Origin of the sequence: Hylemonella gracilis ATCC 19624, from assembly GCF_000211835.1 — a bacterium.
Taxonomy (GTDB): domain Bacteria; phylum Pseudomonadota; class Gammaproteobacteria; order Burkholderiales; family Burkholderiaceae_C; genus Hylemonella; species Hylemonella gracilis.
On sequence record NZ_AEGR01000073.1, the window covers coordinates 1 to 41,820 of the forward strand.

At 66.0% G+C, this 41,820-nt stretch carries 35 protein-coding genes; 13 read left to right on the forward strand and 22 right to left on the reverse strand.

What is annotated here, in order from left to right; all coding sequences use genetic code 11:
• The 8 genes from HGR_RS17985 to HGR_RS11580 all read right to left on the reverse strand — a co-directional run.
• On the reverse strand, positions 1-1,148 hold a 1,148-nt coding region (locus HGR_RS17985; protein ID WP_039853363.1), incomplete at its 3' end, for a methyl-accepting chemotaxis protein.
• Positions 1,149-1,335: 187 nt separating this feature from the next.
• Positions 1,336-2,328, reverse strand: a complete 993-nt coding sequence (locus tag HGR_RS11550) for a Bug family tripartite tricarboxylate transporter substrate binding protein (RefSeq protein ID WP_006298432.1) — start codon at positions 2,326-2,328, stop codon at positions 1,336-1,338.
• Between the two features lie 57 nt (positions 2,329-2,385).
• The gene (locus tag HGR_RS11555; RefSeq protein ID WP_006298433.1) at positions 2,386-3,108 is read right to left on the reverse strand and encodes an ABC transporter ATP-binding protein; all 723 of its coding nucleotides are present in this window, start codon (positions 3,106-3,108) and stop codon (positions 2,386-2,388) included.
• Positions 3,109-3,220: 112 nt separating this feature from the next.
• Positions 3,221-4,003 carry an ABC transporter ATP-binding protein gene (locus HGR_RS11560; RefSeq protein WP_006298434.1) on the reverse strand — a complete coding sequence of 261 codons (783 nt, stop codon included), beginning with the start codon at positions 4,001-4,003 and terminating at the stop codon, positions 3,221-3,223.
• Positions 4,000-4,977: a branched-chain amino acid ABC transporter permease gene (locus tag HGR_RS11565; RefSeq protein WP_006298435.1), complete on the reverse strand. Its 978-nt coding sequence runs from the start codon at positions 4,975-4,977 to the stop codon at positions 4,000-4,002. The genes HGR_RS11560 and HGR_RS11565 overlap by 4 nt, the downstream gene beginning before the upstream one ends.
• A complete protein-coding gene (locus HGR_RS11570; RefSeq protein WP_006298436.1) occupies positions 4,974-5,852 on the reverse strand; it encodes a branched-chain amino acid ABC transporter permease in 879 nt (292 codons plus the stop codon). The genes HGR_RS11565 and HGR_RS11570 overlap by 4 nt, the downstream gene beginning before the upstream one ends.
• Before the next feature lie 121 nt (positions 5,853-5,973).
• Positions 5,974-7,140 (reverse strand): ABC transporter substrate-binding protein, encoded by a 1,167-nt coding sequence (locus HGR_RS11575; RefSeq protein WP_006298437.1) that lies wholly within the window; start codon positions 7,138-7,140, stop codon positions 5,974-5,976.
• A gap of 299 nt (positions 7,141-7,439) precedes the next feature.
• Positions 7,440-8,303 (reverse strand): 4-hydroxyphenyl-beta-ketoacyl-CoA hydrolase, encoded by an 864-nt coding sequence (locus tag HGR_RS11580; protein ID WP_006298438.1) that lies wholly within the window; start codon positions 8,301-8,303, stop codon positions 7,440-7,442.
• 120 nt (positions 8,304-8,423) lie between these two features.
• Between HGR_RS11580 and HGR_RS11585 the strand changes: the two genes are divergently transcribed.
• The 6 genes from HGR_RS11585 (at position 8,424) to HGR_RS11610 (ending at position 14,233) form a co-directional block, all read left to right on the forward strand.
• The gene (locus tag HGR_RS11585; RefSeq protein WP_006298439.1) at positions 8,424-9,215 is read left to right on the forward strand and encodes a crotonase/enoyl-CoA hydratase family protein; all 792 of its coding nucleotides are present in this window, start codon (positions 8,424-8,426) and stop codon (positions 9,213-9,215) included.
• Positions 9,212-11,095, forward strand: a complete 1,884-nt coding sequence (locus HGR_RS11590) for a feruloyl-CoA synthase (protein WP_006298440.1) — start codon at positions 9,212-9,214, stop codon at positions 11,093-11,095. Before HGR_RS11585 ends, HGR_RS11590 begins: the two co-directional genes overlap by 4 nt.
• 130 nt (positions 11,096-11,225) lie before the next feature.
• Positions 11,226-11,990 (forward strand): SDR family NAD(P)-dependent oxidoreductase, encoded by a 765-nt coding sequence (locus HGR_RS11595; protein ID WP_006298441.1) that lies wholly within the window; start codon positions 11,226-11,228, stop codon positions 11,988-11,990.
• A gap of 87 nt (positions 11,991-12,077) precedes the next feature.
• Complete coding sequence (locus HGR_RS11600) at positions 12,078-13,073, forward strand: Bug family tripartite tricarboxylate transporter substrate binding protein (protein ID WP_006298442.1); 996 nt, start codon at positions 12,078-12,080, stop codon at positions 13,071-13,073.
• A gap of 182 nt (positions 13,074-13,255) precedes the next feature.
• Positions 13,256-13,687 (forward strand): MarR family winged helix-turn-helix transcriptional regulator, encoded by a 432-nt coding sequence (locus tag HGR_RS11605; RefSeq protein ID WP_006298443.1) that lies wholly within the window; start codon positions 13,256-13,258, stop codon positions 13,685-13,687.
• 171 nt (positions 13,688-13,858) lie between these two features.
• On the forward strand, positions 13,859-14,233 hold the full coding sequence (locus tag HGR_RS11610; RefSeq protein WP_006298444.1) for a winged helix-turn-helix transcriptional regulator: 375 nt from the start codon (positions 13,859-13,861) through the stop codon (positions 14,231-14,233).
• Positions 14,234-14,274: 41 nt separating this feature from the next.
• Here the strand turns inward: HGR_RS11610 and HGR_RS11615 are convergent, their stop codons facing one another.
• From HGR_RS11615 to HGR_RS11640, 6 genes are all read right to left on the reverse strand, one after another.
• On the reverse strand, positions 14,275-14,964 hold the full coding sequence (locus tag HGR_RS11615; protein WP_006298445.1) for a glutathione S-transferase family protein: 690 nt from the start codon (positions 14,962-14,964) through the stop codon (positions 14,275-14,277).
• A 119-nt stretch (positions 14,965-15,083) separates the two neighbouring features.
• Positions 15,084-15,929 (reverse strand): 3-deoxy-8-phosphooctulonate synthase, encoded by an 846-nt coding sequence (gene kdsA, locus HGR_RS11620; protein ID WP_006298446.1) that lies wholly within the window; start codon positions 15,927-15,929, stop codon positions 15,084-15,086.
• A 61-nt stretch (positions 15,930-15,990) separates the two neighbouring features.
• Complete coding sequence (locus tag HGR_RS11625) at positions 15,991-17,160, reverse strand: nucleotide sugar dehydrogenase (RefSeq protein ID WP_006298447.1); 1,170 nt, start codon at positions 17,158-17,160, stop codon at positions 15,991-15,993.
• A 197-nt stretch (positions 17,161-17,357) separates the two neighbouring features.
• Positions 17,358-18,962 (reverse strand): alkaline phosphatase D family protein, encoded by a 1,605-nt coding sequence (locus HGR_RS11630; protein WP_006298448.1) that lies wholly within the window; start codon positions 18,960-18,962, stop codon positions 17,358-17,360.
• A 64-nt stretch (positions 18,963-19,026) separates the two neighbouring features.
• Positions 19,027-22,428: a UvrD-helicase domain-containing protein gene (locus HGR_RS11635; protein ID WP_006298449.1), complete on the reverse strand. Its 3,402-nt coding sequence runs from the start codon at positions 22,426-22,428 to the stop codon at positions 19,027-19,029.
• A 141-nt stretch (positions 22,429-22,569) separates the two neighbouring features.
• On the reverse strand, positions 22,570-25,317 hold the full coding sequence (locus HGR_RS11640; protein WP_006298450.1) for a PD-(D/E)XK nuclease family protein: 2,748 nt from the start codon (positions 25,315-25,317) through the stop codon (positions 22,570-22,572).
• 130 nt (positions 25,318-25,447) lie between these two features.
• Here HGR_RS11640 and trxA point away from each other — a divergent pair, with 130 nt between their 5' ends.
• Together trxA and rho are read left to right on the forward strand one after the other, a co-directional pair.
• Positions 25,448-25,783 (forward strand): thioredoxin TrxA, encoded by a 336-nt coding sequence (trxA, locus tag HGR_RS11645; RefSeq protein ID WP_006298451.1) that lies wholly within the window; start codon positions 25,448-25,450, stop codon positions 25,781-25,783.
• A 272-nt stretch (positions 25,784-26,055) separates the two neighbouring features.
• Positions 26,056-27,321 carry a transcription termination factor Rho gene (gene rho, locus HGR_RS11650; RefSeq protein WP_006298452.1) on the forward strand — a complete coding sequence of 422 codons (1,266 nt, stop codon included), beginning with the start codon at positions 26,056-26,058 and terminating at the stop codon, positions 27,319-27,321.
• 68 nt (positions 27,322-27,389) lie between these two features.
• Here rho and HGR_RS11655 read toward each other — a convergent pair whose 3' ends face one another.
• Positions 27,390-27,701, reverse strand: coding sequence for a tripartite tricarboxylate transporter substrate-binding protein (locus tag HGR_RS11655; RefSeq protein ID WP_081463526.1), 312 nt, complete (start codon positions 27,699-27,701; stop codon positions 27,390-27,392).
• Positions 27,702-27,902: 201 nt separating this feature from the next.
• On the opposite strand from HGR_RS11655, the gene HGR_RS11660 reads away from it, so the two are divergent.
• The 3 genes from HGR_RS11660 to HGR_RS11670 all read left to right on the forward strand — a co-directional run bounded on the left by HGR_RS11660 (position 27,903) and on the right by HGR_RS11670 (position 31,515).
• Positions 27,903-28,160, forward strand: a complete 258-nt coding sequence (locus HGR_RS11660) for a type B 50S ribosomal protein L31 (protein ID WP_006298454.1) — start codon at positions 27,903-27,905, stop codon at positions 28,158-28,160.
• Positions 28,161-28,299: 139 nt separating this feature from the next.
• Positions 28,300-30,078: a hypothetical protein gene (locus HGR_RS11665; RefSeq protein WP_006298455.1), complete on the forward strand. Its 1,779-nt coding sequence runs from the start codon at positions 28,300-28,302 to the stop codon at positions 30,076-30,078.
• A 30-nt stretch (positions 30,079-30,108) separates the two neighbouring features.
• Complete coding sequence (locus tag HGR_RS11670) at positions 30,109-31,515, forward strand: MATE family efflux transporter (RefSeq protein WP_006298456.1); 1,407 nt, start codon at positions 30,109-30,111, stop codon at positions 31,513-31,515.
• A gap of 65 nt (positions 31,516-31,580) precedes the next feature.
• Here HGR_RS11670 and phoR read toward each other — a convergent pair whose 3' ends face one another.
• The 7 genes from phoR to pstS all read right to left on the reverse strand — a co-directional run bounded on the left by phoR (position 31,581) and on the right by pstS (position 38,473).
• A complete protein-coding gene (gene phoR / locus HGR_RS11675) occupies positions 31,581-32,966 on the reverse strand; it encodes a phosphate regulon sensor histidine kinase PhoR (protein ID WP_006298457.1) in 1,386 nt (461 codons plus the stop codon).
• A 78-nt stretch (positions 32,967-33,044) separates the two neighbouring features.
• Positions 33,045-33,743, reverse strand: coding sequence for a phosphate regulon transcriptional regulator PhoB (phoB, locus tag HGR_RS11680; RefSeq protein WP_039853362.1), 699 nt, complete (start codon positions 33,741-33,743; stop codon positions 33,045-33,047).
• Positions 33,744-33,888: 145 nt separating this feature from the next.
• The gene (phoU, locus tag HGR_RS11685) at positions 33,889-34,590 is read right to left on the reverse strand and encodes a phosphate signaling complex protein PhoU (RefSeq protein WP_006298459.1); all 702 of its coding nucleotides are present in this window, start codon (positions 34,588-34,590) and stop codon (positions 33,889-33,891) included.
• A gap of 53 nt (positions 34,591-34,643) precedes the next feature.
• Positions 34,644-35,453 (reverse strand): phosphate ABC transporter ATP-binding protein PstB, encoded by an 810-nt coding sequence (pstB, locus tag HGR_RS11690; RefSeq protein ID WP_406564781.1) that lies wholly within the window; start codon positions 35,451-35,453, stop codon positions 34,644-34,646.
• Positions 35,454-35,531: 78 nt separating this feature from the next.
• The gene (pstA, locus tag HGR_RS11695; protein ID WP_006298461.1) at positions 35,532-36,395 is read right to left on the reverse strand and encodes a phosphate ABC transporter permease PstA; all 864 of its coding nucleotides are present in this window, start codon (positions 36,393-36,395) and stop codon (positions 35,532-35,534) included.
• The gene (gene pstC / locus HGR_RS11700) at positions 36,392-37,393 is read right to left on the reverse strand and encodes a phosphate ABC transporter permease subunit PstC (RefSeq protein ID WP_006298462.1); all 1,002 of its coding nucleotides are present in this window, start codon (positions 37,391-37,393) and stop codon (positions 36,392-36,394) included. The genes pstA and pstC overlap by 4 nt, the downstream gene beginning before the upstream one ends.
• Positions 37,394-37,465: 72 nt before the next feature.
• Entirely contained in the window at positions 37,466-38,473 is a 1,008-nt protein-coding gene (gene pstS, locus HGR_RS11705; protein ID WP_006298463.1) for a phosphate ABC transporter substrate-binding protein PstS, read from the reverse strand.
• A gap of 206 nt (positions 38,474-38,679) precedes the next feature.
• Here pstS and HGR_RS11710 point away from each other — a divergent pair, with 206 nt between their 5' ends.
• Together HGR_RS11710 and HGR_RS11715 are read left to right on the forward strand one after the other, a co-directional pair.
• On the forward strand, positions 38,680-40,887 hold the full coding sequence (locus HGR_RS11710) for a PhoX family protein (RefSeq protein ID WP_006298464.1): 2,208 nt from the start codon (positions 38,680-38,682) through the stop codon (positions 40,885-40,887).
• A gap of 177 nt (positions 40,888-41,064) precedes the next feature.
• Positions 41,065-41,820 (forward strand): Ppx/GppA family phosphatase (locus HGR_RS11715; protein ID WP_006298465.1); only part of this gene is annotated, 756 nt, incomplete at its 3' end.

Genomic DNA, 41,820 nt, shown 5'->3' on the forward strand with positions numbered 1-41,820 from the left:
AGGATGTTGGTCTGGAAGGCGATGCCGTCGATCACGCTGATGATGTCCTCGATCTTGCGGGCACTTTGGTTGATGTCCTTCATGGTCTCGACCACCTGGGTCATCACCTCGCCGCCCTGCATCGCCACGGCGCTGGCGCTCTGGGCCAGTTGGTTGGCTTGTTGCGCGCTGTCGGCGTTCTGCCGCACGGTGGAGCCCAGTTCCTCCATCGACGCGGCGGTTTGCTCCAGGGTGCTGGCTTGGCTTTCGGTGCGCGCGGACAGATCCTGGTTGCCACGCTCGATTTCGACCGCGGCAACGGCCACCTGCTGGGCCGAAGCCCGCACGCCGGACACCACCTTGAGCAGACCATCGCGCATGGATTTCATCGCCGCCATCACGCTGTCCGGATCGGCGCCCCGGGTGTCGATGTCGGCGGCGAGATTGCCGGAGCGGATATCGTCCGCCACCGCCTTCACCTGCCAGGGCTCGGCGCCCAGCGCGCGCGTCACGGCCCGTGCGATCAAGGCGGCCGCGGCGGCCCCCAGCAGCACCGCCACGACCGTCCAGGCGATCATGAGGGTTGAGAACCCGGTCGCCGTGCCTTGGGCCTCGGCCAGACGTTGCTGGATCAAGTTCTCCTCGAAATCGATCAAGGCATTGATGCGGGCCAGCCATTCGACGAACAAAGGTTTGAGATCGCGCCACACGATTTGTTGCGCTTCTTCACGCCGCCCCTCGGTGCGCAGTTGGATCACCTTCGTGATCAAGGGCAGCACCTGGGCCTCCGTGGCCTTGATGGCGGCGAGCAGCCGTGGCACGTCGGGATGGAGGGTGCGGTCCTGAGCCAGCATCTGATCCAGCGGCACGGCCGATTTGGCATAAAAGGCCGCGAGGCGCTCGATTTCAGCGACCTCGCGCCGAAGTTCCTCGGCACTGACGGACGCCGCCACGTCGCGTATGGCGATCGCGCGGTCGTGCGCGCTGCCTCGGAAGTTGATCGCGTAACGCTGGATCAGCGAATTCTTCTCTGAGTTTTCCTCGAGAGCCTGCTTGATCACGCCGACCTCGCGCAGGCCCGTGATGGTGAGGAAAACCAGGATCAGGAGAATCACGCCAAAGCCGGCCGTCAATTTTTGACGCACGGTCATCCTTGCAAACCAGTTCATTTTTTCCTTGTATTGTTGAGAAGGCAGCGCGCAAGGTCGATCAGGCGCCGCGGGCCAGGGGATTCTGATCGCAACGGAGAAACCGTTTTCGCGGCGGGCATAAAAAAACAGCTGTTCTATCGAACAGCTGTTTTTTTGCAAAGCGAGCTGCGCCGTCATCATGACCGCGCGCAAGGTGCGGGTGCACTCACTGCTGCGGGATCTTGGCCTTCACGATCACGTCGCCCCAGCGCTTGATTTCGGCCTGGAGGAAAGCGGCCGTCTGCTCGGGCGTTTGGCCACGCGGCTCGATGTTGAGTTCGCGCAGCTTCTTGCTGACTTCGGGATCGGCCAGCGCGGTTTGGATCTCCTTGTGCAGCCGGGTGACCACCGCCTTGGGCGTGGCCGAGGGCACCGCCAACGCGTTCCACGACGAGGACAGGTAGGCGGGCAAGCCAGCTTCCTTGGTCGTCTGCACATCCGGCAGCGCGGCGGAGCGCTTTTCGCTCGTCACGGCCAGGGCGCGCAAGGCACCCCCCTTGATCTGTCCCATGACGGGCGCGAGGATTTCCACCGCCGCGTCCACCTGCTTGCCGCGCAGGGCGTTGACCACCGCGGGCGTGCCATTGAAGGGCACGATCTGCACGTCGATACCCGCAACCGACTTGAACAACTCGGCGGACAGGTTTTGCGTGCTGCCGATGTTGATGCTGCCGATGTTGAGCTTGCCCGGATTGGCCTTGGCATCCGCCAACAGTTCGCCCAGGCTCTTGTACTTCGAATCACTGGCGACGACCACGCCAATGTCAAACAGGCCCAGCGTGCTGATCGGGGTGAAGTCCTTCACCGAGTCGTAGGGCAGGCTCTTGAACAGGGTGGCGCTGACCGCCGTGGCGTTGGACATCAGCAGCAGCGTGTGGCCGTCCGGCGCAGACTTGGCCACCTGATCGGACGCGCCGACGCCGCCAGCGCCAGGCTTGTTCTCGATCACCACGGGCTGACCCAGCAACTCATTGAGCTTCTGCGCCACGATGCGCGCGGTCAGGTCGGCCACGCCGCCCGCGCCGAAGGGCACGACGATGCGCAGCGCTTTGCTGGGAAAGTTCTGGGCCAGCGCCAGGGGCGAGGACAGAGAGGCCAGGCCGCCGACCAGCGGCGTGCCCAGCAGGGCGAGAGCGGATCTCCGGTTCAGTCGGTTCATGTTGTGACTCCTAGGGAAAACAGGATGTTTGGAAGCGGACGCGGCGCAGCGGCAGGCTCAACGCGCCACGCCGAGCAATTTGTCGAGCAGTTCGGGTTGGTCCAGCAAGGCACGGGCCGTCCCGGAATGCACCACCGTGCCGCGGTCCAGCACGGCAGCCTGGTCGGAGATGGCCAGGATGGCCTGCGGGTGCTGCTCGACGATGATCGCCGACAGGCCTTCCTCGCGGGTGATGCGGCCAATGGCGCGCAGCAGCTCCTGCACGATGATGGGCGCCAAGCCTTCCAGGGGCTCGTCCAGCAACAACAGCTTGGGATTGAGCACCAGGGCCCGGCCCACGGCCAGCATCTGCTGCTCGCCGCCCGAGAGCTGGGAGCCAAGGTTGGTCTTGCGCTCGGCCAGACGGGGGAAAAGCTCATAAACCCGCACGGGAGTCCATGGGGCCGCCCTGTCGGCGCGGCCCGGCCGGGCGACCGCCGTCAGGTTTTCATCCACCGTCAACGACTTGAAGATATTGCGCTCTTGCGGCACCCAGCCAATGCCGGCGGCGGCGCGCAAGTGCAAGGGCGTCTTGTGCAAGGCCACGCCATCGAGCGTGATGCTGCCGCCGTGCTGGCGCGTGGCGCCCGCCAACGTGTTCATGAAGGTGGTCTTGCCGGTGCCATTGCGCCCGAGCAGTGCCAGCGTCTTGCCGGGGTCCAGGGCGACGGAGACGTCATTGAGCACCACGGCCTCGCCGTAACCGGCGCTGAGGTTCTCGACTTTGAGAAGCGCGCTCATTTAAATTCCCCCACGCTCTTCGCTGCGCGAAATTCGCTGCCCCTCAACGCAGGCTTGCCCTGCGCTTCGCTTAGGGTGGGGCTTCGCTGTTCTTGGAACGGTCCGGCGGCGCTCATGCGTGGCTCCCTTCCGCATGACCAAGGTAAACCTCTTTCACGCGCGGGTCGTTGGCGATTTCGTCCGGGTTGCCCTCGGTGAGCACCGTGCCGTTGACCAGCACCGTCATGCGCTTGGCGAAACTGAAAACCAGGTCCATATCGTGTTCGATCAGCAGCACCGACACATCGGCGGGCAGGGCCGCGACGGTCTGCAAAAGTTCCTCGCGCTCACCGGCGGGCACGCCAGCCACGGGCTCGTCCAGCAACAGCACGCGCGGCTCGCAGGCCAAGGCGATGGCGATTTCCAGCAAGCGGCGCTTGCCATAGGCCAGGACATCGGTGCGCTGGTTCATCACCTCGGTGAGGCGGAACTGCTCCAGCAACACCTCGCACCGCTCGACGACCTTGGGGTTGCGCCCCAGGGGCTGCCACCAGCGCGCGCCCAATCCCATCTGCTGGGACACGGTCAGCGCCAGGGTTTGCAAAGGGGTCAGCGTGTCGAACAGCTGATTGATCTGGAAGGTGCGCACCATGCCGCGGCGCACGCGCTGGTGCGGCGCCAGACGGGTGATGTCCTCACCTTCCAGCAGGATGCGACCTTCGGTCGGTTCAAGCACGCCGGTCAGCAGGTTGATCAGCGTGGTCTTGCCCGCCCCGTTGGGGCCAATCAGCGCATGGCGCGCGCCACGCTGGAGGTCCAGGCTCACATTGCCCGTGGCCGTGATGCCGCCGAAGCGCTTGACCAAGCCTTGGGCCGACAGGACGACGTCTTTTTGAACGATGTCGGAAGCACTCATTTTTTCTTGCCCCGCGATGCCCAAGTCCAGGGACGGATCACACGCTCACGGCCCACCATCATCAGCACGACGAGGAACAAGCCGATCCAGAACGTCCAGTACTGCGGGGTGATGGAGGAAATCCAGTCCTGCAACACCTTGAAGATGGCCGCGCCGATCACGCCGCCATAGAGCCAGCCCGCGCCGCCGATCACGACCAGCAATACCAGGTCGGCCGAGCGGTCGAACGCGAAGACTTCGACCGAGGCAAAACTGGTGGTCTGCGCCAACAGCGCCCCCGCAGCACCGGCCACGCCGGCGGCGATGGTGTAAATGAGGGCCAGGCGCGCCGTCACCGGGATGCCGATCGCCATGGCGCGCAGGCGGTTGTCGCGCAGCGCCATCAGCGTGCCGCCCAGGGGCGACTGCACGAAACGGCGTGACAAGAGGAAGAACACGAACAGCACCGCGAGCGAGTACCAAGCCGCCACTTGCCCATAGAGATCGAACTCGAATCGGCCGACGAACGGAACATGGACCGGGCCCATGATCACGCCCTGCAGGCCATCGGCGCCGCCCGTCAGCCAGTCGAGCTTGTTGGCCAGTTCCATGAGGATCAGGGCAACGCCCATGGTCACCATCAGCAAGGTCAGGCTGGTGCCGCGCATGATGGACAGAGACGCCAGCGCCCCCAGCACGGTCGAGACGGCGATGCCGAAGAAGAGGCCCATCACGGGATCAGGGTTGATGTGCTTGGCGAACAGGGCGGCCGCGTAGGCCCCCATGCCGAAGAAAGCCGCGTGGCCCAGCGACACGACGCCCGCGTACCCCATGACCAAGTCGAGGGACAGCGCGAACAAGGCGACGATGGCCACTTCGTTGATGAGCAGCGCGTGGCCGCTCAGGTACCAGGGCGAGGCCAAGGCCAGCAGCCAGAACAGCGGTTCCCAGCGCTTCCAGCGCTGGTACTCGTGCAGGGAAGAAGCTGCGTTCATGCTTTACCCCCCTTGCGAACGAACAGGCCTTGCGGGCGCCAGATCAGGATGACGATCATCAGGAAATACACGATGAACGCGCCGAAGCGCGGGATGTAGTACTTGCCGGCCACGTCGGCGATGCCCAGCAGCAGCGCGGCCAACAGGGGGCCGGTGATCGAGGACGTGCCGCCCACGGCCACCACGATCAGGAAATAAACCATGTAGCGCAGGGGAAAGCTCGGGTCCAGGATCAGGATTTCCGCGCCCAACGCACCACCCAAGCCCGCCAGGCCCGAACCCGCGGCGAAGGTCAGCAGGAACACGGCGTTGACGTTGATGCCCAGGCCCGCGGCCACGCGCTGGTCATCCACGGAAGCACGCAGGCGGCTGCCAAAGCGGGTGCGACTCAAGATGGTCTGCAAGGCGATCGTCAGCGCCAAGCACACCGCGACGATGAAGAGGCGGTAGTGCCCCATGCCCAGTTCCCAGGCGGTGCCGCTGCCCAGTTCGGTACGGCCCTTGAGCCACTCAGGCAATTGGACGATCTGCTGGCTGGAGGTGAAGAAATAGTCCATCACCGCCACGGCCATGAAGGTCAGGCCGATGGAAAACAGCACTTGGTTCAGGTGAGGCTTGCTGTACATCGGTCGGTACAGCGTGCGCTCCAGCAAGGCGCCCAGCAGCGCCGAACCCAGGAAGGCCAGCGGCAAGCACAGCAGGAAGGGCACGCCGTGGCGCTGCATCAGGATGACGGTGAGGTAGCCTCCCACCATCGCGAAGGCGCCGTGGGCCAGGTTGATGAAGTTCATCAGGCCCATGGTGACGGACAGGCCGACCGCCAGGATGAAGAGCAGCATGCCGTAGGCGATGCCGTCGAAAAGTATGGTCAGCATGGGGACACAGACTCGAAAAGCGCGAACCCGAGAAACACGAATCCGGAATCAGGAGGAAAGAGGTGCAAATGAAAAAACATGGGCGCCCCTTCCTGAGCAGGGGCGCCCCATGCGCTCAGCCTTACTTGGCCTTGCCGGGGTCCTTCACGTCCTTGATGACGTCGAATTCCACGTTGTAGAGCTCGCCGTCCTTGCGCTCCACCTTGCTCAGGTAGATGTTCTGCACGATGTCACGGGTTTCGGGGTCCAGCGACACCGGGCCGCGCGGGCTTTCCCACTTCAGGTTCTTCATGGCGTTGACCAGGGCTTCGCCGCCCTGGCCCTTGGTCGCCTTGAGGCCTTCATAGATCACGTGCATGCCGTCATAACCGCCGACCGCGAAGAAGTTCGGGCGGAAACCACTGGCCTTCTTGAAGGCGGCCACGAAGGACTTGTTCTTGGCCGAGGGGTGGTAGGCCGAGTACTGCATCGACGTCACGACGCCCAGCGCCACGTCGCCCATGCCGTTGAGCTGGTCGTCATCGGTCAGGTCGCCCGTGCCGATCAGCTTGATGCCGGCCTTGTCCATGCCGCGCTCTTGGAATTGCTTCATCACCGCGGCGCCCGCGCCCGAGGGCACGAAGACGAACAGGGCATCCGGCTTCAAGTCACGCACCTTCTGCAGGAAGGGAGCGAAATCGGGGTTGCGCATGGGCGCGCGCATCGATTCGACCACCGTGCCGCCGGCGGCAGTCAGGCGGGCCGTGAAGAACTTCTCGGCGTCAATGCCAGGACCGTAATCAGAGACCAGGGTCACGACCTTCTTCATGCCGTTCTTGGCGGCCCAGTCAGCCAGAGGCGACGAGGTCTGCGGCAGCGTCATGCTGGTGCGCACGATGAACGGGGACGACAGGGTGATGCTGGAGGTGGCGGCGGCCATCACGACCAGGGGCGTCTTGCTCTGGGTGGCGATGGGCGCGGTGGCGAACGCCGAGGGCGTGATGCCCATGCCGGCGAGCACGTCCACCTTGTCTTGCACCACGAGCTCCTGGGCCAGGCGCTTGGTCACATCGGGAATGCTGGTGTCGTCCTTGACGATGAGCTGGATCTTCTTGCCCGCCACGGTGTCGCCGTTCTGCGCGATGTACAGCTTGACGGCGGCTTCGATCTGCTTGCCGGTCGTGGCCTGTTGCCCGGTCATGGGAACGATGAGACCGACCTTGAACACGTCCTGCGCGAGCACGGCCGTGGAGCCGAGCGCGGCCGCCAGGGCCAGGGCCGAAGCGCCCAGGAAGGAACGTTTTTTCATGAGAGTTGACTCCTTTTAATAAGTCTGAAGATGGCCGCCATCGCGCAAGGGCGCGGGCACCTCACCATGACCGCGCGGACACGTTCCGGCAGCGGAAACGCAAGAGCACAACGGGGCAAAGGTGCGCTACTGTCGCTGCAAACCGTTGCATCCGCAAGCCAAAAAACAGACTGATAGATATAACGGTTTGAAATATCTTACCCCGCGCCCCAGCGTGCGCGAGAGAGCACGGAATTACGGGTAAACCCGAATCTCAAACCGTCAGGCGCCAGCACGCCGCGAAGGCGCGCACCGCAGGCTCAAGTCAGGCCCAGGAGGCGCACCGCGTTGTCTTTGAGGATGCCGGGCATGACCTCGGGCTTGAAGCCCGCTTCCTCGAAATCCTTCATCCAGCGCTCGGGCGTGATGAGCGGGTAGTCGCTGCCGAAGAGCATGCGGTCTTTCAGCAGCGTGTTCGCGTACTGGACCAGTTGCTTCGGGAAATACTTGGGGCTCCATCCCGACAGATCGATCCAGACATTGGGCTTGTGCATGGCCACGCTCAGGGCCTCGTCCTGCCAAGGCCAGCTGGGATGCGCCATCACGATCTGCATGTCGGGGAAATCGATCGCCACGTCGTCCAGGTGGATGGGGTTGCTGTATTCGAGCCGCAGGCCACCGCCGCAACGCATGCCACTGCCGATGCCGCTGTGCCCGGTGTGGAAGATGGCCGGCAGCTTGTGCTCGGCGATCACCTCGTAGATGGGCCACGCCATCTTGTCGTAGGGGTGATAGCCCTGAACCGTCGGATGGAACTTGAAGCCCTTGACGCCATGTTCGGCGATCAGGCGGCGTGCCTCCCGCGCGCCCATCTTGCCCTTGTGCGGGTCGATGCTGGCGAAGCACATCATCATGTCGCTGTTGGCCTGGGCGGCCTCGGCAATCTCCTCGTTCGGAATGCGGCGACGGCCCAACTGTGCCTCGCTGTCCACGGTGAACATCACCAAGCCGATCTTTCTTTCACGGTAGTAGGCCACGGTCTCGGCGATCGTTGGCCGGCGGCCTGAGCGGAAGTACTTGTCGGCGGCGCGGTCGTACTCCTCGCCGTAATTGTCGAAAGGATTCCAGCAGCTCACTTCCGCGTGCGTGTGGATGTCGATGGCGATCAGATTCTTGTGGTCCATGCGTGAAGCCTGGTTTTGGAATGAGCGGAATCCACGGGTAAACACCGAAGAAAGCTTGGGGTCCGCAGCTTGAATTGGTTATTTCTCATAACAATAATTCATCCTCACCGGAAACACAAGATGACGAACCCTGACCTGCACCTTGAGCGACGAGGCGATCACGACGAAATCGCCGTGATCCGTCTGTCCCGCCCCGTCAAGCGCAACGCGCTCAATGACGCACTGATCCTCGCCCTGCGCGATCTGTTCGAAAACCTGCCCACTGGCGAAGGCGGCGTGCGCGCCGCCGTCATCGCGGGTGAAGGTGAGCACTTCTGCGCGGGACTGGACCTCTCTGAACTGAAGGAACGCGACGCGGGCGAAGGCCTGCACCATTCACGCATGTGGCACGCCGCGCTCGAACGCGTGCAGTACGGCCCCGTGCCCGTCATCGCCGCGCTGCATGGCGCGGTCGTGGGCGGCGGCCTTGAACTGGCCTCGGCTTGCCACATCCGCGTGGCGGATGACACCACCTTCTACGCCCTGCCCGAAGGCTCGCGCGGCATCTTCGTCGGCGGCGGCGGCGCGGTGCGCATCCCCCGGTTGATCGGTGCCGCGCGCATGACGGACATGATGCTGACCGGCCGCGTCTACAACGCTGCCGACGGCGAGAAGGCCGGCTTCGCGCAATACCTGGTGCCGCAGGGCACGGCCTTTGACAAGGCGTTGGAACTTGCCGCCCGCGTGGCCCAGAACGCGCCCCTGACCAACTACGCATTGATCCATGCCCTGCCGCGCATCGCCGAGCAACCGGCGGATCAAGGCTTCCTGACCGAGGCCATGATGGCCGCCATCGCCCAGAGCGCGCCGGAGGCCAAGGCCCGCGTGCGCGCCTTCCTCGACGGCAAGGCCGCGAAGGTGAAAAAAGCATGAGCGCCCAGGCCCGTTACCGTTCCGTGCGCTTTGGCGTCACCCGCGTCAAGGTGCGAGAAAGCAAGGACGCGCAAGGACGCGCCGTGCGCTACGTCGACGCGGAGTTGCCCCTGGGGCCCTACGCGCGCCGCCTGAGCGACCACCTGCTGCACTGGGCCGAAGCCGCGCCCGACCGCACCTTCTTCGCGCGCCGCGAACAACTGCCCGACGGCAAGACCGGCGACTGGGTCCGCGTCAGCTACGCGCAGGCCCTGGGCGGCGCACGGCGTGTCGGACAGGCCCTGCTGGACCTTGGCCTGAGCGCCGAGCGCCCCGTGGTCATCCTCAGCGAAAACACGCTGGAACACGCGCTGACGTCGCTGGCCTGCATATACGCCGGCGTTCCTTATTGCCCCGTGTCACCGGCTTATGCCACGGTGAGCCAGGACTACGACAAGTTGCGGCACGTGATGGACACGCTGACGCCCGGCCTGGTCTTCGCGGCCGACGGTGCGCGCTACGGCAAGGCCATCCAGGCCACCGTGGGCAAGAACGTGACCGTGGTGCTGGCCCAAGGCCGTATCGAGGGCCGCAAGACCAAGACAATCCAATCCCTGCACGACACCGTGCCGCGGACCAGCGGCCAAGGCGCCGTGGACGTGGCCATGCACGCGGTGCGTCCCGACACAATCGCCAAGTTCCTCTTCACCTCGGGCTCGACCAAGATGCCCAAGCCGGTGATCAACACCCACCGCATGTGGTGTGCCAATCTGCAGCAGATCACCCTCTCCCTGCCCGCGCTGGCCGAGGAAGCGCCGATCTTCGTCGACTGGCTACCCTGGAACCACACCTTCGGCGGCAACCACAACGTGGGCCTGACGCTGATGCACGGCGGCACGCTCTACATCGACGACGGCAAACCCACGGCGGCGGGCATCGCTGAAACCCTGCGCAATCTGCGGGAGATCGCGCCCACGGTGTACTTCAACGTGCCCACGGGCTTCGAGATGATCGCCCAGGCCATGAAGACCGACGCGGCGCTGCGCAAGACGCTGTTGTCGCGCGTGAAGATGTTCTTTTACTCGGGCGCGGGCCTGGCCCAGCCAGTCTGGGACAGCCTGCACGCCACGGCCGAGGCCGAGATCGGCGAGCGCATCGTGATGGCCACCGGCCTGGGCATGACGGAGTCCGCGCCCTCGGCCATGTTCGTCAACAGCCCGGACGTGAAGGCTGGCGACATCGGCGTGCCCGTGCCGGGCATGACGCTCAAGTTGGTGGAGGTCGACGGCAAGACCGAGGTGCGCTATCGCGGCCCCAACGTGACGCCGGGTTACTGGCGCTCCGAGGCCGCCACGCGCGAGGCCTTCGACGAGGAGGGTTACCTCTGCACCGGCGACGCCGTGCTGTGGATCGATGAGCAGGACATCCACCGCGGCCTCAAGTTCGATGGTCGCATCGCCGAGGACTTCAAACTCGCCACGGGCACGTTCGTGAGCGTGGGCCCGCTGCGCGCCAAGGTCATCGTGACCGGCGCGCCCCTGGTGCAGGACGTGGTGCTGACCGGCCTGAACCGCAAGGAAGTTGGTGCGCTGATCTTCCCCTCGCCCGCCTGCCGCGCGGTCAGTGGGCTGGGGCCGGACGCGCCCATGAGCGAGGTGCTGGCCAGCACGGCGGTGCGCCAACGCATGCAGGCCGTGATCAACGAACTGGCGCGCGGCGCCACCGGCAGCGCCAACCGCATCGCGCGGGCGCTGTTGCTGGCCGAGCCGCCGTCCATCGACAAGGGCGAGGTCACCGACAAGGGTTCGATCAACCAGCGCGCCGTGCTCAAACACCGGGATGCGTTGGTGCAGGCGCTGCATGATGACGTGGCGCCCGGCATCCTCAAACCTGAAACATGAAGCACCCCCGAAGCGCCTTCGGCGCCTCCCCCTCAAGGGGGCGCACCCAGTGGCCCGGCCAAGCCGGTTCCACGGGTGCTCCCGTATGGATATCTGCTTGCTCGAAATTTCGAGCTGAGGAGCATCGGTCATGAAGATAGAAGGACAAGCTGCGCTCGTGACGGGCGGCGCCTCGGGCCTCGGCGAAGCAACCGCGCGCGAACTGGCCCGGCTCGGCGCCAAGGTGACCGTGCTGGACGTGAACGCCGCCGCGGGTGCCAAGGTGGCGGCCGACATCGGCGGCCTGTTTCAGACCTGCGACATCACCAGCCCCGACAGCGTCAGCGCTGCGTTGGCCCAGGCCGAAGCCCAACACGGCCCCGCCCGCATCCTGATGAACATCGCGGGCATCGGCACGGCCAAGCGCATCGTCGCCAAGGACGGCAGCCCAGCGCCGCTGGAAGAGTTCGCCCGCGTGGTGAACATCAACCTGATCGGCAGCTACAACGTCAGCCGCCTCTTCGCCGCCGCCTGCGCCAAGTTGCCTGTGCTGGAGGAAGGTGAGCGCGGGGTGATGATGTTCACGGCCTCGATCGCCGCCTACGACGGCCAGGTCGGCCAGCAGGCCTACAGCGCCTCCAAGGGCGGCATCGTGGGCATGACCTTGCCCATGGCGCGGGACCTGGCACAACATGCCATCCGCGTCTGCACGATTGCGCCGGGTCTGTTTGCCACGCCCTTGGTGAAGGAACTGCCAGCGGAGGTGCAGCAGTCGCTCGCCGCTTCCATTCCCTTCCCCAAGCGCCTGGGCGAGCCCGAGGAGTTCGCGCGCTTGGCCTGCCACATCGTGACCAATGGGCACCTCAACGGCGAAGTCATCCGGCTCGACGGCGCGCTGCGGATGGCGCCACGATAAAACCGACCCGGGGCACGGGCAGCGCCATCTGCCCGGCGTCGGAAACATTTTTCCGCCCCTCGACAACTTCACATTAGGAGACAAACCATGAAACTGAATCGACGTCACTTCAATCTGGCTCTGGGCGGCGGTGCCGCGTTGGCGGCCTTGCCGTCACTGCCCGCGTTAGCGCAGGCGGCGCAAGTGGCCCAGCCCAAGATCTACTACGGATTCCCCGCCGGCAGCGCGGGCGACAGCCTGGCGCGCCGCGTGGCCGACAAACTGGGCGGCACCCCCTATGCACAGAGCAATGCCGTGGTGGAAAACAAGCCCGGCGCGGGCGGTCGCATCGTGCTCGAAACCCTCAAGACCTCGCCCGCCGATGGCTCCGTGCTGACGCTGGCGCAAGCCTCGGCGCTCACGATCTACCCGCACGTGTACACCAAGATGAACTACACGATGGCGGATTTCGCGCCCATCTCCATCGGCGCGCAGATGGTGTTCGCGCTGGCCATCGGTCCGATGGTTCCGGACAACGTGAAAACGCTCAAGGATTTCATCGTCTGGGCCAAGGCCAACCCGGAGAAGTCCAGCTTCGGCTCGCCCGGCGCGGGTTCCATGCCGCACTTCGTCGGTTCGCTGTTCGGCGTGAATGCTGGCATCACCTTCCAGCACGTGCCCTTCCGCGGCTCGCTGCCAGCCGTGAATGACACGGTGGGCGGACAGATTGCCGCCTGCGTGACGCCCACCGGTGATTCGCTGGCCCACGCCAAGAGCGGCCGGCTGCGCATCCTGGCCGTCTCCGCGCCCAAGCGCGTGGCGGAACCGGACGCACCCACCTTCACCGAGCTGGGTTATCCCGAGATCGTGGCCGAGGAGTGGTTTGGCTTCTTTGCCCCGGCCAAGACACCCTCGAACGTGATCAACGCCGCGAACACCGCGATCCAGGCCGCTCTGAAAGACAAGGCCGTGATCGACGGTCTGGCCGCCATCGGCTTGGTCGCGGCGGGCAGCACGCCGCAGGCCATGCGTGCCTCGCTGGAATCGGAGTACCAGCGTTGGGCCCCGCTGGTCAAGAAAGTGGGCTTCACCGCGGAATCCTGATCTTGTCGGCTCGCGCCCCGGCCGGGCTTCTCAGCCTTGCCGGGGCGTTCTTCATCCATGATGTCCTGATGTCGTCCTATTCCACCGTCTCAACACCCCCAAGCCGCCCTGCCAAACGAGCCCCCACTCGCGAGAGCGCGCGCGGCAAGCGCGCTGCCACGCCGAAAGAGCTTGGGTCCGCAGTGGACCAGGTGGACACCAGCTTCCTGCAGACCCTGGTGGGCTACGGCGCGCGGCGCGTCTCGCTCGCGGCCATCGCCAGCTTCCTGCCGCGCATGGCCGCCTATGAACTGCGTCCGGTCGAGTTCTCCGTGCTCTCGCTGATTCACCACAACCCTGGCATCACCTCGCGCCAGCTTTGCAGCGTGCTCAACATCCAGCCACCGAATCTGGTGGGCATGCTGCAGCACTACGAGAAAAAGCGTGGGCTGATCGAACGCCGCCCGCACCCCAGTGATGGCCGCGCCCTGGGCCTGCATCTGACGACGGCGGGCCGTCAACTCGCGCGCAAGGCCGAACACGCGGCCAGCCAGAACGACGCCCAGGTCACCGCGCGGCTGAGCGCGGCCGAGCGCCGCACCCTGTTGCGCCTGCTGGAAAAAATCTACCTCTGAACCCGCCCCGGCGCGGTTCACATCGGCCGCCTATATCGGCCGCCTTCGTTCTTTTCGCACGCCTGCGGTCTTCCCTTAGCTATGAATGTTGTAGCACGCGGAAAACTGCGCTATATTGCGCCTCCCTCCGCCCCGCCTAGGCCCCGCCTATTTCACCGCGCAGCTCTTCCCATGACCGGCACAGCGAAAAACACCCTCGGTACCGGCGGCAAGTCCGGCATGAAAGACATGGGCACGAAGGACAGCGCCGCCGTGGGACAGCTGCTGGCGCTGCTTGAATCTCGTTACGCGATGCGGGTGATCTGGGCCTTGCGCGACGGGCATGCACAGACGTTCCGGCTGTTGCAAGACAGCGTGGGAGGCATCACGCCGAACACCTTGAACACGCGCCTGAAGGAGCTGCGCGCGACGGGTCTGCTGCACCATGACACCGAAGGCTACCTGCTGACCACCACCGGCATTGAGCTGGCGCGCCGCCTTGGTGAAATCACGGCTTATGCGCCCAAGTGGTCCGCGAGCCAAGGGCGCGGCAACAAGTCGCGCTGATCAGAAAGAAGCAAGCCGGTACACATTCCACCGGCCCGGCTTCACGCCGGGGCTTGCCGATAGGGCTCCTCGAAGTCGAGGAAATCGTGTTCAGCCAGGGCATCCTCCACCCAGGCGCGCACACCCGGCAGGGCATGCACACGCGCCATGTACGCGGCAATGTCCTCGGGCACGGGCAAGGCGTATGTCTTCAGACGCGTGCACACCGGCGCGAAGTAGGCGTCGGCGATCGAGAAATCACCAAACAGCAGATCCTGCCGGCCGCTCTCACGCAGCAGCTCGCGCCACATCTGCGTGATGCGCTGCACGTCGGCTCGCACCGCGGGCTGCTCATCCCAAATGCGGGCACCCGCCTGGGACAGATCGGCTTCGATGTTCATGGTGCAATGGGTGCGCAAGGCCGAGAACCCTGAATGCATTTCAGCGCACACGCTGCGCGCGCGGGCGCGATGCGCCCGCTCTTGCGGCCACAAATGTTTTTCGGGAAAGGCCTCCGCCAGGTACTCGGCAATCGCCAGGGTGTCCCAGATGACCAGCTCGCCGTCCGTGAGCACCGGCACCTTGCCCACCGGGTTGACGCGCGCGATGGTGCGCTTGAACTCGGAATCCGCGTCAAAGGAATCAAAGCGGACCTTGACTTCCTCGAAAGGGATGCCTGCCTGACGCAGCACCACCCAAGGACGCATGGACCAGGACGAGTAGTTCTTGTTGCCGATGTAGAGCTTGAGCATGTCGCACCTCGTTCAAAAAACAGGCCTCGGGCCTGCGACCCCCCCCGTGCCGCGCCAGAGAGTTGCCAGCGCACCCAAGCCTTTCCGGCGGCTGGCGGGGACAGTCGCGTCCGCTGAATTCAGCGGATGTCGAGGGGCACGAAGGATTTCACCAGATCGTCCAAGGCCTTGATCTGGGCCAAGAAGGGCTCCAGCTTGTCCAGCGGCAAGGCACTGGGGCCGTCGCACAGCGCTTTGTCAGGATTGGGGTGAGCCTCCAGGAACAACCCCGCCAGACCGACCGACATGCCCGCGCGGGCCAGGTCCACCAGCTGCTCGCGGCGTCCGCCCGAGGCTGCCGCGCCCGGCGCGCGTTGCTGCAAGGCATGGGTGGCGTCGAAGATCACCGGCAGATTGCCGCTGACCTGTTTCATCACGCCAAAGCCCAGCATGTCCACCACCAGGTTGTCGTATCCGAAGCAGGTGCCGCGATCGCAGAGGATGAGCTGATCGTTGCCCGCTTCCTTGAACTTCTCGACGATGTTGCCGACCTGAGAGGGGCTCAGGAACTGCGGTTTCTTGATGTTGATGACCCGCCCCGTCTTGGCCAGGGCCACGACCAGATCGGTCTGGCGGGCCAGGAACGCTGGCAACTGCAGCACATCCACCACCTCGGCGACGGCCTGCGCTTGGTGCGGCTCATGCACGTCCGTGATCAGGGGGACGCCAAAGCTCTTCTTCACGTCCTCGAAGATGCGCAGGCCCTCGTCCAGACCGGGACCACGGTAGGAATGGATGGACGAACGGTTCGCCTTGTCGAAGCTGGCTTTGAAAACGTAGGGAATGCCGAGCTTGCCGGTCACGCGCACGTATTCCTCGCAAGCACGCAAAGCCAGATCGCGGGACTCCAGCACGTTGATGCCGCCGAAGAGAACAAAGGGTTGCGCGTTGCCCACGGAAAGGTTGCGCAGGGTGATCACGGACATGGAAGAGTCTCAGGAGTGAACGAAAACCCTGGATTTTACGTTCCGCGGACCCTTGCCGTTTTCAGGCGTCGCCGCCAAAGAGATCGCGGGTGTAAACCTTGTCCGGCACGTCGTCCAACTCGGCCACGCGGCGGTTGGCGACGATCACGTCGGCGGTCCGCTTGAATTCCGCGAGGTCGCGGATGACGCGCGAGCCGAAGAAACTGTCTTCCTTGAGCACAGGCTCGTAGACCACCACCGCGACGCCCTTGGCCTTGAGCCGCTTCATCACCCCCTGGATGCTGCTGGCGCGGAAGTTGTCACTGCCGGCCTTCATGATCAGACGGTGAATCCCCACCACCTTGGGCTGGCGCCGCAGGATGTCCTCGGCCACGAAATCCTTGCGCGTGGTGTTCGCGTCCACGATGGCACGGATCAGGTTCTGGGGCACGTCCTGGTAATTGGCCAGCAACTGCTTGGTGTCCTTGGGCAGGCAATAGCCGCCATAACCAAAGCTGGGGTTGTTGTAGTGGTTGCCAATGCGCGGATCCAGGCCCACGCCCTGAATGATCTGGCGGCTGTCGAGACCGTGGACCGCCGCGTAGGTATCCAGCTCATTGAAGAAAGCCACCCGCATCGCCAGGAAGGTGTTGGCGAACAGCTTGATCGCCTCGGCCTCGGTGTTCTCGGTCAGCAGCACCGCGGCGTCGGGCTTGAGCGAGCACTGGCGCAACAGATCCGCGAAGACCTGCCCTCGCGTGGAGCGCTCGCCAACCACGATGCGGCTGGGGTGCAGGTTGTCGTAGAGCGCCTTGCCCTCGCGCAGGAACTCCGGGGAAAAAATGATGTTGTCGGACCCCAGCGTGCGCTTGAGCTGCTCGGTGTAGCCGACCGGGATGGTGGACTTGATGACCATCACGGCGCGCGGATTGATCGCCATCACGTCACGCACCACCGCCTCGACCGAGCGGGTGTTGAAGTAATTCGTTTCCGGGTCGTAGTCCGTGGGCGTGGCGATGACGACGTATTCCGCCTGCCCATAAGCTTCTTGCTTGTCCAGCGTGGCGCGCAAATTCAAGGGCTTGCTGACCAGGTAGTCCTCGATCTCCCGGTCCTCGATGGGCGAGTGGCGGCGGTTGATCAGTTCGACCTTGGCCGGATCGATGTCCAGGGCAATCACTTCATGCTGCTGGGCCAGCAAAACGGCGTTGGACAGGCCGACGTAGCCCGTTCCGGCGATGGCAATCTTCAAGATGAATCCCAATCGATGGTCGCGTGAATGGCCGCGTGCGAAGGCGACCGGATGAAAGACGGCGGGCGAAGCGGCGCCCGCGAGGCATTCCCATGCACAGCATGGCATGCCCGAGCGAGGATTCTAGACAGCAAATATTGTGGCTTGATGGCAAGCCCTCATCCCGGGTGGCCGGAACGAAAGTCGCGGTCTCAGGGTCAAGACAGTGGTTGAACGCCCGGGCGCCCGGCCTCGGTGACCAAGGAGGCCAACGTGCCAATGCCGGAATCAGCGCGGGTGGCGTCGTCCAGGACACGCAAGGACATCAGCAATCTTTGGGGCGACAGGTCGATCAGGCCATAGCCCCGCTTTCGGGAGTGGACCAACAGGCAATGCGGATTGGCACGTCGCGCCTTCGCGTCCGCCTCCTCGGAAGCGCCGCGCACGGTGGAGGTGATGCTGGTGCCGCAGTACTCCGCGGCCACCACCGGAGAATCGATGGCGTAGGGATCACGATGCACCTGGGCCACCCAGTTCCTGTGGATGTCCCCGCCCAGGATGACGGGGTTGCGCGCCTCGCTCGCCACCAAGGCATCGATCAGCGCTTGGCGCGCGCCTGGGTAACCATCCCAGCCATCGGTGCCCGCGGCAACGCCCAGGCCGTGGGCATAGTTGGCGGGTGTGAAGCGGGTTTGCTGCGCGATCAGGTTCCAAGCGGTGCCGGCGCTGCGCGACTCCCGCAGGGCGCCTTCCAACCATTGCTCCTGTTCGCGCCCCAGCATGGAGCGACGCGACGTGGGTTCCTCGCTCAGGCACACCTTGGCTTCGGCCGCCCTGGGTTCCTTGCCGCACAAGGGGCGGTCGCGATACTGCCGGTTGTCCAGCAGATAGAGCCGTCCCAGGCGTCCATGGTCGTGATATCGATGGATGCGCAGTCCACCCACACCGGCCTGCAGACCGTGCAGTCCCTTGAGCATGACATCGGCACGCAGCGGCATGTGCTCGTAATACGCTTGGTAGGACGCCACCCGGCGCGCGGCGAAATCGCGCGTGTCCGTGATGGACCAGGTACCGCCGTTGTTGTTCTCCAGCTCGTGGTCGTCCCAGGTCACCAGCCAGGGACAGGCGGCATGCATGGCTTGCAAGGCGGGATCGCTCTTGTACAGGGCATACCGCGCGCGGTAAGTCGCCAGGGTGCGGGCCTCGGGCAGGTCATGGTGACGTGCCTCGTCAGGGCCCGCCGATGCACCAGCTCTCTCGTAGATGTAATCGCCGACGAAGACCACCATGTCGGGAGACTCCGCATGCATGTGCCGGTAGGCCGCATAGTGGCCGGACTCCCAACGCTGGCAGGAGGCCAAGGCCAGGCGCAAGCGATCCACCGCGGCACCAGGCGCTGGCGAGGTCCGCGCTCGCCCCAAAGCGCTGACCGCACCGCCGACCATGAATCGATAGCCATACCAGCGGTCGGAGCGCAAGCCTGTCACTTCAACGTGCACGGCATGGCCGAGTTCGGGTTCCGCCCACGCCTCGCCACGGGCGACCGGTCGGCGGTCGACCCCTTCCTCGAACAATTCCCAGCGCACCGGCACCGGCCCCGCGTCCATCAACTCCTCGCCCAACAAGCGAGTCCACAGCACGAAACCATCCGGCGAGGGCGAGCCGCTTGCGATGCCCGCCGCGAAGGGATCGTTGCGAAACTGTATGCGAGCCCCTGATGCCCGTGCCGTGGACTGCGGGGGAAGCAGCGCCAGGCCGGACAAACCGGCGAAGGCCTTGATCAGGGCGCGACGCTGAGGTGACGAGAGTGCCTGCGTGTCCATGCGGGTGTCCTTGTGTCTTGTGTCTTGTTTCGTTCGTTGTGGAAGGGGTCTGTGTTCGCAGGCATCACGCCAGCGTCTCCCAGTGGCCTTGTGCGTCCAGCAAGGCGATGCGCACGGGTTCGCCGGCGCAAGCAGCGCGCACGGCATCGCCATAAGCCCGAAGCTGCGCGAGCATCTGCGCGCGCGTGACCTCCGCGGCCTGGGCATAACTCGCGGACTTGTAGTCCAGCACCCACCAGGTGCCATCCCGATGACGCACCAGGCGGTCGATGCGCCTAGCCTGCCCCTCAATCGTCACGGGCACTTCATTGGACCACCAGGCGACGTCGGCACCGCGCCAGACCCAGGCCCCCGCCCCGTGCACGATGCGACGCGCCATGTCGGCGGCTTGGCGGGCCTGTGCGGGCGTCAGTCCTTGCTCGGCGCCGGCACGCTCCAGCTGGGCCGGGCTGAATTCCGCCGTGTCCAAGGCGGTCCACTCCAGCAGGCGGTGCATGGCCGAGCCGATGCGCGCGGCCAAGGCGTCTTCCTCCGACGAAGGTGCGAGCACCGGCACGGGCTGATACCGGATGTCGGGCAAGACCCGCAGCACGATGGCCGACGACGCGGCTGGGGCCGCGACGGCTGGCTCGTGCTGGGTGGGCGCGCCCGCCTCGCGGCCATCCATGTCGCTCACGCGGCCCATGCCCTCGAAGCGAGCGACACCATCGGCAGGCGACTGAGGGGGTGTCGGCTCCCAAGGCTGGCACTCATGCAGCAAACGCTGCCACCAGCTTTTGCCCTCGGTGTTCTGCTGGTGGGGCTGCACGGCAGAGAAGACCAATTGGGCTCGTGCTCGAGTGAGCGCGACATAGAGCATGTTCAACTCCTCGCGCCCTCGCGCGGCCCGCTCTCGCGCATGAGCCTCCCGCGCGCTGGGCGGCAGGCGCTCCTCCTTCTCGCTGGCCAGGAAGACGAAGCTGCGGGGCGCCGACGCCTCGCCGGGCCAGTCCAGCAGCACACTCATGGTCTGGGCGCGCTGCGGCGGCGTGTCGGTGTCGAGAATGAGCACGGTCTCGGCTTCCAGCCCCTTGGCGCCATGCACGGTGAGCAGGCGCACCGCGCCTCCCTCGGGCATGGGCTGCGCGGGGGCGGGCAAGCGGCCCGCGCGCAAGGCCCGCACCAAGGCGTAGGGTGTGGCGTAGCGTCCGCCGTCAAACTGCAAGGCTGCTTCAAGCAGTGCCTGCAAATGGGTCTGCACGCGTGCTCTCAAATGCGGGGGCGCAGCCGCGGCGTAACGCGCCACCACGTCGCCATCGGCGTAGATCGCGTCCAGCGCGTCGTGCGGCGGCAAGGTCCGCACCCACTGTTGCCAGCGTTGCAGACGCGGCCCCACCTCGCGCAGATCCGCGTGGGCCCAGGCCGCGGGGGGCGTGGTTTGCAGCAGGTCGAACCAGGCCTGCTTGCCGCCACGCTGCCGCGCCGCGATCTCCAGCAACGCCGTGTCATCCAGGCCCAAGTGGGGCCCGAGCAAGGGCGAGCGCAGCACCCGCGCCAATGACAAGTCATGGCCGGGCGACACCAGCACGTCCAGCAAGGCGGTGAGGTCCTGCACCTCGGGCGCGGCGCCCAGATCTGCCTGCTCCGGCTGGGTGGCGGGCACGCCCAGGGCCAGCAGCTCGGCTTGCATGGCCACCAAGCGGTCGCGCTTGCGCGCCAACACCATGACTTCCTTGGGGGGCAGACCGGCCTCGATGCGCTGCGCGATCCAGCGGGCGGCCTGCCGGCACTCGCGTGCGCGCAACGTGTCCTCGGGCGTGAGGCGCGGCGCGAGCAGGCTGTCGCGCCAGACGGTGGCGGCCTCTTTCTTGTCCCGGGCTTGGCGCTCGATCGGCGGCAGGACCCAGGCTTGCCCGGCCTGCGTGGATTCGGTGGTGTGCGCACGAAAGCCCTCGTACTCCCCTTGAGACTGCGCCTCACCCAGCACCGCGTTGACCCGCGCCAGCACGGCGGGGGCGTTGCGGCGTGTGTGGTCGCAGGCCAGGAGATCACCGCCCAGGGCCTGCACGAAACTCTGCGCGGCCCGGAAGATCTGCGGCTCGGCGCGGCGAAAGCGGTAAATGCTTTGCTTGGGGTCACCCACGATGAACAAGCGCGGAGCGCCGCCCGCCCCGCTCGCACCGCCGCCCACGCCCGCGTAACTCGAGAGCCAGGCATGCAGGGCTTGCCACTGGAGCGGGTTGGTGTCCTGGAACTCGTCGATCAGCAAGTGGCGCGTGCGCGCATCCAGGCGCTGCTGCAGCCAGGCGCTCAGCTCGGAGCGCTCGAGCAAGTGCAGGGCCGCGCGCTCCACATCGCTCATGTCCACCCAGCCGCGCTCGCGCTTCAAGGCGGCGTATTCCTCCAACAGGATGCGCGCCAGGCGGATCATGCGCTGCTGGTGCACCCAAGCCTCGTGCTGCTGCTGGGCTTGCAACAAGGGCTGCAGCTCGGCCTCGGCTTGCTGGGCCGCGGGGTATTTCTTGAGGTGTTGCGTGAGCCGGTCCGCCTCCGCCACGAACACGGCCTTGCGCAAGGCGGCCAGCCGCTGATCCGCGTCCGCTTGCTGCGTGAACGCCTGTTCGATGGCCTGCGCGGCGGTTTGCGGCGTCTTGTTCTTTTCCTGCCCCAGGACCTGAGCCCAGGCTCGCCAACGCGCGGCGACGGCTTCGCTCAACAAGGCCTGAGACGGCAGGGCCAAGCCACGGAACATCGGAAACACCTCCGCGAAGCCGGGCACCGACGTCTCGACGTTGCCCGCCGCGTCGGCCAAGGCGAACTCCACGCGCTTGTCCAAGACGGCCTCCAACGCCTTTTCGGTTTGGCTGCGTCCATGGCGGGACACCACGGCCTGGTAGTCCGCCAAGACAGTGCCGCCTTGGTCTTGCTCGCGCAACAAGCGCGCGTGGAAGGGACGCCAGACCTGGGCTTTCACCTCGTCGTCGTTTTCCAGCAATTCATAGGCGGCGGGCAATCCCAGTTCTTCCAGCACCGCCAGCGGGGCATTGCGCAGCAAGGCCGCGAACCAGCTGTGGAAAGTGCGGATCTGCACGGCCCGCCCCTGCTGCAGCAGGCGCAGATGCAGGCCGCGCAAGGGAGCGATGAGCACGTCCACGCGCGCCTGCTCGACGCCGCGCGCGCGCAACTCCGCGCGCAGTTGATCGTCGTCGTAACACGCGAATGCCGACAGCCACTCCGTCAGGCGCTGGCGCATTTCACCCGCGGCCTTCTTGGTGAAGGTGATGGCCAGAATCTCATGCGCCTGCGCGCCATCGTCGCCCTGTTCGCCCAACAAGGCGCGCAGGATGCGCGAGACCAGCATCCACGTCTTGCCCGCGCCCGCGCAGGCTTCCACGGCGACATGGCGCCTGGGGTCGCAGGCGATGGCGTAAAACGCCTCGCGGCTGACGTGCCTGCCGTTGTGTTCGTAAGCGGCTTGCATATTCATCAAACGCACTCCATCCATCTACCCGATGCGCCCTGCTCACCCAGCCCAGGGCTCCCGTGGAACCGGCTTTGCCGGGCCAATGGGAGCGCCCCCTGAGGGGGTATGCCGACCCACACGAAGTGGGGGAGCAACGGGGGGGAACTATGCATTCCAAAAATCCTTGCGGCACAGGCCGCGCGCGGCGCAGGTGTCGCACACGGCACCCTCACCCAGCGGCGGCAAGGGCGCGCCCTCAGCGAGGCGCGTCACATCGTGCACCAGACCTTGCAGCAAAGCCACGCGGGCCTGTTCGATCTCTGGCTGCTCGTGCAGCCGCGTTTCGCCCTCGCCCACGTTGACGTAGGCCGCGCGCAGATTGGCGACCGACACAACCTGAGAGGGCAAAAACGCCGCGCCTTCCCCCTCCGACGCGGACAACAGCGCCGCGTAAAACGCCAGCTGCGTGTCCTCCAGCGCCTCCTTCACCCGGTTGCGGGTGGTCTGCTCGGCCTCGGTCTTGTAGTCCATCACCATGAGCGCACCCGAAGCCCGGTCCACCCTGTCTAGCCGGCCGAAAAGCGTCACGATGTCCAGCGCCTGTTCGGCCGGATGTTCTCCCAGCGCGAAGCGCCAGCCCTCGGCTTCGTGGGTGACCAGCCAATCGAGATAGCCCTCGCGCACCCGAGGCCACGCGGCCTGGTAGGGCAGGAACTCGTCGTCGGCCAGGCGCTGCTCGCGGGCGACGGCTTGCGCCGCCGCGTCCAATCGCGCGGCGCGGTCCTCCCGGCTGGCACCGTTGGGTGTGTCCTGGACATGGAAGGTTTGCAGCACGGCATGCAGCCAGAGGCCGAAGTCGCGCTTGTCGAGTTCACCTTCCATTTCCTCGGCTTCGCGCAGCCCGAGGAGACGCAGCGCATGGAATCGGTAGGGGCAATGACGCAAGTCCTGGTAGGCACTGGCCGACAGCCGCGTGGGCCGCAGTGTTTCGTTCCAGGGTGGAGCCAAGCGAGGCGCGGGCTTGGCAATGGGCGCTGGCACCACCGCGCGGCGTTCGCGCGGATCGGGTGCCGAGCCCACCAGCACCATGGCCTGTGCCGCGGTCACGTCATCGGCCTCGCGCGCGCTGACCCACCCCGCCTGCGCGCGTTGCTCCCCGCGGGCTTGCCACTGCAGCTGCAGAACCAGGGGACTGGCCAAAAGCGGTTCGCCATCCGAATCATGGCCTCGCCACAGAATGTCGATGGGGCAGGCACGCGACACAGCCTCGTCCCACGCGGCCTGCTGCGCCGCCCGCAGAACCTCGCGCGTGGGCAGGCCCAGCGCGGCGCGTTGTGCGGCGGTCCACGGCCCCGTGGGCTCCGGCGCGGCGGGCAGGCTGCGCTCGTCGCACCCTGGCAGCACGATGGCCCCGAAGTCGCGCCCCAGCATCTGCGCCAGGGGCAGCAGGACGGCCTGTTCGCGCAAGGGGTAGGCTGGCTTGAAGATCGCGGATTCCAGCGCGCGGTCCACCCAGCCCGTGAACTCACTCAAGGACCAGCGCCTCCGCGCCCAAAGCGCCTGCGGGGGCAGCTGCGGCGTGGCTTGACCGGTTTCGTCCAGCGCGTAGTGCAAGGCCCGGGACACTTCGAGTCCAGCCTCGTCTTGGATCAGCGTGTCCCAGATTCCGCACAGGCTCAGCAGGGCATGCAGGGCCTCCAGCCACTCCTGCAGGGTGCGCGTGCTCCGGCCCCCGGTCAGAGCGGCGCGCCAACCTTCGGTGTCCCGCAGCAGGGCCTGCAGCACGTTCCCCTCGAGCTGGGCTGGCGACGCTTCGGCCAGGCCCGCCGCGGCATGCCGCCACAAACGCCGGGGCTGGCGGCGCAAGGCGGCCTCCAATGCGCGCAGGGCTGTCTCGTCGCACGCCGGTGCGTGCTTGAGCCAGTCGAGCACGGCGTCGCTCCCCGCATCGCGCGCGCAAGCGCGCAATGCGGTCATCAGCTGCGCGCCAGCGCGGGTGGTCGACAGCTTCCAGCCGGTCTCGTCGCGCATTTGGACGCCATGGCGCGCCAGCATGGCCCGCACCCTGCGCGTGAGCGCCCGGTCGATCACGGCGACGGCCACGGGTGCACGACCGGCCTGCAGGTGACGCAAAACACACGCGGCCGCGCGTTGCGCCTCATCGGCGGCGTCGATGGCGTCATGCACGGCATGGGCACCGCCACGGACATCGGACACGGACGCGGATGCCGCGGGGGCGAAACTCGCGGGGGCGTCCAGCACGACGAGGTCGTCTCCCCAGGTTAGACACAACCCTTCCACCAGGGGGTCCGGCTGCAGCCCAGGCAATACCAGCAGGCAGTCGGTCGAAGCCCGCGCCTGCGATGAAAAGAACACATCGCTGCCATAGGAAGAATTCACCACCCAGGCCACGGCGATCTGAGCGACCGCGGCCTCCAGCCGCAGCACTTCGCCTTCCAGAGCATCGTCGAGGCCGGCGCGCGCGGCCTGCGCAGCCCCGTCGCCCCAGACAGCCCGTTGCGCGGGGGGTTGCGCCGCCGCCAGCGGCGCCAGCTGCTGAGCCGCTTCCAGCAACATCGGCGCCGCCACCGCCGCACGGGCACCCAGGCCCGCCTGCTCGAGCAGCACGTGCGCCGTCAGCAAGTCCAGCGCGGGCTTGAAGCGCAAATCCGCGCCATCCGGGCCTGGCTGCCCCCCCTGGGCATCGGCCGCACCTGCGAGGGCCTGGGCCCAGTTCTGGGTGGTTTCGAAGCGCGGCGCGAAACCCGCGGGATGCAATTCCCCCCACAGCCGCGCCGCCACGGGCATCAGCTGCGCATAAGGCAGCAACACGACCGCGCGGGCGGGGTGAACCCGCCGCTCGCGCAAGGATTCAGCGACCGCCTCAAGCCAGCGCCGCCAACGATGGTTCATGCTTTCTGTCACAATCCCGCGCACTGTAGCCGCATCGCCCGCTTGCCTTGATATTGAGGCAGCCCGACCCATCTAGGCCAGACACGTACTTCATATCCATCGCCATCCACAGCACATCAAGGAGCTCTCCATGGCCAGCGAACTCATCAAGCATGTTTCCGACGCTTCCTTTGAAGCCGACGTTCTGAACGCCAGCCAGCCCGTGCTGGTGGACTACTGGGCCGAATGGTGCGGTCCCTGCAAGATGATCGCGCCCGTGCTGGACGAAGTCGCGGGCACCTATCAGGGCAAGCTGCAGATCGCCAAGCTCAACGTTGACGAGAACCGCGACATTCCGGCCAAGTTCGGCATCCGCGGCATCCCCACGCTCATGCTGTTCAAGGACGGCCAGCTCGCCGCCACCAAGGTCGGCGCCATGAGCAAGGCTCAGTTGACCGCCTTCATCGATCAACAGCTCGCCGCCTGAGCCTGAAGCGCTCAGATCCGGCCACGAAGCCGGAATCTTGCGAGAACGACCGCCCTCCCTCAGGAGCGCGGTCGTTTTTTTTGACCTTGCGACTCGCGCCAGCGAAGCGCGCGGGCCGTGCCATTTTTTCCTGTCATAATCAGTTCCGCTCATCGATGGCCCGCACGGCCGCCGGTCAGAATCCGGCAGACTGACCACCCGCGTCAGACTCTGCCCAGAACTCCCCGTTCCCCCTCCCCCCAGTTTCCACCGACTCCCTACCGAGGGACCTCATGCACATCAACGAACTCAAGGCCTTGCACGTTTCCGAACTGCTGCAACAGGCCGAAGCGCTGGAAATCGAGAACACCGGCCGCATGCGCAAGCAAGAGCTGATGTTCGCCATCATCAAGAAACGCGCCAAGGCGGGCGAGACGGTCTACGCCGACGGCGTGCTGGAAATCCTGCCCGATGGCTTTGGCTTCCTGCGCAGCCCCGATTCGAGCTACACCGCGAGCACGGACGACATCTACATCAGTCCCAGCCAGGTGCGGCGCTTCAATCTGCACACGGGTGACCTGATCGAAGGCGATGTGCGCACGCCCAAGGATGGCGAGCGTTATTTCGCGTTGAACAAGCTGGACAAGGTCAATGGCGGGGCGCCGGAGCAGAACAAGCACAAGGTGATGTTCGAGAACCTGACGCCGCTGTTCCCCAAGGTGCAGATGAAGCTGGAGCAGGACGGCCTCAAGAGCGACGAGAACATCACGGGCCGCATCATCGACATCATCGCCCCCATCGGCAAAGGCCAGCGCGCCCTGCTGGTCGCACCGCCCAAGAGCGGCAAGACGGTGATGATGCAGCACATCGCCCACGCCATCAGCGCCAACTACCCCGAGACCTACATGATGGTGCTGCTGGTGGATGAGCGCCCGGAGGAAGTGACCGAGATGCAGCGCACCGTCAAGGGCGAGGTCATCGCTTCCACCTTCGACGAACCGGCAGCGCGCCATGTGCACGTGGCCGAGATGGTGATCGAGCGCGCCAAGCGCCTGGTCGAACTGAAGAAGGACGTGGTGATCCTGCTGGACTCCATCACCCGTCTGGCCCGCGCCTACAACAACGTCGTGCCGTCCTCCGGCAAGGTGTTGACCGGCGGCGTGGACGCCAACGCACTGCAACGCCCCAAGCGCTTCCTGGGCGCCGCACGCAATGTGGAAGAAGGCGGCAGCCTGACCATCATCGCCACGGCGCTCGTCGACACCGGCAGCCGCATGGACGAAGTGATCTTCGAGGAGTTCAAGGGCACGGGCAACAGCGAAATCCACCTGGATCGCCGCCTCTACGAAAAACGCGTCTTCCCCTCGATCCAGCTGTCGCGCAGCGGCACGCGCCGCGAAGAATTGCTGCTGCAGCCGGAGATCTTGCAAAAGACGCGCATCCTGCGCCAGTTCCTCTACAACATGGACGAGATCGAGGCCATGGAAATGGTGCTCAAGCAGATGCGCGCCACGAAGACCAACAACGAGTTCTTCGACATGATGCGTCGCGGCGGCTGACCCAGCCCGTCCGCGATCCACGGCCGCCTCGCGCGGCCGTTTTCATTTCAAACAACGGGCTTGGGATCTCACTCGGCGACGATGCGCGCGCGCTGCGCCAGGTTTCGATAGCGGACGATCTCGGTCTCCATCAGTCCCGCGAAGGCCTTCTGACCGAGGTTGGCCGGCTCCATGCCCTGCGCACGCAACTGCGCCTGCAAGGCGGGATCGGCGACCACGGCCTGGATGTCGCTGATGAGGCGCTGCTGGATCGGCAGCGGCACCTGGACCGGTACGGCAAAGCCGTACCAAGCGTCAAAGGTGGCTTCGGGCCAACCTTGCTCACTCAGCGTCGCGACGTCCGGCAACAGCGATGAACGCGTGGCCCCCAGCCAGGTGATCGCCTCGGTCCACCGACTGGGCGGGAAGAAAACTGCACAGGTGCTTCACGCCGCCGGGCCCGTGGGCAGGTCGGCCTTCGCCAAGTGCTTGATTTTGTGCGACAATCTAAGGCTGTTCGCGGAAAGTGCCTGGAACTTCAGTATTGCGCATCGGCTTGCGCAAGGTTGCCCGGTGGCTCCCGCACATGAGAAGGAAGCATCATGAAAGAAGGCATTCACCCGAACTACCGCGAAGTCTGTTTCTTGGACCTGTCCAACAACTTCCAGTTCGTGACCCGTTCCTGCGCTCCGACCAAGGAAACCATCAAGCTGGACGACGGCCGCGAGCTGCCGCTGTTCAAGCTGGACACCTCGAGCGAATCGCACCCCTTCTACACGGGCACGCAAAAGTCCGTCGACAACATGGGTGGCCGCGTCGAGAAGTTCCGCAACCGTTACGGCAAGACGGCTGCCAAGTAAGCACACGTCGGACCCGACCCAGGTCAGGTCGCAAGCAAGAAGGCAGCCGAGACATGGCTGCCTTTTTTGTTTCCATGGTTTTGTTTCCTGACACTCCGGATACCGCGGCGCAACATCCCGCCTATATCATCCCGCCACCGTGACCAATCCCGCCATCGTTGCCCAAGGCGCCGTCCGGCGCCTGCCGCGCCTCGCTCTCTGGCTGCTCTGCCTGGCCTATGTGTTGCCAGGCTTCATCGGACGCACGCCCTGGAAACGCGCCGACATCACCGCCTTTGGCTACATGGCGGAGTTGGCGGCGGGCCACACGGACTGGCTGGCACCCCGGCTCGGCGGGATGCCGACCGACCTGGATGCCTTGCTGCCCTACTGGCTCGGCGCCTGGGCGCTCCAACTGGCGCCCGACTGGATCAACCCCGGCTTCGCCGCGCGGATCCCCTTCATTGGCCTGCTCGTGCTCACGCTGCTCAGCGTTTGGTATGGCATCTATCACCTCGCCCGCAGCCCCCTGGCGCAGCCCGTGAGCTTCGCGTTCGGCGGCGAGGCCGAGCCCCGGGACTACGCCCGCGCGCTGGCGGATGGCGGCTTGCTGGCATTCATCGCCTGCCTGGGACTGGCCCAACTGGCGCACGAGACCACGCCTGCGGCGGCTCAGCTTTGCTTCGTGGCGTTGAGCTTTTATGCCTACGCAGCCTTGCCGCACCATCGCTGGTTGCCGCTGTGGTCCGCGGGCATCGGGCTCACGGGCCTGACGCTCTCGGGCGCACCCATCCTCGCCCTGCTGCTGTCGGCCGGCGGTTTGCTGTTCCACGCGCTGGACCGTGCCCAAGCGGTCGAGAATCCCGCGCGCCATCGCCACGGGCTGTGGCGGCTTTTGGCCCTGACGGTCTTCATCGCGGTGCTCGCGAGCGTCTTGGACTTGTGGCACTGGCGCGTGCGCTGGAGCGAGTTCGGCCTGCCCGACGCGGCCTTGCGGTGGCAGAGCCTGGGCCGCATGCTGCTGTGGTTCACCTGGCCGGTGTGGCCTTTCGCGTTGTGGACCCTGTGGCGCTGGCAAGGTCGCTTGCTGGCCCATCAACCCAGTCGGCACCTGTCCTTGCCACTGTGCTGGACCCTGCTCACGGTGGGCACGACCGCGCTGACGCCCGCGGGTGACCGCGCGCTGCTGCTGTCACTGCCCGCGCTGGCGGCCCTCGCGGCCTTCGCCCTGCCCACCATGAGCCGTGGCCTGACGGCCTTGATCGACTGGTTCACGCTGCTGTTCTTCACCCTCTGCGCGCTGTTCATCTGGACCTATTGGATCGCCATGCAAACGGGCATTCCCCCGCAACCCGCGGCGAACATCGCCAAGCTGGCGCCTTACTTCGAACCGCGCTTCGTCATCCTGCCCTTTGTCTTCGCCCTGCTGGGCACCCTGATCTGGGCCTGGCTGGTGAAGTGGCGCATCGGGCGCCACCGCGCCGCGCTCTGGAAAAGCATGGTGCTGCCCGCGGGCGGGGTGACCCTGTGCTGGCTGCTGCTGACCACGCTGTGGATGCCGCCGCTCGACCATGCACGCAGCTACGGGCCCTTGATCCAGCGCATGGACGCCGTGATTCTTGGCGGCGGCGCGGCCACCTCCAGTCAGGCCAGCTCTTCTCAGGCCACGCCTGACACGGCGCAAGCGTCCTGCCTGACCTGGTTCGGCCTCTCACGCGCTCAGGTGGCTGCGCTGCAATACCACAGCCGCGTGGTGCGCGCCCGCGGACTGGAACCCCTGACCGATGCCACCCGCTGCACCTGGCTGGTGATCGATCGCGACAAGTTGCAGCAGACGCCCGGTTTGCTGGACAGCTCGCGCTGGCAGCGCGTCACGCTGCTCGAGCATCCTCGCCAAGGCGGTGAAGACGGCCTGGTGGTATTGCGCCGCCTGCCTTGAAGCCAACTTCGCAAACACCTTGGCCTCCGTGTGACCGACACGCGCAAGAGTGAACTGAGCCTCGTGACCCGCCACGCCCTGACGGTGCTGGCCGGGCAATTGGCCACGATCGCCTACGGGGTGACCGATACCGTGGTCGCCGGGCGCTATTCTGAAAGCTCACTGGCGGCGCTTTCGGTCGGCGCCGCCATCTACATGAGCGTCTACATCAGCCTCATGGGCGTGCTGCAGGCGCTGCTGCCGGTCTGGGCGGAGCTGCATGGGGCGAGCCTGCGCGAGGGCACGGCCCTGGAGTCGCATCACGCGGGAGATGAAGCGACGCGTCGCCTGGGTTACTCCGTGCGGCAGTCCATCTACCTGTGGGCGGGCCTCTCCCTGCTGGGCATGTGCCTGCTGCTGTCGCCTGGCCCCTTGCTGGCCTGGGCACAAGTGCCCGACGCCTTGCGCGGCGAGGTCACGCATTACCTGACGGTGCTGGCGCTGGCCCTGCCCGTGGCTTTGCTGTTCCGCTTGTTCGCCACGCTCAACCAGAGCCTGGGGCATCCGCAGTTGGTGACGTGGTTGCAGCTGGGTTCGCTCGGACTGAAGATCCCGCTGTCCATCTGGTTCGCGCTGGGCGGCTTGGGGCTGGCCCCGCAAGGCGCGGCGGGCTGTGCCTGGGCCACCCTGCTGGTGCAGCTCAGCCTGCTGCTGCTCGCGATCTGGCTGCTGCGCACGCGCACGCTCTACCAACCCTATCGGCTCTGGCGTCAACCGGAACCGCCAGACGCACGGGTGCTGATTGGCTTCCTGCGCATGGGACTGCCCAGCGGGCTCTCCCTTCTGGTCGAAGTCACCTCGTTCACGCTCATGGCCTTGTTCGTGGCGCGCTTGGGCACGGCCGCCGCCGCCGCGCACCAGATCGCCGCGAACATGGCCGCTGTCCTCTACATGATGCCGCTGGCCATCGGCATCGCCAGCAGCGCGCGCACGAGCTACTGGCTGGGGGCGAACCAGCCCGCACGGGCTCGTCAGGCCGTGCGCATTGGGCTGGGCCTGGTGGCAGGCAGCGCCTTGCTGCTGGCGGCCACGCTGGCGCTTCTGCGCGCGCCACTGGCCGGCCTGTACGCGCCCAGCGCGCAAACGCTGGCCTTGGCCACGCCGCTCCTGGCCTGGGTCGCGCTCTATCACCTGTTCGACGGACTGCAGTCGCTGGGAGTGTTTCTGCTGCGCTGCTGGCGCATCACGGTGGCGCCCTTCGTGGTCTATGGCGTGCTGCTGTGGGGTTTGGGCCTGTACGGCGGTTACAGGCTGGCCTACCTCGGACTGGGACCCTGGCCCGCCATGGGCACGCCCGTGGCTTTCTGGGCGGCGGGTGCGGTGGCCTTGGCGCTGGCGGCCGCTTCGTTCTGGTTCATGCTGTGGCGGGTTCTGCGGCGCACACCCACGCGGCCCTAGCGTGGGCGTGGCCGGCCTGGCCCAGTCCAGCGCTGACCGACGTTGCCAAGCGGCTGATGCGGGATTCAGGCCATCGGCCGCAAACGGGACGCCGGAAACAGCAAGGCGAAGCGAGAGCCCAGTCCCAGGGTGCTTTCAATCTTGAGTTCAGCGCCGTGACGCTGCGCGACATGCTTGACGATGGCCAGGCCCAGCCCGGTGCCGCCCGTCTCGCGTGAACGGCTGCGGTCGACGCGGTAGAAGCGTTCGGTCAACCGGGGAATGTGCTCCGCGGCGATGCCGGGGCCGGTGTCCTGGACCCAAAACTCGGCGCCCTCCATCTCGCCGCCCTGCCCGAGCAAACGCCAGCCACAGCGCACGGTGCCATCGGCAGGCGTGTAGCGCACGGCATTGCTGACCAGATTGGACAAGGCACTGTGCAGCTCGGTGCTCGCGCCCGCGAGCTCGTAGGCTGGCGCCGCTTCGAAGTCCAGCGTCTGCCCGCCCCTCTTCGCCTCCAGTGGCGCCTGGGGAGGCAAGGTAGACGCTGCAGGGTGCAGAACAGCCGACAAGGTCTGCGCCTCCTGCTGCAACTGGCGCATCATGGCGGGCAAGGCCACCCACTCGCCCCCACCCGGCGGGGGACTGCCCTCCAGCCGAGACAACATCAGCAAATCATTCACCAGGGCCTGCATGCGCTCGGCCTGTTGAGACATGAGGCCGAGGTAGCGGGTGCGCTCCTCTTCCTGCAAGGGCAAGGTTTGCAGCGTCTCGACGAAACCGGACAGCACCGTCAGCGGTGTTCGGATCTCGTGGGACACATTGGCCACGAAATCGCGGCGCATGGCATCGGCCTGCTCGAACATGGTGACGTCACGCGACAGCAACAGGCGTCGGCCTTCGCCGTACTCGTGCAGTTGCACGGACAGGCGCACCGGGTTGAGGGCGCTCTGGCTGCGCCCAGGCAAGGTCACGCCACCGCCGTACTGGCCCGACGCCATGTAAGCGGTGAAGGCCGGGTTCCGCACCAGGTTGACCAGATGCTGCTGCAGGTCGCGCACCGGGTCCAGCCCCAGGTGGGCCGCCGCGGTCTGATTGAGCCACTCAATGCGGCCCGCGGCATCCAGCAGCAGCACGCCGTTGGGCGAAGCCTGCAAGGCGGACAAGACGTTTTGCAGGCGGCTTTCACTCTCGCGCGCGGCGCGTTCCCGGGCGCGGGCCGCGCGGCTCACCCGTTCCGCAACCTGCCCCCACAAGCCCAGGCGCAGAGGTGGGGCGGTGGCGAGCGCATCGGCACGCAGCCACTGCAGCACGCGCAGGCCACGCGTGAAGTCGTACAAGCCCCAGAGCATGCCGGCGCCCAGCATGCCCGCGAGCATGCCGCGGATCTGCAACGCTTCGGGTGCGACCTGGTAACCCAGCCATGCGCCCAGCGCCTGGAACAGCAGGAAAGAAAAAATGCGCAACAGCATGGAAAAGCTCATGAACGGTGCCGCCGCGCGACGGCACGTGGCCGCGCGCTCCCGCACGCGGGCTGGATTAAACCACCGTCAAGAAGTGGCGACCGTTTGGGTCGTGAGCCGATAGCCGGCGCCGCGCACGGTCTCGATCATGGGCGCTGCCGCGCCCAAGGCCTCGCGCAGGCGCTTGATGTGCACGTCCACCGTGCGTTCCTCGATGAAGACATGGTCACCCCAGACCTTGTCCAGCAACTGACCCCGGCTGTGCACGCGCTCGGCATGGCTCATGAGGTAATGCAAAAGCTTGAACTCGGTCGGCCCTAGCTTGAGCAGTTGCTCGTCGTAGCTGACGCGGTGCGTGGCCGTGTCCAGTTTGAGGCGGCCCGCCTCCAGCGTCACCGCGGCCTGCTCGGGCGCACGGCGACGCAGCACGGCGCGGATGCGCGCGAGCATCTCCTTGGTGGAAAAAGGCTTGGCCATGTAATCGTCCGCGCCCGCGTCCAGGCCCGCCACGCGGTCGGCCTCGTCACCGCGAGCGGTGAGCATGATGATGGGCACGGCCTTGGTGCGCGGGTCTCCGCGCCAGCGCCGCGCCAGGGTCAGGCCACTGGCGCCGGGCAGCATCCAGTCCAGAAGAACGAGATCGGGCAGCATCGCGTCGATCTCGCGTTGCGCGCTCTCGCCGTCCAGCGCGAGCGTGGGCTGAAAGCCGTTGTGACGCAGGTTGACGGCAATCAACTCGGCGATGGCCGGTTCATCTTCGACGATGAGCACAGTAGGTTGCTTCATTTTCCAATCGTCCCTGGGACTCCCTGATCCGCTCCGCGGGCCCATCCACGCCCAGACTCCCGCGCAGCCGGCTTGGCCGCACCGCGAAGAGCATCCCCCAAAACGAGGTGGCGCGACGAACGACGGTGACGGAGCCTGAACGTGCTCACTTCAGCATGGCCTCGATCTCTTCGATCGTGTGGTGGCGCACGTCCGCGCCCTTGACGATGTAGATGATGAGCTCCGCGATGTTCTTGGCGTGGTCGCCCACCCGCTCGATGGCCTTGGCGAGGAACAACAGGTCCAGGCTGCTGGAAATCGTGCGAGGGTCTTCCATCATGTAAGTGATCAACACGCGCGTGAAGCTGCCGAACTCACGGTCGATCAGATCGTCCTCGCGCATGATGGCGGCGGCGGCGTCGACGTCCAGGCGAGCGAAGGCATCGAGCGACTTGCGCAGCTGGCTGGCGGCGAGATCGGCCTCCATGCGCAGGGCCGGCGCGGGCAAGGCGCGCGGCGCACCCGCTTCGAGGATGGACAGCACCATGCGCGCCATCTTCTCAGCCTCGTCGCCGGCGCGCTCCAGGTTGGCCACGGCCTTGGAGACCGCCATCAGCAGGCGCAGGTCACGCGCCGTCGGCTGGCGACGCGCGATGATGGAGGCAATCTCGTGATCGAGAGCGATGTCCATGGCGTTGACCTGCTTTTCCAGCAGGATGACTTCACGGGCGGCTTCGGCGTTGAAATGGGCCAGGGCCAGGATGGCTTGCTGAACCTGGGATTCGACCAGCCCCCCCATTTCCATCACGCGGCTGGAGACGGTGCTCAACTCGCTGTCGAACTGGGTGGAGAGATGTTTGTCGGGCATGTTGTGCTCCTGCGGTTCGTTCGGTGTGTCTGCGGTGGGGTCGGCGTCGCCGCTCAACCGAAGCGGCCCGTGATGTAGTCTTCCGTCTCCTGGCGCACCGGCTTGAAGAAGATCTGCTCGGTGTCGCCGAACTCGACCAGCTCGCCCAGGTACATGTAGGCCGTGTAATCGCTGCAGCGCGCGGCCTGCTGCATGTTGTGCGTGACGATGACCACCGTGTAATCGTTCTTCAACTCGGTGATCAGTTCCTCGATCTTGCCGGTGGAGATGGGGTCCAGCGCCGAGCAGGGCTCGTCGAGCAGCAGCACCTCGGGGCGGATGGCGATGCCGCGCGCGATGCACAGACGCTGCTGCTGGCCACCCGAGAGGCTGGAGCCGCTCTGGCGCAGCTTGTCCTTCACCTCGCTCCACAGCGCGGCCTTGCGCAGCGCCCATTCCACGCGCTCTTCCATGTCGGCGTCGGACAGCGACTCGAAGAGCTTGATGCCGAAGGCCACGTTGTCATAGATCGACATCGGGAAGGGGGTGGGCTTCTGGAACACCATGCCCACACGGGCGCGCAGCAGGGCCACGTCCTGCTTGCTGGTCAGCAGGTTCTCGCCGTCCAGCAGCACTTGCCCCTCCGCGCGTTGCTCGGGGTAGAGCGCGTACATGCGGTTGAACACGCGCAGCAGGGTGGACTTGCCGCAGCCGGACGGACCAATGAAGGCCGTCACCTTGTCCTTGGGGATGTCGAGGTTGATGCCCTTGAGCGCGTGGAACTTGCCATAGTAGAAGTTCAAGTCGCGCACCGCGATCTTGGACGGAACGGCGGCGTTCACAGGCGCGGTGGCGGGAGCGTGGGTGGTTTCCATGGCATTCATCACAGGCGTTTCGGGTCCGTGGGCGTGGGTGGAGCGGTCGCTGGCAAACATGGGCTTTCGTGGTTTTTGGGGGCCGTGTCAACGGGGCTTGCGGGTCATCAAGCGCGCCAGGATGTTGAGCCCCAGCACCGCCACGGTGATCAGCAACACACCAGCCCAGGCCAGGTGCTGCCAGTTTTCATACGGGCTCATCGCGAACTTGAAGATCGTGACGGGCAGGCTGGCCATGGGCGAACCCAGGTCCGAGTTCCAGAACTGGTTGTTGAGCGCGGTGAACAGCAAAGGCGCGGTCTCGCCCGCGATGCGCGCCACCGCCAGCAGCACGCCAGTCACCACGCCGGCCATGGCTGCGCGCAGGGTGATCATGGTGACGACCTTCCACTTGGGCGTGCCCAGGGCATAGGCCGCCTCGCGCATGGCGGCGGGCACGAGTTGCAGCATGTTTTCCGTCGTGCGGATCACCACGGGAATCACCAGCAGCGCCAGCGCCACCACGCCAGCCCAACCGGAGAAGGTCTTGAAGCGCGCGACCACGATGGTGTAGACGAAGAGGCCGATCACGATCGAGGGAGCCGACAACAGGATGTCGTTGACGAAGCGCGTCGTCTCGGCCAGCCAGCCCTTGGGCTTGTACTCCACCAGGTAGATGCCCGCCAGGATGCCGATGGGCGCGCCCAACACGGTGGCCAGCAGCACCATCAGGAAGGAGCCATAGATGGCGTTGGCGATGCCCCCGGCTTCGTTGGGCGGCGGCGTCATCTGGGTCAGGGTGCTCCAGGCCAGGCCACTCAGGCCCAGGTAGAGCGTTTCCCAGAGGATCCAGAACAGCCAGAAGAGGCCGAAGGCCATGGCGCAGAGCGACAGCGTCAGCGCGATCGCGTTGGTGCGCTTGCGCCGGGCGTAGGCGGCGCGGCGGATGTTGTCGAGCGACGGGTTGCTCACGATTTGTCCCCTTCGCGTTTCTTGAGCTGGACCAGCAGCAATTTGGAGAACGACAGCACCACGAAGGTGATGAAGAAGAGCACCAGCCCCAGGTAAATGAGCGCCGCCTGGTGCAAGCCGGCGCCGGCCTCCGCGAATTCGTTCGCCAGGGCCGAGGTGATGCTGTTGGCGGCGTCGAACAGGCTGAGCGTGTCGAGCTGGTTCATGTTGCCGATCACGAAGGTCACGGCCATGGTCTCGCCCAGGGCGCGTCCCAGACCCAGCATGATGCCGCCGACCACGCCCGTCTTGGTGTAGGGCAGCACCACCTGGTAGACCACCTCCCAGGTGGTCGAGCCCAAGCCGTAGGCGGACTCCTTCAGCATGGGCGGGGTCACTTCGAACACGTCGCGCATGACCGAGGCGATGAAGGGAATGATCATGATGGCGAGGATGATCCCCGCCGACAGGATGCCAATGCCGACCGGCGGCCCCGACACCAGCGCGCCCAGGTAGGGCACGCCATGCAACAGTTTCTGCAGCGGTTGCTGCACATAGGTGGCCAGGATGGGGCCGAACACCAGCAGGCCCCACATGCCGTACACGATGGACGGCACCGCGGCCAGCAATTCAATCGCCGTGCCCAGCGGCCGCTTGAGCCAGGCCGGGCACATTTCCGTCAGGAAGAGCGCGATGCCGAAGCTCACGGGCACGGCGATCAAGAGCGCGATGACGGAGGTGGCCAGCGTCCCGTAAATCATCACGAGACCGCCAAAGTTCTCCTGCACCGGGTCCCACACGGGACTCGTCAGGAAACCCAGGCCGTATTTGTGGATGGCGGGCCAGGCGCCCACCAACAAGGAAATCAGGATGGAAGCCAGCAACGCCAGAGTCAGCCAAGCGGCCCCTTGCGCCAGAAAACCAAACACGACATCGAACCAGGCGCCGGGCGCGCGGGTGCGGGTCTTCGTGCCGGATGCCGGCTGGACGGTGGACAGGGTGGCGGACGTTGAACTCATGGCGTGCTGCTTCGCTTCATGCGTTGTTGGAAAAACGCTTCTTGCAAGGCGCGTCCTGGGACGCGCCGGGATTTACTTCACGGTGCTCATCAGCTTGCTGACCTGCGCCTTCACGCTGGCCGGCATGGGCACGTAGTCCAGGCTTTCGGCGGTGGCGTCACCGTTCTTGTAGGCCCACTCGAAGAACTTCTTCACGGCCTCGCCTTGCGCGGGCTTGTCCTGCTTGGTGTGCATCAGGATGAAGGTGGCGCCGGTGATGGGCCAGGACTTGGCGCCGGCCTGGTTGGTCAGCACTTGGTAGAAGCTCTTGTCCCACTGCGCGCCAGCGGCGGCGGCCTTGAAGGTGTCGAAGTCGGGCGCGACGAACTGACCGGCGGCGTTCTGCAGCACGGCATAGCTCATCTTGTTCTGCTTGACGTAGGCGTACTCGACATAGCCGATGGAGCTGGGCAGGCGGTTCACGAAAGCGGCCACGCCTTCGTTGCCCTTGCCACCCGCGCCCGTGGGCCAGTTGACGGCGGTGCCTTCACCGACTTTGTCTTTCCACTCGGGGCTGACCTTGGACAGGTAGTTGGTGAACAGGAAGCTGGTGCCCGAACCGTCGGCGCGGCGCACCACGGCGATCAGCTCGTCTTCCAGCTTGAGGTCCTTGTTGATGGCGACGATGGCCGGGTCGTTCCACTTGGTGATCTTGCCCAGGTAGATGTCGGCCAGGATGGGACCCGTCAGCTTGAGCTGGCCGGGCTGGATGCCCTTGATGTTCACCACCGGCACCACGCCGCCCATGACCGTGGGGAACTGCACCAGGCCCTTCTCGGCCAGTTGCTCATCCTTCAGGGGGGCGTCGGACGCGCCGAAGTCAACGGTCTTGGCTTCGATCTGCTTGATGCCAGCGCCAGAGCCCACGGATTGGTAGTTGATCTGAGCGCCGGTCGCCTTGGCGTAGTCAGACGCCCACTTGGCGTACAGGGGGGCCGGGAAACTGGCACCCGCGCCGGTCACGTTCTGGGCGAAAGCGACGCCAGCGAAAGCCAGGGCGGCGCTCAGACCCAGGATGCGGAAATTCAAACGAGCTTTCATCGAGGACTCCTATGAGGTTGTTTGGAAAGCAGCCTGAATTTAAGAACCTTTTGTGACGCGTCCGTGACAACCGGGGCGGCGCAGTGTAGCGCGGGGTTCATGGGCTTGTCACACAGAGTGCCCAAGATGGGCGCGCTTTCCAGGGTCCGCGTGCGCCTAGCCCACGCGCTCCCTCCAACGATGCCCATGACGACAAGGTCCGCACCATGAACCCAAGCCACACCCCCTTCACCCCCGCCATCGACCCCGACGAAGTCGGCTACAACCCCTGCACGCAGGCGCCGCTGGAAACCCTGATCGCCACGCGCATGAGCCGGCGCGGCCTGCTGCGCGCTGGCACGGCGGGCGCCGCCATGCTGGGCGGCATCAGCGGCCTCGGCTTCAGCCCCTTGGCGACAGCGGCGCCGGCGCAAGGCGCGGCACCCGATCTCAGCTTCGGCACGGTGGCGAAGCACCTGGAAGACCGGGTGGCGGTCCCTCCCGGTTACACAGCCCGCGTGCTGTACCGCCTCGGCGACCCCATCGCCGCGGGCGTGTCCGCCTACAAGAACGATGGCACGGACGATCCGGCCAGCTACGACCGCCGCGCGGGTGACCACCACGACGGCATGACCTGGTTCGGCATGGACGCGCAAGGCCGCTGGGCCTCGCAGGCCGCCGACCGCGGCCTGCTGGTGATGAACCACGAGGCCATCACCCCGGCGTTTCTGCACGCCACGGGTCAAACCATCGTCGGCGCGAAGGACGAAGCCCGCCGCACGGATGCGCGCGAGGTCCAGCGCGAGTTCTACCTGCACGGCGTGAGCGTGATCGAAACGCAAAAGAAGGGTCAGGCCTGGAGCTACCGTCAAGACTCGCGCTACAACCGGCGCATCCACACGCTGACCGAAATGACGCTCTCGGGCCCCGTCGCGGGCACCGATTTCGTGAAGACGAAGTACGCGCCCGACGGCAGCAAGACTCGCGGCACCGTGAACAACTGCGCCAACGGCACCACGCCCTGGGGCACCTACCTCACCTGCGAGGAAAACTGGGCCGGCTACTTCCGCCGCCTGGCTGCCGACGACGCCCGTCGCAGCGCCAAGGAACTCGCGGCGTTCAAACGCTATGGCGTGTCGGGGGCCGGCCGCGAGGGCTGGGCCACGGTGGGTGACGATGACCTCTACGCCCGCTGGAACACCGAGGTGCGCGGCGCCAGCGCCACGGAGGACTTCCGCAACGTCAGCAACACCTACGGCTGGGTGGTGGAGATCGACCCGTTCAACCCCAAGAGCGCGCCGAAGAAGCGCACCGCCCTGGGCCGCTTCGGCCACGAAGGCGCCTGCCTGGGCCCGGTTGTGCCCGGCCAGCCCCTGGTCTGGTACATGGGCGACGACGCGCGCAACGAGTACATCTACAAATTCGTCTCCGCCCGCAACTGGGACCCGAAAGACCAGGGCAAGGGCACGGCGGCGGGTGACAAATACCTGGACGAGGGCACGCTCTACGTCGCCAAGTTCAAGGACGATGGCAGCGGCGAATGGCTGGAACTGAGCTTCGGCAAGAATGGCATCGACGCCGACAACAAGTCCTATGCCTTCGCGAACCAAGCCGACGTGCTGGTGCACGCCCGCCTGGCGGCGGATGCCGTCGGCGCCACGCGCATGGACCGCCCCGAATGGACCGCGGTCAACCCGCGCACCGGCGACGTGTATGTGACGCTGACCAACACCAACGCCCGCTCGCGCCCGATCGACAAGACCAGCGCGGCCAACCCCCGCCACTACAACGACCCCAAGAACGGCAAGGACGGCAAGAAGGAAGACCAGTGGGGCAACCCCAACGGCCACATCGTGCGTTTCGCCGACGCGGGTGGCAAGCCGACCTCCCTCGCCTTCCAATGGGACGTTTACCTCTTCGGCGCGCGCGCCGGCAGCTCGCCCGACGTGAACCTGTCAGGCCTGACGGCGGACAACGACTTCTCCAGCCCCGATGGCCTGTGGTTCAGCCAAGCCGTGCCGGGCCTGGCCTGGCTGGAGACCGACGATGGTGCCTACACCGACGTCACGAACTGCATGCTGCTGGCGGCCGTGCCGGGCCAGGTGGGCGATGGCGGCAAGCAGACCGTGGTCAACATTGGCCCGGGCAACACCCGCACGCAAGACACCTACGTTGGCGCCCAAGCCAACCAAAAGGGCACGCAACTGCGCCGCTTCCTGGTCGGCCCCAAGGGCTGCGAGATCACCGGCATCGCCGAATCGGGCGATGGCCGCGCGCTCTTCATCAACATCCAGCACCCCGGCGAGAACACGCTGGACGCCGACATCGGCGACCCGTCCAAGTTCGAGAGCCACTGGCCTGACGGCGGCAACGCCCGTCCCCGCTCGGCGACCGTGGTGATCACGCGCGACGACGGCGGAAGAATTGGAGTGTGACCTCCCCAGGCTCCGCTCCCTTCGTTCGCTTCGCCACCCCCTCCTGCTACGCGGAGGGGCGCACCCAGCGGCCTGGCAGAGCCAGTTCCGCGGGTGCCCGCGATGACAGCCCCACTCAGGCGACTCATGCTTGCGTCACGGCACCGTCATTGCCCTGCCATATAGTGCGGCCCTGACATGAAAAACGGAACCGAACTTGCCGCGGTCGATCTGGGCTCCAACAGCTTCCGGCTCGAAATCGCCCAGCTGGACCACGGCTTGCTCAAGCGCCGTGAGTACCTCAAGGAAACCGTGCGCCAGGGCAATGGCCTGGATGAAGATCGCAATCTCACCCAGGAAGCGATGCAGCGCGGCTGGGATTGCCTCGGCCGTTTCGCCGAACGGCTGGCCGGTTTCAAGCGGACCCAGGTGCGCGCGGTCGCAACGCAGACGCTGCGCGAGGCACGCAACCGCGATGTCTTCCTGAGCCGGGCTCAGACGCTCTTGGGTTTTCCGATCGAAGTGATCTCGGGCCGCGAGGAAGCGCGCCTGATCTACCAGGGCGTCACCCACCTGCTGCCGCAATCCAGCGAACGTCGCCTGGTCGTCGACATCGGCGGACGCTCGACCGAGTTGATCCTCGGACAGGGCCAGCGCCCGCGCTTCATGGACTCCTACCACGTGGGCAGCGTGGCCTGGTCCATGCGCTATTTCCCCGAGGGATTGTTCAACGCCGAGGCCTTCGAAACCGCCGAGGTCGCGGCCCAGGCCATGCTGGAAGAAGCACTGGGCCACTGCCAACCCGCGAGCCGGGGCGAAGGCGGCTGGGACACGGCCTATGGCGCGTCAGGCACCGTGGGCGCCGTCAGCGACGTGCTGGACGCCGAATTCAATCCCCGCTCGGGGCTACCCGCGCACCGCATCACGCGCGCGGGACTGGACTGGCTGGGGGGG

Excerpts from the sequence above, each read along its gene's own strand:
- HGR_RS11555 (WP_006298433.1), bottom strand. The coding sequence starts at position 3,108 with ATGAGCGCGCTTCTCAAAGTCGAGAACCTCAGCGCCGGTTACGGCGAG.
- pstB (WP_406564781.1), bottom strand. The coding sequence starts at position 35,453 with ATGAATGCCATGGAAACCACCCACGCTCCCGCCACCGCGCCTGTGAAC.
- kdsA (WP_006298446.1), bottom strand. The coding sequence starts at position 15,929 with ATGTCCGTGATCACCCTGCGCAACCTTTCCGTGGGCAACGCGCAACCC.
- phoU (WP_006298459.1), bottom strand. The coding sequence starts at position 34,590 with ATGCCCGACAAACATCTCTCCACCCAGTTCGACAGCGAGTTGAGCACC.
- phoB (WP_039853362.1), bottom strand. The coding sequence starts at position 33,743 with ATGAAGCAACCTACTGTGCTCATCGTCGAAGATGAACCGGCCATCGCC.
- HGR_RS11660 (WP_006298454.1), top strand. The coding sequence starts at position 27,903 with ATGAAAGAAGGCATTCACCCGAACTACCGCGAAGTCTGTTTCTTGGAC.
- HGR_RS11635 (WP_006298449.1), bottom strand. The coding sequence starts at position 22,428 with ATGAATATGCAAGCCGCTTACGAACACAACGGCAGGCACGTCAGCCGC.
- phoR (WP_006298457.1), bottom strand. The coding sequence starts at position 32,966 with ATGCTGTTGCGCATTTTTTCTTTCCTGCTGTTCCAGGCGCTGGGCGCA.
- HGR_RS11585 (WP_006298439.1), top strand. The coding sequence starts at position 8,424 with ATGACGAACCCTGACCTGCACCTTGAGCGACGAGGCGATCACGACGAA.
- HGR_RS11630 (WP_006298448.1), bottom strand. The coding sequence starts at position 18,962 with ATGGACACGCAGGCACTCTCGTCACCTCAGCGTCGCGCCCTGATCAAG.
- HGR_RS11590 (WP_006298440.1), top strand. The coding sequence starts at position 9,212 with ATGAGCGCCCAGGCCCGTTACCGTTCCGTGCGCTTTGGCGTCACCCGC.
- HGR_RS11580 (WP_006298438.1), bottom strand. The coding sequence starts at position 8,303 with ATGGACCACAAGAATCTGATCGCCATCGACATCCACACGCACGCGGAA.
- HGR_RS11570 (WP_006298436.1), bottom strand. The coding sequence starts at position 5,852 with ATGCTGACCATACTTTTCGACGGCATCGCCTACGGCATGCTGCTCTTC.
- HGR_RS11710 (WP_006298464.1), top strand. The coding sequence starts at position 38,680 with ATGAACCCAAGCCACACCCCCTTCACCCCCGCCATCGACCCCGACGAA.
- HGR_RS11600 (WP_006298442.1), top strand. The coding sequence starts at position 12,078 with ATGAAACTGAATCGACGTCACTTCAATCTGGCTCTGGGCGGCGGTGCC.
- trxA (WP_006298451.1), top strand. The coding sequence starts at position 25,448 with ATGGCCAGCGAACTCATCAAGCATGTTTCCGACGCTTCCTTTGAAGCC.
- HGR_RS11640 (WP_006298450.1), bottom strand. The coding sequence starts at position 25,317 with ATGAACCATCGTTGGCGGCGCTGGCTTGAGGCGGTCGCTGAATCCTTG.
- pstC (WP_006298462.1), bottom strand. The coding sequence starts at position 37,393 with ATGAGTTCAACGTCCGCCACCCTGTCCACCGTCCAGCCGGCATCCGGC.
- rho (WP_006298452.1), top strand. The coding sequence starts at position 26,056 with ATGCACATCAACGAACTCAAGGCCTTGCACGTTTCCGAACTGCTGCAA.
- HGR_RS11575 (WP_006298437.1), bottom strand. The coding sequence starts at position 7,140 with ATGAAAAAACGTTCCTTCCTGGGCGCTTCGGCCCTGGCCCTGGCGGCC.
- HGR_RS11610 (WP_006298444.1), top strand. The coding sequence starts at position 13,859 with ATGACCGGCACAGCGAAAAACACCCTCGGTACCGGCGGCAAGTCCGGC.
- HGR_RS11595 (WP_006298441.1), top strand. The coding sequence starts at position 11,226 with ATGAAGATAGAAGGACAAGCTGCGCTCGTGACGGGCGGCGCCTCGGGC.
- pstS (WP_006298463.1), bottom strand. The coding sequence starts at position 38,473 with ATGAAAGCTCGTTTGAATTTCCGCATCCTGGGTCTGAGCGCCGCCCTG.
- HGR_RS11560 (WP_006298434.1), bottom strand. The coding sequence starts at position 4,003 with ATGAGTGCTTCCGACATCGTTCAAAAAGACGTCGTCCTGTCGGCCCAA.
- HGR_RS11565 (WP_006298435.1), bottom strand. The coding sequence starts at position 4,977 with ATGAACGCAGCTTCTTCCCTGCACGAGTACCAGCGCTGGAAGCGCTGG.
- HGR_RS11550 (WP_006298432.1), bottom strand. The coding sequence starts at position 2,328 with ATGAACCGACTGAACCGGAGATCCGCTCTCGCCCTGCTGGGCACGCCG.
- HGR_RS11615 (WP_006298445.1), bottom strand. The coding sequence starts at position 14,964 with ATGCTCAAGCTCTACATCGGCAACAAGAACTACTCGTCCTGGTCCATG.